General features: G+C 59.1%; 51 protein-coding genes and 1 riboswitch (1 of these 52 running past the window's edge). Of the genes, 39 read left to right on the top strand and 12 right to left on the bottom strand.

The annotated features are described in order from the left end of the window. Nucleotides 1–239: 239 nt before the first annotated feature. Complete coding sequence (locus AAAX35_RS04900) at nt 240–896, bottom strand: PAS domain-containing protein (RefSeq protein ID WP_349116925.1); 657 nt, start codon at nt 894–896, stop codon at nt 240–242. A 352-nt stretch (nt 897–1,248) separates the two neighbouring features. Here AAAX35_RS04900 and AAAX35_RS04905 point away from each other — a divergent pair, with 352 nt between their 5' ends. The 5 genes from AAAX35_RS04905 (at nt 1,249) to xdh (ending at nt 10,624) form a co-directional block, all read left to right on the top strand. Continuing rightward, nucleotides 1,249–2,643: a solute carrier family 23 protein gene (locus tag AAAX35_RS04905; RefSeq protein WP_055285183.1), complete on the top strand. Its 1,395-nt coding sequence runs from the start codon at nt 1,249–1,251 to the stop codon at nt 2,641–2,643. Nucleotides 2,644–2,838: 195 nt separating this feature from the next. Next, the gene (gene ssnA / locus AAAX35_RS04910) at nt 2,839–4,194 is read left to right on the top strand and encodes a putative aminohydrolase SsnA (RefSeq protein WP_349116926.1); all 1,356 of its coding nucleotides are present in this window, start codon (nt 2,839–2,841) and stop codon (nt 4,192–4,194) included. A 149-nt stretch (nt 4,195–4,343) separates the two neighbouring features. Continuing rightward, complete coding sequence (gene ygfK / locus AAAX35_RS04915; protein WP_349116927.1) at nt 4,344–7,343, top strand: putative selenate reductase subunit YgfK; 3,000 nt, start codon at nt 4,344–4,346, stop codon at nt 7,341–7,343. A gap of 11 nt (nt 7,344–7,354) precedes the next feature. Next, nucleotides 7,355–7,834 carry a 4Fe-4S binding protein gene (locus AAAX35_RS04920; protein WP_349116928.1) on the top strand — a complete coding sequence of 160 codons (480 nt, stop codon included), beginning with the start codon at nt 7,355–7,357 and terminating at the stop codon, nt 7,832–7,834. 12 nt (nt 7,835–7,846) lie between these two features. Then, nucleotides 7,847–10,624: a selenium-dependent xanthine dehydrogenase gene (xdh, locus tag AAAX35_RS04925; RefSeq protein ID WP_349116929.1), complete on the top strand. Its 2,778-nt coding sequence runs from the start codon at nt 7,847–7,849 to the stop codon at nt 10,622–10,624. A 475-nt stretch (nt 10,625–11,099) separates the two neighbouring features. On the opposite strand, the gene AAAX35_RS04930 is transcribed toward xdh, so the two are convergent. Then, the gene (locus tag AAAX35_RS04930; protein ID WP_349116930.1) at nt 11,100–12,098 is read right to left on the bottom strand and encodes a hypothetical protein; all 999 of its coding nucleotides are present in this window, start codon (nt 12,096–12,098) and stop codon (nt 11,100–11,102) included. 1,295 nt (nt 12,099–13,393) lie between these two features. Here AAAX35_RS04930 and AAAX35_RS04935 point away from each other — a divergent pair. Continuing rightward, entirely contained in the window at nt 13,394–14,128 is a 735-nt protein-coding gene (locus AAAX35_RS04935; RefSeq protein ID WP_349116931.1) for a 3'-5' exonuclease, read from the top strand. Nucleotides 14,129–14,352: 224 nt separating this feature from the next. Here AAAX35_RS04935 and AAAX35_RS04940 read toward each other — a convergent pair whose 3' ends face one another. Genes AAAX35_RS04940 through AAAX35_RS04955 form a run of 4 tightly spaced genes read right to left on the bottom strand, consistent with a single transcriptional unit; the run spans nt 14,353 to nt 21,390 of the window. Further along, complete coding sequence (locus AAAX35_RS04940) at nt 14,353–17,265, bottom strand: HsdR family type I site-specific deoxyribonuclease (RefSeq protein WP_349116932.1); 2,913 nt, start codon at nt 17,263–17,265, stop codon at nt 14,353–14,355. Further along, on the bottom strand, nt 17,258–18,409 hold the full coding sequence (locus AAAX35_RS04945) for a restriction endonuclease subunit S (protein WP_349116933.1): 1,152 nt from the start codon (nt 18,407–18,409) through the stop codon (nt 17,258–17,260). The genes AAAX35_RS04940 and AAAX35_RS04945 overlap by 8 nt, the downstream gene beginning before the upstream one ends. Nucleotide 18,410: 1 nt before the next feature. Continuing rightward, nucleotides 18,411–19,901, bottom strand: coding sequence for a class I SAM-dependent DNA methyltransferase (locus tag AAAX35_RS04950; RefSeq protein ID WP_349116934.1), 1,491 nt, complete (start codon nt 19,899–19,901; stop codon nt 18,411–18,413). Continuing rightward, entirely contained in the window at nt 19,891–21,390 is a 1,500-nt protein-coding gene (locus AAAX35_RS04955) for a class I SAM-dependent DNA methyltransferase (RefSeq protein WP_349116935.1), read from the bottom strand. Before AAAX35_RS04955 ends, AAAX35_RS04950 begins: the two co-directional genes overlap by 11 nt. 156 nt (nt 21,391–21,546) lie before the next feature. On the opposite strand from AAAX35_RS04955, the gene AAAX35_RS04960 reads away from it, so the two are divergent. Together AAAX35_RS04960 and AAAX35_RS04965 are read left to right on the top strand one after the other, a co-directional pair. Next, nucleotides 21,547–22,110 (top strand): hypothetical protein, encoded by a 564-nt coding sequence (locus AAAX35_RS04960; protein ID WP_349116936.1) that lies wholly within the window; start codon nt 21,547–21,549, stop codon nt 22,108–22,110. Further along, nucleotides 22,107–23,207 (top strand): restriction endonuclease subunit S, encoded by a 1,101-nt coding sequence (locus AAAX35_RS04965; protein WP_349116937.1) that lies wholly within the window; start codon nt 22,107–22,109, stop codon nt 23,205–23,207. Before AAAX35_RS04960 ends, AAAX35_RS04965 begins: the two co-directional genes overlap by 4 nt. Here the strand turns inward: AAAX35_RS04965 and xerA are convergent. After that, nucleotides 23,176–24,156, bottom strand: a complete 981-nt coding sequence (gene xerA, locus AAAX35_RS04970; RefSeq protein WP_349116938.1) for a site-specific tyrosine recombinase/integron integrase — start codon at nt 24,154–24,156, stop codon at nt 23,176–23,178. The two genes, AAAX35_RS04965 and xerA, sit on opposite strands and share 32 nt — an antisense overlap. A 309-nt stretch (nt 24,157–24,465) precedes the next feature. Here xerA and AAAX35_RS04975 point away from each other — a divergent pair, with 309 nt between their 5' ends. Further along, a complete protein-coding gene (locus AAAX35_RS04975) occupies nt 24,466–26,157 on the top strand; it encodes a hypothetical protein (RefSeq protein WP_349116939.1) in 1,692 nt (563 codons plus the stop codon). Between the two features lie 430 nt (nt 26,158–26,587). After that, on the top strand, nt 26,588–28,711 hold the full coding sequence (locus tag AAAX35_RS04980) for a DUF262 domain-containing protein (RefSeq protein ID WP_349116940.1): 2,124 nt from the start codon (nt 26,588–26,590) through the stop codon (nt 28,709–28,711). 67 nt (nt 28,712–28,778) lie between these two features. Here AAAX35_RS04980 and AAAX35_RS04985 read toward each other — a convergent pair whose 3' ends face one another. The 3 genes from AAAX35_RS04985 to AAAX35_RS04995 all read right to left on the bottom strand — a co-directional run bounded on the left by AAAX35_RS04985 (nt 28,779) and on the right by AAAX35_RS04995 (nt 31,182). Further along, on the bottom strand, nt 28,779–29,201 hold the full coding sequence (locus tag AAAX35_RS04985) for a hypothetical protein (protein WP_349116941.1): 423 nt from the start codon (nt 29,199–29,201) through the stop codon (nt 28,779–28,781). 8 nt (nt 29,202–29,209) lie between these two features. Next, nucleotides 29,210–29,300: riboswitch (SAM riboswitch) on the bottom strand. A 118-nt stretch (nt 29,301–29,418) separates the two neighbouring features. Continuing rightward, complete coding sequence (locus AAAX35_RS04990; protein WP_349116942.1) at nt 29,419–30,405, bottom strand: hypothetical protein; 987 nt, start codon at nt 30,403–30,405, stop codon at nt 29,419–29,421. A 123-nt stretch (nt 30,406–30,528) separates the two neighbouring features. Continuing rightward, the gene (locus AAAX35_RS04995) at nt 30,529–31,182 is read right to left on the bottom strand and encodes a helix-turn-helix transcriptional regulator (protein ID WP_022094290.1); all 654 of its coding nucleotides are present in this window, start codon (nt 31,180–31,182) and stop codon (nt 30,529–30,531) included. A gap of 277 nt (nt 31,183–31,459) precedes the next feature. Here AAAX35_RS04995 and dpaL point away from each other — a divergent pair, with 277 nt between their 5' ends. The 5 genes from dpaL (at nt 31,460) to hydA (ending at nt 37,679) form a co-directional block, all read left to right on the top strand. After that, the gene (gene dpaL / locus AAAX35_RS05000) at nt 31,460–32,674 is read left to right on the top strand and encodes a diaminopropionate ammonia-lyase (RefSeq protein ID WP_118266260.1); all 1,215 of its coding nucleotides are present in this window, start codon (nt 31,460–31,462) and stop codon (nt 32,672–32,674) included. Nucleotides 32,675–32,748: 74 nt separating this feature from the next. Next, entirely contained in the window at nt 32,749–34,134 is a 1,386-nt protein-coding gene (locus tag AAAX35_RS05005; RefSeq protein ID WP_055252228.1) for a YgeY family selenium metabolism-linked hydrolase, read from the top strand. A gap of 201 nt (nt 34,135–34,335) precedes the next feature. Next, on the top strand, nt 34,336–35,538 hold the full coding sequence (gene ygeW / locus AAAX35_RS05010; RefSeq protein ID WP_349116943.1) for a knotted carbamoyltransferase YgeW: 1,203 nt from the start codon (nt 34,336–34,338) through the stop codon (nt 35,536–35,538). Between the two features lie 150 nt (nt 35,539–35,688). Beyond that, nucleotides 35,689–36,303 (top strand): nucleotidyltransferase family protein, encoded by a 615-nt coding sequence (locus AAAX35_RS05015; protein ID WP_349116944.1) that lies wholly within the window; start codon nt 35,689–35,691, stop codon nt 36,301–36,303. An 8-nt stretch (nt 36,304–36,311) separates the two neighbouring features. Continuing rightward, nucleotides 36,312–37,679, top strand: a complete 1,368-nt coding sequence (hydA, locus tag AAAX35_RS05020; protein ID WP_349116945.1) for a dihydropyrimidinase — start codon at nt 36,312–36,314, stop codon at nt 37,677–37,679. Between the two features lie 109 nt (nt 37,680–37,788). Here the strand turns inward: hydA and yqeC are convergent, their stop codons facing one another. Then, nucleotides 37,789–38,523: a selenium cofactor biosynthesis protein YqeC gene (gene yqeC / locus AAAX35_RS05025; protein ID WP_347479574.1), complete on the bottom strand. Its 735-nt coding sequence runs from the start codon at nt 38,521–38,523 to the stop codon at nt 37,789–37,791. A gap of 102 nt (nt 38,524–38,625) precedes the next feature. Between yqeC and yqeB the strand changes: the two genes are divergently transcribed. The 23 genes from yqeB (at nt 38,626) to AAAX35_RS05140 (ending at nt 53,326) form a co-directional block, all read left to right on the top strand. Next, entirely contained in the window at nt 38,626–39,420 is a 795-nt protein-coding gene (yqeB, locus tag AAAX35_RS05030; RefSeq protein ID WP_347479573.1) for a selenium-dependent molybdenum cofactor biosynthesis protein YqeB, read from the top strand. A gap of 9 nt (nt 39,421–39,429) precedes the next feature. Then, nucleotides 39,430–40,473 (top strand): XdhC family protein, encoded by a 1,044-nt coding sequence (locus AAAX35_RS05035; protein WP_349116946.1) that lies wholly within the window; start codon nt 39,430–39,432, stop codon nt 40,471–40,473. A 311-nt stretch (nt 40,474–40,784) separates the two neighbouring features. Further along, nucleotides 40,785–41,342: a 50S ribosomal protein L5 gene (gene rplE / locus AAAX35_RS05040; protein WP_006235260.1), complete on the top strand. Its 558-nt coding sequence runs from the start codon at nt 40,785–40,787 to the stop codon at nt 41,340–41,342. Nucleotides 41,343–41,421: 79 nt separating this feature from the next. Continuing rightward, on the top strand, nt 41,422–41,607 hold the full coding sequence (locus AAAX35_RS05045; RefSeq protein ID WP_022094280.1) for a type Z 30S ribosomal protein S14: 186 nt from the start codon (nt 41,422–41,424) through the stop codon (nt 41,605–41,607). A 119-nt stretch (nt 41,608–41,726) separates the two neighbouring features. Beyond that, complete coding sequence (rpsH, locus tag AAAX35_RS05050) at nt 41,727–42,125, top strand: 30S ribosomal protein S8 (protein ID WP_006235262.1); 399 nt, start codon at nt 41,727–41,729, stop codon at nt 42,123–42,125. A 33-nt stretch (nt 42,126–42,158) separates the two neighbouring features. Then, complete coding sequence (gene rplF, locus AAAX35_RS05055) at nt 42,159–42,695, top strand: 50S ribosomal protein L6 (protein ID WP_006235263.1); 537 nt, start codon at nt 42,159–42,161, stop codon at nt 42,693–42,695. A gap of 75 nt (nt 42,696–42,770) precedes the next feature. Then, nucleotides 42,771–43,139, top strand: coding sequence for a 50S ribosomal protein L18 (gene rplR / locus AAAX35_RS05060; RefSeq protein WP_006235264.1), 369 nt, complete (start codon nt 42,771–42,773; stop codon nt 43,137–43,139). A 14-nt stretch (nt 43,140–43,153) separates the two neighbouring features. Beyond that, on the top strand, nt 43,154–43,678 hold the full coding sequence (gene rpsE, locus AAAX35_RS05065; protein ID WP_006235265.1) for a 30S ribosomal protein S5: 525 nt from the start codon (nt 43,154–43,156) through the stop codon (nt 43,676–43,678). A 2-nt stretch (nt 43,679–43,680) separates the two neighbouring features. Further along, nucleotides 43,681–43,863, top strand: a complete 183-nt coding sequence (rpmD, locus tag AAAX35_RS05070; RefSeq protein WP_006235266.1) for a 50S ribosomal protein L30 — start codon at nt 43,681–43,683, stop codon at nt 43,861–43,863. A gap of 3 nt (nt 43,864–43,866) precedes the next feature. Continuing rightward, nucleotides 43,867–44,316 carry a 50S ribosomal protein L15 gene (gene rplO, locus AAAX35_RS05075; RefSeq protein WP_006235267.1) on the top strand — a complete coding sequence of 150 codons (450 nt, stop codon included), beginning with the start codon at nt 43,867–43,869 and terminating at the stop codon, nt 44,314–44,316. Next, nucleotides 44,310–45,596: a preprotein translocase subunit SecY gene (secY, locus tag AAAX35_RS05080; RefSeq protein ID WP_349116947.1), complete on the top strand. Its 1,287-nt coding sequence runs from the start codon at nt 44,310–44,312 to the stop codon at nt 45,594–45,596. Before rplO ends, secY begins: the two co-directional genes overlap by 7 nt. A gap of 18 nt (nt 45,597–45,614) precedes the next feature. Further along, on the top strand, nt 45,615–46,241 hold the full coding sequence (locus tag AAAX35_RS05085) for an adenylate kinase (protein WP_006235269.1): 627 nt from the start codon (nt 45,615–45,617) through the stop codon (nt 46,239–46,241). Next, nucleotides 46,238–47,026: a type I methionyl aminopeptidase gene (gene map / locus AAAX35_RS05090; protein ID WP_349116948.1), complete on the top strand. Its 789-nt coding sequence runs from the start codon at nt 46,238–46,240 to the stop codon at nt 47,024–47,026. Before AAAX35_RS05085 ends, map begins: the two co-directional genes overlap by 4 nt. A gap of 232 nt (nt 47,027–47,258) precedes the next feature. After that, nucleotides 47,259–47,477: a translation initiation factor IF-1 gene (gene infA / locus AAAX35_RS05095; RefSeq protein WP_035137443.1), complete on the top strand. Its 219-nt coding sequence runs from the start codon at nt 47,259–47,261 to the stop codon at nt 47,475–47,477. A 150-nt stretch (nt 47,478–47,627) separates the two neighbouring features. After that, nucleotides 47,628–47,741, top strand: coding sequence for a 50S ribosomal protein L36 (gene rpmJ / locus AAAX35_RS05100; RefSeq protein WP_006363204.1), 114 nt, complete (start codon nt 47,628–47,630; stop codon nt 47,739–47,741). 14 nt (nt 47,742–47,755) lie between these two features. After that, the gene (rpsM, locus tag AAAX35_RS05105; RefSeq protein ID WP_022094275.1) at nt 47,756–48,130 is read left to right on the top strand and encodes a 30S ribosomal protein S13; all 375 of its coding nucleotides are present in this window, start codon (nt 47,756–47,758) and stop codon (nt 48,128–48,130) included. Nucleotides 48,131–48,144: 14 nt separating this feature from the next. Then, nucleotides 48,145–48,549, top strand: a complete 405-nt coding sequence (rpsK, locus tag AAAX35_RS05110; protein WP_006235274.1) for a 30S ribosomal protein S11 — start codon at nt 48,145–48,147, stop codon at nt 48,547–48,549. Between the two features lie 19 nt (nt 48,550–48,568). Next, a complete protein-coding gene (rpsD, locus tag AAAX35_RS05115; RefSeq protein WP_006235275.1) occupies nt 48,569–49,165 on the top strand; it encodes a 30S ribosomal protein S4 in 597 nt (198 codons plus the stop codon). Between the two features lie 32 nt (nt 49,166–49,197). Then, nucleotides 49,198–50,139: a DNA-directed RNA polymerase subunit alpha gene (locus AAAX35_RS05120; protein WP_006235276.1), complete on the top strand. Its 942-nt coding sequence runs from the start codon at nt 49,198–49,200 to the stop codon at nt 50,137–50,139. A gap of 30 nt (nt 50,140–50,169) precedes the next feature. Next, nucleotides 50,170–50,637, top strand: coding sequence for a 50S ribosomal protein L17 (rplQ, locus tag AAAX35_RS05125; protein ID WP_055287451.1), 468 nt, complete (start codon nt 50,170–50,172; stop codon nt 50,635–50,637). Between the two features lie 92 nt (nt 50,638–50,729). Beyond that, entirely contained in the window at nt 50,730–51,554 is an 825-nt protein-coding gene (truA, locus tag AAAX35_RS05130) for a tRNA pseudouridine(38-40) synthase TruA (RefSeq protein ID WP_349116949.1), read from the top strand. A gap of 161 nt (nt 51,555–51,715) precedes the next feature. Next, entirely contained in the window at nt 51,716–52,756 is a 1,041-nt protein-coding gene (locus AAAX35_RS05135) for a glycosyltransferase (RefSeq protein WP_161156846.1), read from the top strand. Nucleotides 52,757–52,888: 132 nt separating this feature from the next. Continuing rightward, nucleotides 52,889–53,326 carry an ArgR family transcriptional regulator gene (locus tag AAAX35_RS05140; RefSeq protein WP_006235280.1) on the top strand — a complete coding sequence of 146 codons (438 nt, stop codon included), beginning with the start codon at nt 52,889–52,891 and terminating at the stop codon, nt 53,324–53,326. 189 nt (nt 53,327–53,515) lie between these two features. Here AAAX35_RS05140 and AAAX35_RS05145 read toward each other — a convergent pair whose 3' ends face one another. Beyond that, nucleotides 53,516–55,714 (bottom strand): PBP1A family penicillin-binding protein, encoded by a 2,199-nt coding sequence (locus AAAX35_RS05145; protein ID WP_349116950.1) that lies wholly within the window; start codon nt 55,712–55,714, stop codon nt 53,516–53,518. 162 nt (nt 55,715–55,876) lie between these two features. On the opposite strand from AAAX35_RS05145, the gene AAAX35_RS05150 reads away from it, so the two are divergent. Beyond that, a protein-coding gene (locus tag AAAX35_RS05150) for a U32 family peptidase (RefSeq protein WP_349116951.1) crosses the window boundary here: on the top strand, nt 55,877–57,260 show its 5' portion. The gene runs 575 nt beyond the window's last position; only the first 1,384 of its 1,959 coding nucleotides appear in the window; it begins with the start codon at nt 55,877–55,879; its stop codon lies off the right edge, out of view.

The following is a 57,260-nucleotide window of genomic DNA, read 5'->3' on the forward strand; positions in this document are numbered from 1 at the left end:
CCGCGAGTGGAAGACGTTCGAGGATTTCAAACGCGACCTGGAGGAATACATAGTCCACTGGAACACGAGCCGGAGGCAGGTAAGATTGAAGGGCCTGACCCCGGAGGAGTTCCGGAATCAGGCCCTTCCGGCCTAGTCGCTATTTAGGGCGTCCAAGATTTGGGGCGCAGTTCAGTGCGAGCTGCAGGGTCTTTTGTCAAGTGACGGATCGCTTGTGGAGCCGCGCTCCATTTTGCTCGTTAGCCTTCCTTGCGGACTTTTTGCAGGTAGCGGTAGACGCTGGGCTCCGAGATGCCCAGCGCGGTGGCGGCGCAGGCCACGGCGCCCTTGAGCATGAACACCCCGTTGCCGTTGAGGTGGCGAATGACGTCCACGCGGTCGCTCTGACCAAGCGAAGCTACATCCAGCCCGCGCGCGCTCAGCAACTCGGCGATGCTGCGGTCGATAAGCTCCTGTGTAGACTCCGAAAGGCTTTCGACCTCGATAAGGGCGGGCTCCGTGCGCGTGGGTCCCGCGTCGAAGCACGCCATGAGCTGCTGCGCCATGGCGTTGATGGAGCGCACGGTCGAGAGGTCGGTGTTGACACAGAGCATACCGACGATCTCGTCATTCTCGCGGATAAAGAACGTCGCGGACTCCAACGTCTTGCCACCGGCGCCGCGCCCTTCATAGCCCGTAATAAACGGCAGGTCGCGATACTTGGCGTCGTGCATGATCTTGAGTGCCAGATCGGTGGCGGGGCCGCCGACCTTGCGGCCGCTCACGATGCCGTTGCGAATATCTACAATGGCGTGGTCGGGATCCGAGAAATCGTGCAGCACGATTTCGCTGTTCTTACCGAGTATCTGCTCCAGGAAATCGACCATCGGCAAAAAGCGACGTACGGTCTCGTTCACGGGCAACTCCTTGGGGTGAAATCGGAAATGTTCATAACAATTTTTTCTCATGGTAACACGCTGTTCGTCATCTCGTATATTCGCAGGTACATTGCGTAATACAGACGAGCGGTAGGAATTTGGCGGTAAACGGTCGACCAAAAGAAAAGTTAGATGTTATTTTGACCAGACACTTTCCTGACCTGCGGAAATGCATTGTCTCAGCTCAAGAATAGTATGATAACAAAAAATTATTATTGAGAATGAGAATCATCTTTAATACGATATGCAACGAAGGCACAACCTCAACCCCGCACTGCGTCACAATAGAGCGTTAGATGCGAAAACAACTATTTCGAGGATTGGTGGTCAAATGACCCAGGAGACGGTTACGAACGGCACTGAAGCCCTGTTCACTCGCGAAGGCATGCCTCCCGTTAAGGAAATGATCCCGTGTGCCCTTCAGCACGTACTGGCATCGTTTGCCGGCATCATTACACCGGCGGTCATCATGGCCGGCGTCTACGGCTTTAATAGCCAGCAGAGCACCGACATCATCCAGGTCGCGCTCATTCTTTCGGCAATCGACACGGCCCTTCAGGCCTTCGCTCCCTTCCGTCGCATCGGCGGCGGCCTGCCCATCGTCATGGGCGTTTCGTTCGCGTTCCTCCCGGCCCTCCAGGCCATGGGTGCCTCGGGCTTTAGCTTTGGCGCTCTACTGGGCGGCGAGATCGTCGGCGGCGCCGTCGCGGTCCTCTTTGGTCTGGCTTACAGCAAGATCAAGTGGCTGTTCCCTCCTGTCGTGACCGGTACGGTCATCTTCTCCATTGGCGTCTCTCTCTATCCCACGGCCGTTAAGTACATGGCCGGTGGCATGGGCACGCCGCTGTGGGGCACCCCGCAGGCGTGGTGCGTCGCTCTTATCACCTTCGCCGTGGTCTTTGCGCTCGCCAACTTTGGCAAGGGTACGCTCAAGCTGGGATCCGTGTTCTTTGGCATGATCGTTGGCATGATCGTTTCGATTCCCTTTGGCATGATCGACTTCTCCAGCGTCGCCACCGCTCAGGTCTTCGCCCTTCCCAAGCTCATGCCCTACGCGCTCGAGTTTGATCCCGAGGTCTGCATTACCCTCGCCGTCGTGTTCCCCATGGTTGCCATCCAGGTTATCGGTGACGTCTCCGCCGCCTGCCTGGGCTCCATCGACCGTATGCCCACCGAGCGCGAGCTCTCCGGCGCTATCGTATCCCAGGGCCTCACCTCTATGGTCGGCGGCCTGCTGGGCGGTCTTCCCACCAGCGCCCTTGGCCAGAACGTGGGCATCATCTGCTCCAACAAGGTCGTCAACAAGTGGGTCTTTGTGATCATCGCTGCCGTCTTTGCCATCGCCGGTCTGTTCCCGCAGCTCTCTGCCGTCCTTTCCGCTATCCCGCAGCCCGTCATCGGCGGCGCGACCGTCGGCGTCTTTGGCACCATCACCATGAACGGCGTGCGCATGTTCACCCGCGAGGGCCTCACGCAGCGCACCACCACCATCGTCGGCACCTCCGTCGTCTTTGGCCTGGGTATCTGGATGGCCAGCGGTTGCCTTGCCGGCGAGGGCATGCCCGCCTGGGTGTCCACCGTCATCGGCTCCAATGCCGTAACCCCCACCGCCATCATGGCCATCGTCCTTAACCTGATCCTTCCGCAGACGCCGGTCGTGGCTCAGCACATCGATGCTGCCAAGGACGCTGCCGTGGATCTGGTCTTGCCCGAGAGCAAGAAGTAACCAATTCGGTGCTATTCGTCGGCGGGCGTATCGCCTCGTCCGCCGACGCCATGCGGCGCCAAGCCGCACTTCAAAGGGTTTGTCCCTTTGGTGAAGCGTTGACGGGAGAGGGCCCGTTTCCGGTGTAGGCCGGCGCTTCGCACTCCGCCATGTCAGAGGTGTCAAACCCCGCCTCTGATGTTGAAGGGAGCATCCATGCTTCTGGTCGCTAACGGTTCCGTCTTTACCCGCAACGCTCAGACCCCGTTTATTCCAAACGGTGCGGTCGCCATTGACGGAGATACGATCGTCGAAGTGGGCCCCGAGTGCGAGCTCAAGGCCAAGTACCCGGATGCCGAGTACGTCGATGCCCGGGGCAACCTCATCATGCCCGGACTCATCAACTGCCACACCCACATCTACTCGGGTCTGGCCCGCGGCCTTGCCATTAAGGGCTGCAACCCCACCAACTTCCTGGAGAATCTTGAGCAGCAGTGGTGGAAGATCGACGACAACCTGACGCTCGACGGCACCAAGGCCAGCGCCTATGCCACGATTTTGGACTCCATCCGTGATGGCGTCACCACGATCTTCGATCACCATGCGAGCTTCTGCGAGATCCCGGGAAGCCTCTTTACCATTAAGGATGCAGCTCAGGAGCTGGGCATGCGTTCGTGCCTGTGCTACGAGGTCTCCGATCGCCGCGGCCAGGAAAAGTGCGACCAGGCCATTGCCGAGAACGCCGAATTTGCCCAGTGGGCCGCCAAGGAGCGTCGCGATAACGACAACCACATGATCGCCGCCATGTTTGGCGGACATGCTACCTTTACGCTTTCGGACGAGACCATGGATAAGATGGCCGAGGCCAACAACGGCCTGACCGGCTTCCACATCCATGTGTGCGAGGGCATGAACGACGTGTGGGATTCCCGCCTCAACCGCGGTGGTATCAGCCCCGTCGAGCGCCTGCTACAGCACAACCTGCTGGGTCCCGACACCATGCTCGGCCACTGCATCCACGTGACGCCTGCCGAGATGGATATCGTCAAGGAGTCCGGCACTTGGCTGGTCAACAACCCCGAATCCAATATGGGCAACGCCGTGGGCTGCGCCCCCGTGCTCGAGTTCTTCCGCCGCGGCATCCCCGTGTGCATGGGCACCGACGCCTACACCCACGATATGCTCGAGAGCCTTAAGGTCTTCCTGATCATTCAGCGCCACAACGCTGCCATGCCCAACGTGGGCTGGTGCGAGGCCATGACGATGCTGTTTGAGAACAACGCCAAGATGGCGAGCAAGTACTTCGATCGCAAGCTTGGTGTGCTCGAGGCCGGCGCTGCCGCCGACGTTATCGTTATGGACTACAAGCCCTTTACGCCGCTGAGCGAGGAGAACATCGACGGCCACATGCTCTTTGGCATGATGGGCAAAAACTGCCGCACCACCATTATCAACGGCCGCGTCCTGTACAAGGATCGCGAGTTCGTTGGGATTGATGAGGACAAGATCAACGCGTGGACCATGGCTGAGTCCAAGAAGCTCTGGAGCACGCTCAACGATCGCACCTACTAATTCACAAGTAGATTCGCGCGCGTCGGATGTTTCGCCGCATCCGGCGCGCGCATAGGCGGCCTCCGCGGGGTCGCCGGCGCTGTGCTAGCGCTACACCGTATTTGCGCCCGTCGCGCGGTCTCGCCGGGCGTTACAGAGAGGAGCTCATTATGAGCGACATCATGAGGCCGATCCCGTTTTCGCAGCTGATGAACTGGATCATCGAGGAGCACAAGACTCAGGGCGCCGTCTTTGGCGTGCGCAAGATGGTCACGACCAACCAGGAGGGCGCGCTTCCCATTTTTGACGAGCGCATCGAGACTCCGTTTGGCCCGGCCGCCGGTCCCAATACGCAGCTGGCCCAGAACATCGTGGCATCCTACGTGGCCGGTTCCCGCTTCTTTGAGCTCAAGACCGTTCAGGTTATGGACGGCGAGGAGCTCTCCAAGTGTGTGAACAAGCCCTGCATCGTGGCGCAGGACGAGTGCTACAACTGCGAGTGGTCGACCGAGCTCGAGGTTCCGCAGGCCTTTGCCGAGTACGTGAAGGCATGGTTTGCCTGCCACCTGATCGCTCGCGAGTACGGCCTGGGCAGCCCGGATGGTTTTGTCTTCAACATGTCCGTGGGTTATGACCTCGAGGGCATCAAGAGCCCCAAGGTCGATGCGTACATTGAGGGCATGAAGGACGCCAGCGGCTCCGAGGTTTGGAACGAGTGCCGCACGTGGGCGCTCGCTAACCTGGACAAGTTTGAGCATGTCGATGCCGCGTTTGTCGAGTCCATCTCGGCGCGCGTCTCCAACTCCATTACCGAGTCCACGCTGCATGGCTGCCCGCCGGCGGAGATCGAGCGCATCGCGACCTATCTGATTACCGAGAAGGGTCTCAACACCTACATCAAGTGCAACCCCACGCTGCTGGGCTATGAGTTTGCTCGCCAGCGCCTCAACGAGCTGGGCTTCGACTACATCGTCTTCGATGACACGCACTTCCGCGAGGATCTGCAGTGGGTCGACGCTGTGCCCATGTTTGAGCGTCTGATTGCCCTGTGTGCCGAGCGCGGCCTGGAGTTTGGCGTCAAGCTGACCAACACGTTCCCCGTCGACGTGACGAGGAACGAGCTGCCCTCCACCGAGATGTACATGTCCGGCCGTTCGCTGTTCTCGCTGACCATCGAGGCCGCCCGTCGCATTACCGAGCAGTTCGATGGCAAGCTGCGCATTAGCTACTCTGGCGGTGCTACGGTCTACAACATCCGCGCCCTGTACGATGCCGGCATTTGGCCCGTCACCCTGGCGACCGACGTACTCAAGCCTGGTGGCTACGAGCGCTTTAGCCAGATGGCTGGCGAGTTTACCGACCTGGATGGCAAGCCGTTCGCGGGCGTCTCTCTCGAGGCCGTGACTGCGATCCAGACCGACTCGCTCACCAACCCGCTCTACAAGAAGCCGCTGCGCCCGCTGCCCGACCGCAAGGTCGCCGGCAAGAGCCCGCTTTCCGACTGCTTTACCACGCCGTGCCGCACGAGCTGCCCCATCCAGCAGGATATTCCCGCCTATCTGGCGGCTGTTGACGAGGGCCGCTACGAGGACGCACTCAACATCATCATCGAGCGCAACGCCCTGCCGTTCATCACCGGCACCATCTGCCCGCATCCTTGCGGTCGTGCCTGCGAGCGTGCGTTCTACGAGCCCGAGGGCGCCCAGATTCGCGCCAGCAAGCTCAAGGCCGCCCGCGAGGCCATGACCGCCGTGCTACCCAAGCTGCGTGCCCAGGCTATCGCCAACGACGGCGAGCGCAACGTTGCCGTTATCGGCGGCGGCCCGGCCGGCCTGGCGACGGCATTCTTCCTGACGCGCGCCGGCGTGCCCGTCACCATCTTTGAGGCCCGCGATTCGCTCGGCGGCGTGGTCCGTCACGTGATTCCCGAGTTCCGCATTGCGAGCGACGATATCTCCCACGATGCCGAGCTCTGCCTGGCCTTTGGCGCCAAGGTTCAGCTCAACGCCCGCGTGGAGTCCATTGACGAGCTCAAGGCCCAGGGCTTTACCGACGTGGTCGTGGCCACCGGTGCCTGGATGCCCGGCTCTGCGGGCCTGGGCGAGGGTGCCGAGTTCGATGTGCTGGAGTTCCTCGAGGCCGCCAAGAAGGGCGAGAAGCTCGAGCTAGGCGAGGACGTCGTGGTCATTGGCGCCGGCAACACCGCCATGGACGCGGCCCGCGTGGCCAAGCGCCTGGCCGGCGTGAAGAACGTGCGCCTGGTGTATCGCCGCACCAAGAAGCAGATGCCCGCCGACGAGGAAGAGCTCGATCTTGCTCTTGCCGACGGCGTTGAGTTCTGCGAGCTGCTGGCGCCCAAGGCGCTCAACGGCGCTGTGCTAACCTGCGACGTTATGGAGCTTGGCGAGCCGGATGCAAGCGGCCGTCGTAGCCCCGTCGCCACGGGCGAGACCGTCGAGCTTGCCGCCACCACGGTGATCTGTGCCGTGGGCGAGGGCATCGATGCCAGCCTGTACGATGCCGCGGGCGTCGAACACGACCGTCGCGGCCGCCTTGCCGCCACCTCCACCGGCGTCGAGGGCGTCTGGGCTGCGGGCGACTGCCGTCGCGGTCCTGCCACCGTGGTCGAGGCCATCGCCGATGCCGCCGAGGTTGCCCGTGCCATCGCCGGCGTGGACTTTAACAAGTACGCCGACCAGAATGCTCAGGCCGGCCGCGAGGACACCTGCTACGAGCGCAAGGGGTCGCTGTGCCGCGACAAGCGCAACTGCACCAAGACTCGCTGCCTGGGCTGCGGCTCGGTGTGCGAGGTCTGCTGCGACGTGTGCCCCAACCGCGCCAACGTGGCAATTAAAGTGCCGGGCCTGGCCAAGCATCAGGTCGTCCACGTCGATGGCATGTGCAACGAGTGCGGAAACTGCGCCGTGTTCTGCCCCTACCAGGAGGGTCGTCCCTACAAGGACAAGCTCACCCTGTTCTGGAGCGAGCAGGACATGGAGAACTCCGAGAACGAGGGTTTCCTGGCCGTGGACGAGGACCACTTTAAGGTCCGCGTCGCCGGCACGGTCCGCACCGTCTCGGTCGATGCCGTCAACACCGGCCTTCCCGAGGCCGTCCGCCTGACCATCAGGGCTGTGCGCGACAACTATTCGTACCTTCTTAAGAAATAGGCGAGTCTCTTATGGCCAAATCCATTCAACATAACGTGGCCTACGTTGCCTGCGGAAGCGGTTGTGCCTCCGCAGGCGGCGACGCCCGCTGCAGCGAAGGCTGCATTGGCTGTGGCGCCTGCGTCACGGCCTGCCCCCACGGCGCCATTGCGCTGGTCGATGGCATCGCCCGCGTGGATCGCTCCAAGTGCACGGGCTGTGGCCTGTGCGGCATGGCGTGCCCGCAGCGCGTGATTGCCTTCGTTCCCGGCTACCAGAACATTCTGGTGCGCTGCAACAACACCGATAAGGGCGCCATTGCCCGCAAGATCTGCGGCACGAGCTGCATCGGTTGCGGCATGTGCGCCAAAAAGTGCCCTGCCGGCGCTATCCGCATCGAGGACAACTGCGCCCATATCGACGGTGCGGACTGCCTGTCGTGCGGCATGTGCGCCGTCGTCTGCCCGCATGGCGCCATCCACGACCGCACCGGCATCGCCGCCGGCGTGTAGAAGGGAATCACCATGGCACAGGAATTCACTTTTACCGTTAACGGCGTCGAGCGCACGACGACCCAAAACAAGCCGCTGCTGCGCTACCTGCGCGACGACCTGCATATTCACTCCGCCAAGGACGGCTGCTCCGAGGGCGCGTGCGGCACCTGCACCATCCATGTGGACGGTGCGGCCGTCAAGGCCTGCGTGCTGACCACTGCTCTTGCCGCCGGCCGCAACATCGTGACCGTCGAGGGCCTGCCCGAGGACGTGCGCGAGGCCTTTGTGTACGCCTTTGGTGCCGTGGGCGCCGTGCAGTGCGGTTTTTGCATCCCCGGCATGGTCATGGCGGGTGCAGCACTCATCGCCGAGGACCCCGAGCCCACCGAGGAGCAGATCAAGTACGCCATCCGTGGCAATGTCTGCCGCTGCACCGGCTACAAAAAGATTATCGAGGGCATTTCGTTGGCTGCTGCGGTGCTCCGCGGCGAAAAGCAGATCGACGAGGACCTGGAGCGCGGCGACGACTACGGTGTGGGCAAGCGCGCCTTCCGTATCGACGTGCGCAAGAAGGTGCTCGGCGAGGGCAAGTATCCCGACGACATCGACGAGCTCGATCAGCCGGGTCTGACCTATGCCAGCGCCGTGCGCTCCAAGTACCCGCGCGCCCGTGTGCTCTCCATCGACACCTCCAAGGCCGAGGCCCTGCCCGGCGTGGTGGGCATCCTGCGCGCCGAGGACGTGCCGGTCAACCAGGTCGGCCACCTTATCCAGGACTGGTACGTCATGATCGCTCAGGGCGATATCACCCGCTGCGTGGGTGACGCCATCGTGCTGGTGGTTGCCGAGGACGAGGCGACGCTCGAGAAGGCCAAGAAGCTCGTAAAGATCGATTACGAGCCGCTGGAGCCCGTGCGTAACATTGTCGAGGCCAGGGCTGCCGACGCCCCGCGCCTGCACGACAGTTTCTTTGCCTTTGGCAACACGGTGGAGCTCAAGGACAACGTGTGCCAGAGCCGCCATGTGACGCGCGGCGATGCCGCCAAGGCGCTGGCCGAAAGCGCGTTTACCGTGACGCAGCGCTTTACCACGCCCTTTACCGAGCATGCCTTCTTGGAGCCCGAGTGCGCCGTCGCCTTCCCGTACAAGAACGGCGTCAAGGTGCAGTCGACCGACCAGGGTGCCTACGACACGCGCAAAGAGTGTGCCCACATGTTTGGCTGGGATAGCGAGCCCGAGCGTGTGGTTGTAGAGACCATGCTCGTGGGCGGCGGCTTTGGCGGCAAGGAGGACGTGTCCATCCAGCACCTGGCCGCGCTCGCCGCATATAAGTTCCAGCGTCCTGTGAAGTGCAAGCTCACGCGTGTCGAGTCGCTCGCTTTCCATCCCAAGCGCCATGCCATGGACGGCACCTTTACGCTGGGCTGCGACGCCGAGGGCAACTTTACCGGCCTGGACTGCGAGATCAACTTCGATACCGGCGCCTACGCTTCGCTGTGCGGCCCGGTGCTCGAGCGCGCCTGCACGCATGCCGTCGGCCCCTACAAGTACCAGAACACCGACATTCGCGGCTTTGGCTACTACACCAACAACCCGCCCGCCGGCGCGTACCGCGGCTTTGGCGTTTGCCAGTCCGAGTTTGCGCTCGAGAGCCTAATCGACCTGCTGGCCGAGAAGGTCGGCCTGGATCCGTGGGAGATTCGCTACCGTAACGCCATCGAGCCGGGTGAGGTTCTGCCCAACGGCCAGATTGCCGACTGCTCCACGGCGCTGAAGGAGACGCTGCTCGAGGTCAAGGATACCTACTATGCGCATCCCGGACACGCCGGTATCGCCTGCGCCATGAAGAACGCCGGCGTGGGCGTGGGCCTGCCCGATGCCGGCCGCTGCAAGATTCGCATCGAGGACGGCGTGGCTGTGGTCTATGCCGCTACGTCCGACATCGGCCAGGGCTGCAATACGGTCTTTTTGCAGGACGTTGCCGAGGCATGCGGCCTGCCGCTTCGCTGCATTGCCAACGGCGAGTGCTCCACCGAGAACGCTCCCGACTCCGGCACCACGTCTGGTTCGCGTCAGACGGTCGTGACCGGCGAGGCCGTGCGCGGTGCCGCCTTCCTGCTGCGCGATGCCATGCTTGATATCGAGGCCGGCAAGTCTGCGCCCGCCGCTCCCGTGAATGCGCATGGCGACGGCGTCAAGATCGAGTACGACGACGGTCGCGCCTATCAGCTGCACACGCAGGAGCTCGTCGCCGGCCAGGGTATGCATCCTCAGGATCCCGCGGCCGCCATCAAGGCGCTCGAGGGATGCGAGTTTGGCTACGTGTACCTGGAGCCGACCGACAAGCTGGGCGCCGACGTTCCCAATCCCAAGAGCCACATCTGCTACGGCTTTGCCACGCATGTGGTCATTCTGGACGATGGCGGTCGCGTGAGCGAGGTCTATGCCGCGCACGATTCCGGCAAGGTGGTCAACCCCATCTCCATCCAGGGTCAGATCGAAGGCGGCGTGCTCATGGGCATGGGCTACGCGCTTACCGAGGATTGGCCGCTCAAGGACTGCGTGCCCCAGGCAAGGTACGGTACGCTCGGGCTGTTCCGTGCGCCCGAGATTCCGGATATCCACGCCATCTACGTGGAGAAGGACGAGCTGCTGCCCGTGGCATATGGCGGCAAGGGCATTGGCGAGATCGCAACGATCCCCACGGCGCCCGCCGTACAGAACGCCTACCGCGCGTTTGACGGCAAGCTGCGCCCGGATCTGCCCATGGTGGATACGCCCTACAGCCGCGCCCGTCGCCGCGGGTAGGGTAGAGCGTGGACGGCCATTGTTGACGAGCTGTTCGCGCTCAACACCAACTGCATATGCTGTGCCTTTGGCCCCAGCTCCATCGCGAGTTGGGGCCTTTTGTTTGGAGCGGAGGCCGCGTCTCGGAATCCAGTCTCGGAACGGGACGCACTTTCCGGATCGGTCCTCAACCGGAAGCTGTGTCCCGGAATCATGCCTCAGAATGGGACGCACATTCCGGAACAGCCCTCAACCGGAAACTGCGTCCCGGAATCATGCCTCAGAGTGGGATGCGCTTTCCGCTAACCGCTCACTTGGAAAGTGCATCCCAGTTTGAGCGTTCATTCCGGGACACGCTTTCCGCTAGGTCCGCCATCCGGAAAGTGCGTCCCGTTTTGAGCGTCCAGGCTAGGACGCGCTTTCCGTTGGCGTGGTCGTTGGGAAAACGCGGCTCAGATAGGGGGATGCGATCTGGCGATGCGTGGCCTAGCAGCTCCTACAGGTCCACCTCGTTGAGCCATGTCGGCAGCGCGGTCTGCCGGATGCCTGCCGTCTGCAGCTTTTTGGCGAGCATTCCTGCCGAGCGGACCTCGTTCATGGTAAAGCGCAGCAGAGGGTGGCCGTAGAGCGATAGGTGCGCTTCGCGCTGTCGTTCGGCAACGAGCGCCTCGGCGGTGGTGCGTCCGGCCAGCATGGTCTGGTCGGTATATTTGATGAGCCCGTCGAGCTCGCCCAGCGTGAGTTCCCGCGCCTGGCGCTCCCAGGCAAAGTCCGTTCGTATGGGCTTGGCCGAATCGAAGGGGTCCGTCAACTCGTATTGAAGCCAGTCGGGCGCAAAGCCCGTCTCGATCATGACGGCTCGGGCGACCGATTCCCCGCCGCTCTCGGCGCGGGCGTCGGCATATCGAAGCGTTGTGAGGGCGGTGCGAATCGCGCGACCATTGCGGGCAGTCGCTCGTTGCTCAACGGCCTCCATCAGCTGTTCCGACGCAAGGCCGAGCTTTGAGATCGCCGAATCGGCAATGGGCATGCCGTCGGCAAAACCAGTTTGCAGCAGGCAATCTGTGGCCGTTTGGATGGGCGGCGTTACCGATATGCTGGCTCTGCGTATTGCTCCGGCCGGCTCAATCTGGTGTCGCTGAATATGTGCGCCCGGACGAGCCGACGGCTTTGTCGAGCTGCAAACATGCACGACGTTCAGGTGTCGCCACGAGACCTCGAGCCCCAGCAGGCAAGCTGCCGAAAACGAGCAGAACGTCCAATCGGGATGGATGATCGCAAGGGCGCGGAGGATTTCGCAATGGCGTTGCGCTCGGTTGAGTTCATCCCAGCGCGTTTTTCGCGCAAACAACCCCGGCATGGGCGAGACAACCGTGCCGCTGGTGCGCCGAAGGAGCGCTTTTCGGATCGCCGTGCTCGGGGGAATCAGGCAGCGCCCCTCTTGTTCGGCTTGAGTGAGCAGTTGGTCGATGAGCTGGTCATTGCAATGGGTCATGAGCTACCGCCTCCTTTTGGGTAGCAAAAACGTATCAGCTGGAACTTGCCGCTCAGCTGACCAAAAGCTGACCAAAATCTAACCATGCAGGTAGATGACCTGCTTTTGGCGACATATTTCTTGTTTGAATCGGTGGGCGGTAATCGGCGACCGTGAACGGTAGCTGGATATGAAGTCTTGGTAAGTTTCGGGACGTGTACTTTTTGAAAAAAAGAGCATTCTATCTGCTGTTTTGTGTTTCTGGATTGCATATTTGAAGGCATGTGATAAGGGCGGAGGATCGTCGTCTTGTACCTGAGGAAACCGTGACCCGGAATTGCCGCTCGGAACGGGACGCGCTTTCCGGAACAGCCCTCAAGCGGAAACTGTGTCCCAGATTTCGGCCCCAGAGTGGGATGCCGTTTCCAGATCGGGCCTCAAACGGAAATTGCATCCCGGAATGAGCGCTCAGAACGGGATGAGCTTTCCCAACGAGGTCGCATGCGGAAGCTGTGTCCCGGATTCTGACTCCAGAGTGGGATGCCGTTTCCGGCTGAGGTCTCTGGCGGAAGCTGTATCCCGGAATCGAGCTTCAGAGTGGGACGTGCTTTCCCGTCAGGAGCTCAAGTGGAAACTGCGTCCCGGATTCAAGCCTCGGAATGGGACGTGCTTTCCGGATGGGCTTCAAGCGGAAACTGTGTCCCAGAATCGACATGGCTTCAAGTGGAAAGCGCGTCTTAGAATACCGCGCCGGCGTTTTTGGCGGTCGTGGTTGGAAAGGGGAGCATTGCCTACACGCGCGACGACGGCGTGGCGGTGATCCCCATGGCGGCACTTGGGGCGTAGTGGTTTTGCGGTTTGCGGTTTGCGGGGTACTGGGCCTCCATTACCGAAAATCCATTTGGTAAACCAGATGCTCGCGGATAGAATAAAGTCGACGGCAGCCCAAGTGGTGAAGAGCTGGGCAGCGCCGTTGCTTGGTCAAGAGGTCAGCGCCTTAATGGCAGCGACTTGTTATGCTTCGAATGCTGCTTGAGTGCCTCGGAAAGTTCGATAAGCGCCGTGAAGAGCGAGACCAAAGCAACCAAGAGCTCTGTGAGCTCTGATGGGGCCGGGATGACCGCTGATTCAAGTCACCGGGCCTAAATCTTTTTCATGCATTTGAATAGAGCGGGCGATTCTCTTGGGGCCGTCTGCATGGCGTGCGACCAGCGCATGGTATTGCGCCCCGCTTTCATGTCCGCACGAGCGCCTATCCTTACGGCAATGTAGCCGCCTATGTAGCAAGCGGCAGTTGACGGAGAAAGGCCCTCACCGTGCTAGACAAAAAGACGCCGTGTATCTCGGCTATCGATACGACGAACTTTGCGCGTCAGATTGTGCTCGACTTCGAGTTTGCGCCGGTGCCAAGGCAGCGCCAGCGCCGCGGGTTGTGCAACGAGATTATCGAGGTCGGCGCGGTTAAGCTCGATAACCGCGGCAACGTGATGGGCGAGTTCTCGCAGTTTGTGCAGACGGAATTTACCGAAGGCGTTGCGTTCCCCGTCCGCGAGCTTACGGGGATATCGGCCGTGGACACCGCGATGGCCGATCCGCTCTATGTGGTGATCAAAAGGCTCAGCGATTGGATCGGTCGCTACTCCGCCCAGGTGGTTTGCTGGAGCGGGACGGACCGTCGACAGCTTTTGACCGAGTGCCAGGCAAAGCACATCGACCTTTCCGCATTTCCTACGGATTGGGCCGACCTGCAGGCGTTTTACACCTCGATCATGGACGTTGGCAGCCACGGGTGCGTCTCGTTGGGCGACGCGGCAGCGTGGTTTGGCATCGAGTTCGACGAGTCGACGGGCCACGCCCACAGCGCCCTTGCCGATGCGCGCGTAACCGCCAAGCTGCTCAAGCAGATGATGGACGGAGACTACCGCGTGAGCCCGCACGCCCAGGAGATCCGCCAGCGGTGGGGGATGGGCGAGCGACCCCAGACGCGCCTTTCCAGCAAGTGTCCCGAGCTGGGCGACCTGCTGCTGAAGCTGAAAGCGGAGGGGAGGTAGGGGGCGGACATCATTGTCGTTTTCGCCTGCGAAGAAGGAATCAATTAACTACAAAGTGTGGATGGCTTCTAGTGAAGACTTAAACACCAGACTATGAAAGGGTTGTCGAGCCATTGGGACTGCAACATTTGCCCATCGCAAGACGTTACTCGTTCAAATTGGGACGCTCCACATCCTATGAAATGGTTAATGCGGAACGTCCCTAGAAGTCTGTCTTCTGTTATCTAATAGTAGAGTTCGATATACGAATACGCCTTATCAAAAAGAGCCTGGTCTTTGAGCTTGTAGCGCATCCATAGAATGGCACGGAGCTGCTTCTTGACCTCTTTGACGCCTGCCGTGGTAGCTTGCCAGCCGTCGAAGCGAGTTATCTTAACGATCTCGTCAATGTCATTGACGATGTTCTCGACGATGATAGGCGTGTCGCCGTTCTTGATGCCGTTAAAGAGCTCTGTGAGGGCCGCCTTGCCCTTGTCCTCCTCTTCCTCGGGCACGACTTCCTTTTCGGCGGCTCGTGCTTCTTTGGCGAGGTCGATGAGCATCTTGAGGAACTCGACGCTGTTGATGAGACCTTGCTCGTGACGTTCCCTCAGGTCCTCCAGGCGCTCGCCGAGCTTCTGAAACTTGCCATTCTTATCGTGCCTGTGGATTCGGGCGACGAGATCTATCTCCAGCTTACGCGTGATCTTCTCGGTATTGCTCTTGTCGTTGATGAAGTGTTCGATCATGTCCTCGTCGAGTTCAAGGATGTCGTCATCGTCTCGGACTCTCTCGACGGTGATGTTCTCGTGCACGAGCTCGATTGTCTTGGGCCCGAGCGCTGCCCAGATGAGCTTCCCGCGATTGTCTACCGGTCTCACGGAATCGTAGACCTGCGAGAGCCAGATGAAATCGGGCTTGTAGGGATTGAGACATGGGTCGGGCGAAAGGGCTTCCCACGCTTTGTTCAAGACCGAGAAGTCGGCCCCAAACTGGTCTTTCACCTTTGTCGTTGGCAGGCATTGTTGAGCTTCGAGAAGGGACTCCCAATCTGCGCTGCGGCGGTCTCTGACCGTTGAGAAGTACTCGAGACAGCAATGCATAAGCCCGGGTAGCTCGGCCTTTACCTCGTCGATGTTGGTTATAACCTTCTGCACCTCGGCCTCGTCGAAGTGCAGAGACTTGGCGACGTTGTCGAAGAGGCCGATATAGTCGACAATGAGACCGAATGTCTTCTTGTCGTTGTAGACGCGGTTGGTTCGACAGATTGCCTGCAACAGCGTGTGGTCGCGCAAGGGCTTGTCGAGGTACTGAGTTTGCAGGATGGGCGCATCGAACCCCGTGAGCAGCTTTGCAGTGACGATGAGAATCTTGAGCGGATCGTCCGGGTCGCGGAAACGGTCAAGGAGCTTTTCTTCGGCATCGCGATCTCGACGGTATGCCTTGTAGCGGTCTTCCTTGTCGTTGTTCGTGTCCATGACGATGGTGACTGCATCAGCGCCCAAGAGCTTGTCGAGCTCCTCCTTATACAGCAGGCAGCACTCTCGGTCGTAGCAGACTACCTGCGCCTTGAAGCCGTCTGGCTCAACCTTTGACTTGAAGTGCCTGGCGATGTGCTCGCATACCTTGTGGATGCGGTCGGGGGCCTTCATGACGGACTCGATCTTGACGCGCCTGGTGAGTTCCGCCTTGTCCTCTTTGCTGAGGTCTCGGGTCATTTCGTCAAAGGCGGCGTTCACGACCTCTTGGTTGACGTGGAGCTCGACGGGAACGGTTTCAAAATGGAGCGGCAATGTGGCGTGGTCGCGGATGGAGTCGGCGAAGGAATAGCGGCTCATGTAGCCGGACTTGTCCTCTTTGGCACCGAAGGTGTGGAACGTGTTCTTGTCGGTTCGGTTGATGGGCGTGCCGGTCAAGCCGAAGAAGAAGGCGTTTGGCAAGGCGAGTCGCATCTTCTCGCCGAGGTCGCCCTCTTGGGTGCGGTGCGCCTCGTCGACCATGAGGATGATGTTCTCGCGCTCGTTGAGAATCCCCGCAACCTCGCCGAATTTGAAGATGGTGGTGATGAGGATCTTTCTCATGTCCTGCTTGAAGAAGGACTCAAGCTCCTCCTTGCTGCCGGCGCTTGCGAGGTTGGGGATATCGGATGCGTTAAAGGTCCCCGTGATCTGGGTCTCGAGGTCGATTCGGTCATCCACGATGACGACGGTCGGGTTCTTGAGTTCGGGGACCATGCGCAGCTTCTGGGCGGCGAATACCATGAGCAGTGACTTTCCTGAGCCCTGGAAATGCCAAATGAGGCCACGCTTCGGGTATCCTGCGCGGACGCGGTCCACGATGAGGTTCGCGCCCTCGAACTGTTGGTAGCGACAGATCAGCTTGATGCGTCGATGCTTCTTGTCGGTGGCGAAGAGCGTGAAGAACTGGAAGATGTCTATGACGTTCGTGGGGGTTAGCATGGACGCCATGCTTCTCTTGACGTCGGCAAGTGTGCCCTCGCTCTTCTTGTCGCCCTCATGCCAGGGTCCCCACATCTCGGGAGGCATGTTCACCGACCCGTAGCGATAGCATTTTCCTTCGCTGGCGAAGTTGATGGCGCTACAGACGAACATCTGCGGGATGCTCTTCTCATATTTAGCGATGTCGCCAGCGCCGTCGAGCCAGGTTATCGAATCGCGCACCGGGGTCTTGAACTCGCCGATGACGAGCGGAAATCCATTGACAAGGAGGACGAGGTCGAGGCGCTTGCCGCCCTGCTCCTGGGGGTAGACCCACTGGTTGGTGACGATGTACTCGTTTTTGTCAAGATCGCCGTCCGCCGCCGTGCCAAAGAAGCGGATGGGGACCATGCGGCCGTCTTTGCCGTAGGGGAATGAGTTCTCCTCGATGACGAGCTTTTTGAACCGCTCGTTGGTGGAGACCAGGTTCTGCGGACTTGTGGACTGAATGAGGGCCCTGAGTCGGTAGATGATCTCGTCGGCGCGATCGGGGTCTTCTGCGATCTCCGGGTTAAGCCTGATGAGGGCGTCCTTGACCATGGGCTCGACCATGACGTCGGCATGGCGGCGCGGGAGGTCTTCGGCAGCCACGTATCTCCAGCCAAGGCTGGCAAGCGCCTCGACGCTCATTTGCTCGATGGTGTTGTCCTCGTTAAACATCTCCGAGTCCTAACTCCTGGTTCAAGATTTTCTTCGTCGTCGCATTCAATTCGTCGAGTGCCTGCTGTACGGCAAATTTCGATTTGTCGACCTGGGCGACGAAGTCGGCGAACTCCTGTTGAAGGGCGAGCGGGGGCAGAATCATGGGGAGGTTCCCCGTTTGGGTTGAGTTGATTCTGCCGCGCGTCTGACCATGCGCGTCGACCGTGGCGCGCCTCAGCATCGAAGGATGATTGATTGCGCACATAGCAAACGCTGGCATCAACCGCCTCTTGTCCGTTTCGTAATACATGCAATCCGCTTTATGAATTGACGGGATGCCAAATTCGGGAACTATGCATGCTCTTAAAATCGGGTCGCCTAGTGTGGCAATTACCACCTCTCCCGGCTTGCACTCGTAGCGTTTTAGCTTCTCGTATTTGGCGTATGAAACGAATGAGCGATCTTTTTCTGAAAAGCATCCCTGCTGGATGTTGCCAAGGCGGATGACACGAACGCCGTCATCAACATAATCGGACGACTTGAGATTTGACCCGAATGGGCCGTCGCCATATGTAATCGCAGTTTCCTTAATCGTTGAGACAGGCCATTGCTTTCCATTGGCAACGGGGTCCCCAAACATCTCGACAAATTGTGATTTGACGACGTCATCGCAGGCTGTAAGCAGCTGCCTGTAGTGAGACCTCGTTTCTTGTGCGGTCCAGAGTATGTCGGCAAGATCTTCTTGCTTAGCGATGCTGGGAAGCTCGAATTCAAATTGCGAAAGGCTCTGCCACTTGACTCTTGGCGAGAGGGAGCCTGCCGAATTGGTGACGGCGTGCTCGAATAGGGCGTCGTTCTGGATGATGAACGGGAGCAGCCTCGGAGAGAGGTTGTCCTTGGGGGCGATGACGATGATGTCTCCGGAGCAGATTCCGTCGAATGGGGCGACGGCTGCTTTACGCAGGTAGGCCCTGCGACGCCCGAACAGCACCTGCCCCTTTGAGAAAGCCTTAGTGAAGGTGGTCTCGGCACCTTCGTCCCAATGGGCGAGTTCGACCTCGCCAGGGTCTAGATGCTCAAGGCCGACCGTCGGCAGCTCTTGCCCAGCAGGGACCTTCTGTTTTATTTCGCGGGCCACATCGCCCAGGCAAACGTTGGTCATGTTACTCACCATCGTTTTCATGCAATTTTGCAGCAATATTATCGAGCAGGGACGCGGCCTCTGTGGAGGCGGCTCTCCAGCTTTCTACCGTCTCCTCGATGCTTCTATCGTCAGCATTTTCATCATTGGAGGGCTTCACGTACAGAGGGATGGAGAGCGAGAAGGCGTTGTCTTCGAGCTCACTAAACGATGCGTGGGATGAGAAACCTTCGATGTCCTCGTCAGATCGGTAGGCATCGACGATTCTCTTGATGTGTTGAGGCTCAAGGTAGCTTTGCGCGTTCTTGCGGGTTACCTCGGCAGAGGCGTCTACGAACAGTATTTTCTTGCTTCGATTCGGCGCTTTCTCGCTGCGGCAGATGAGGATGCAGGCCTCCATGGGCGAGTTGAAGAAGAGGTTTGCGCCGAGTCCGATGACCGCCTCAACGAGATCGCTTCTTACGAGCCTTTCGCGCATCTCCGATTCCTCGTTGCGGAAGAGTACGCCATGGGGAAGAAGAATGGCGCACCTTCCACTCCTTGGGTCCATGCTCTTGAGGATATGCTGTATGAAGGCATAGTCGGCCCGCCCCTGCGGCGGGGTGCCGAGGAAGTTGCGGCCGTAGGGGTCCGACGCGAATGCCTCGCGGTCCCATTGCTTGATCGAATAGGGAGGGTTAGCGAGCACCATATCGAAGGTGCGTAGCTTTCCCGCCTCGAGGAAGGCTGGGTGCCGCAGCGTGTCGTCGTTTGCAATCTCGAAGTCCTCGACGCCGTGCAGGAATAGGTTCATGCGTCCGATGGCGGAGGATAGCTGGTTGATCTCCTGTCCGTAGGCGTGAACGTTGCGCCATTCCTCTCCGTGCTGTTTGAGGTGGGCGATGGAGGAGATGAGCATGCCGGCGCTGCCGCAGGTGGGGTCATAGATGGACTCGCCCGGTTTGGGTTGGAGGATCTCGGTCATCAGATGGACGACCGTGCGATTGGTGTAGAACTCCTGTGCCGTGTGCCCTGAGTCGTCTGCGAACTTCTTGATGAGGTACTCGTAGCCCTGGCCGAGCTCGTCCTCGGGACAGTTGGCTATGGAAAGTGTCTTGGCGCTGAAGTGTTCGATGAGGTCCTTGAGCAGGCGGTCGGGAAGTCGTTTCTTGTTAGTCCAGGCGGCGTCGCCGAAGATGCCACGCAACTTGGAGCCGTTGGCCGTCTCGATGGCGCGGAAGGCGCCTACGATCGCCTTACCGACGTTTTCCGTTGCCTCACGGATATCGCACCAGTGGGCGCCGTCCGGGATTGCGAAGCTGTGGTTCTCGGGAAGGGCGGCGAACTCCGCATCTCCGTCAGAGGCTTCCAATGCCTCGGCGGTCTCCTCGTCGTAAACATCCGAGAGGCGCTTGAAGAATAGCAGCGGGAATATGTACTGCTTGTACGAGCCGGCATCGATGTAGGTGCGCAGCAGAACCGCTGCGTTCCATAGATGGTTGTTCAGCTCTTCCTGGGGGATTCTACTCTCCATCGACATAGCCTCCCTTTGAGAGCAGCTCAAGGAGTTTCTCCTCGGACTTCCTCGTCTGGCGAAGGAGGTCGTAGAAACGTTTCCTGGTTTCCGCCGGCGGCTCGATCTCCTCGCGCCTTCTTTCGACGTAATTGTTCGCCGAGAGCACGTAACCCTCGCGCTCTATATCATCGAGCGTCGCGATAGCGCACTTCTCTACGACGGGTTCGTAGGAATGGTAGAGGGAGAGCATCTCCTGAGCGTTCTCCTCCGAGATCATGTTCTGCGCGCGCTGGGCGGTGAAGATCTCGGTACCGTCGATGATGCAGACGCGGCCCCGATGCGCCGGAGGCTTGTCATTCCGGAGGAACAGCACACAGGCGGAGACACCGGTGCTGTAGAAGACGCCGCTCGCGAGCGAGATCACTGCCTCGACCTTGTCCGACTTGAGCAGCTCCTTGCGGATGGCGCCCTCCTTGCCGCCGTGGAACAGTGCGCCCTGGGGCAGCACTACAGCGCAGCGACCGCTCTTCTCGTCCATGGAGCAGACCATATGCTGCACCCATGCGAAGTCCGCCGACTTGTCGGTGGGGACACCCCAGATGTTGCGGCCCCATGGGTCCGAGGAGAACTCTGCGGATCCCCAGTTCTTAAGGGAGAACGGGGGATTGGCGAGGACGCAGTCGAACGACCTGAGGGTGTTCCCGGCAAGGAAGGCGGGGTCGCGCAGGGTGTCCCCCTGGGCGATGCGGAAGTCCTTCGCACCGTGGAGGTAGAGGTTCATGCGTGCTATGGCAGACGTGCTCAGGTTCTTCTCCTGGCCGTAGAGCTTGCCGTAGGCGAGCCTCGAGTTGTCCATCTGACGTACTGCCTCGATGAGCATGCCGCCCGTGCCGCATGCGGGGTCATAGACGGTCTCTCCGGGCTTTGGCTCGAGCAGGGAGACCATCATCTTCACGATCTCCCTCGGGGTGTAGAACTCGCCGGCGTTCTTCTTCTGCATGTCGGCGAACTTCTTGATCAGGTACTCGTAGGCGTCGCCCATCATGTCGGCGTTATAGCTACTGTTGCCGAACTTCTTTGCAGAGAAATGCTCGATGAGGTCTTTCAAGCGTTCGTCGGAGAGCTTGCCTTTGTCCGTCCAGCTCGCGTCGTCGAAGCTGCTGAAGAGGCCGCTGAGGGTATCGGGGTTAGCGCGCTCGATACCCACCATGGCGTCAACGATTGCTTTGCCGACGTTCGCGCCGGTATTGCGGACGTCCTGCCAATGACAGCCTTCCGGCACCTCGAAGCTGTGATTCTCGGGCAGTGCGGCGAAGTCCTTGTCGCCATCCGAAAGCTCCAATGCCTCGGCGGTTTCCTCGTCGTAGACGTCGGAGATCCGCTTGAAGAAGAGCAACGGCGTGATGTAGCTCTTGTACTCGTCTTGGTTGATGGGGCCTCGCAGGATGTCGCAGGCCCCGAGCAGGTGGTTTCCCAGCTCGGATTTGCTTATTGGTTCTTCTGGCATTCAGGTACCTATGAGCTCAAAAAATGAAATTACAGCTCTAGTGATTATACCGTCATATTTGTCATGGTAAATCTCCTGCGCATCGTCGTTCAATCAAGCGGTTCGAGCGACGGTCTGAGCTTGTAAATCACAATTTGCCTGCCGGAGGTGTGCGGCATGACGAGATATCTTTTGGGCGATCTCGTTCACAACTGCAAAGAGAAAGTCGATCGCGATAACAACCCCTATGAGTATTTTGTCGCCGGGGATCATATGGAGACGGAACGCCCCAGGCTAACCATGCGAGGGCGCTTCGACGAGGCGGACGTAGGCCCTGCCTTCATTAGGCTTTTCAGGCCCGGCCAGGTTCTTTATGGCTCGAGGCGTACCTATCTCAAAAAAGTTTCCGTAGCGGACTTTGAGGGTGTGACGTCCAACGTGACTTTTGTTCTCGAAACGAAAGACGAGGAGGTGCTGCCTCAGAGGCTTCTTCCCTTCTTGCTGTTGTCCGACCGCTTCACAAGCTATTCCATTGGCAAGTCGAAGGGTTCAACCAACCCGTACGTTCTATTCTCGGATCTCGCAGATTTTGAGGTTGACCTTCCCGGGCCTGTAAGAGTTGCCGAGATTGCAGACGTCATGTGCGCTGCCGAGCAGGTTAAGGAGAATTATCGGAGTGTACTCGCAGTCTGCGACGACGTCGTCAAATCACAATTTAGCTACTGGAGGTGTGCGGCATGACAAGGTATAGATTCGACCAGATAGCCGAGAACAGCACCGCCAAGAAGAAACCCGAGGAAAGCGATCGCGACCGGTATGTTGGGTTGGAACACCTTGATCCGGGCACTCTTGAGGTGACCCGTTGGGGCGCCGAGGTTACTCCCAAGGGCGACAAGCTGCTCATGAAGAAAGGCGATGTCCTGTTCGGCCGCCGAAGGGCCTATCAGAAGAAGGTCGGCATAGCACCCTTCGATGGCATCTTCTCGGCTCACGGGATGGTGCTGCGCCCGAAGGCCGATGTCGTCGATCCGATGTTCTTCCCGTTTTTCATCAGCTCCGACATATTCCTTGACGAGGCAATACGGGTTTCCGTCGGCTCTCTTTCGCCGACGGCAAACTGGAAAGATCTTCGGACCTTGGAATTTGACTTGCCCTCGCCGGGAAAACAACGCGAGCTTGCCGGCATCCTCTCGGAAGCCGAGAGCCTCAAGGGGCATTATCGTAAGATGCTCACGACCTGCGACGACGTCGTCAAATCACAATTTGTCGAGATGTTTGGTGGACCCGATCCAACAGAAAGCGATTGTCCTACAGTTACAATCGGGGAGCTCGCGGCTGATATACGGTACGGGACTTCAAAGAAGGCTTCTGATAGTGGCGAATTTAAATACCTCCGCATGAACAATATGACCGACGATGGAAGGCTTGATCTCTCCGATCTTAAGTACATCGATCTTTCGGGTGCGGAGCTTGAGAACGCAAAAGTTGTAAGAGGAGATTTGCTTTTCAATAGGACAAATAGCCGCGAAAAGGTAGGCAAGACCTGCGTATTCAATAAGAACGAGCCCATGGTAATCGCAGGATATATTGTCAGGGTTAGATTCGATGAGCGTGTAGAGCCCGGCTATGTGTCGGCGTTCTTGAACAGCAGCTACGGCAAAGGTCTTCTTCGCAAGATGGCCAAAGGAGCCGTTGGTCAGGCCAACATTAGCGCAAAAGAAATGGCCAAAATCGAACTTCCCTTGCCGCCGATTGAGCTTCAACGTTCCTTCTTGGACTTCGCCGCCTCGGTCGACAAATCGAAATTTAAGTTAGGTATCTACGGTGGGATGCTTTGACGTTGCGCTGGTCGACCATTGCGTACCTTAATGTGGTGTCTATTTTTTTATGGCCAAGGAGCACCTGGACTTGTTCGATGGGCATTCCTTTGTCGATTGCCTTTGTAGCAAGCGTTCTTCTGAACTTATGAGGGTGGACCCTTCCTAAATCAAGCTCGCGCCCCAGTTTTCTAAGCAGCGCCTCGACGCCGCCAATTTGTAGCCTCTCGTGTGGCGCCTTGCTCGACACGAAGAGTGCTTCAGAGCTGTCCATTCGGGTTGACAGGTAATTCTCAATATGGACTTTAGTCTTTGCGTCAAAATAGACGATGCGGTCCTTATTTCCCTTGCCGTGTACGATGCACTCACGATTGATGGTGTCGATGGAGCTCCTGTCCAACGAGACAAGTTCGCCCACACGCATGCCCGTGGAGCGCAACAGGTCGATCAGGGCAAGGTTTCGGGGCGACCCGCAGTTATCGCAGAGAATTTCAACGACTTCATCGCTATACGTTTCCTTTATGGGTTGCGGAGCCTTGACTCTTTTAATGCGTCTAACCGGGCTCTTAATGATATGGTCCTCGTCTTCGAGCCATGAATAGAAGCTTGAGATGATTCTTCGGACATTGTCGACGGTGACGCGACTGACGCCGGCTTTTTGCTGATAGTCGGAAAGATAGGACCTAATCTCTTCGGTTCCTAGGTCGCAAGCTGGCGTATCGAATGATTCAAGCATTTTATTGATGGTGGTTTCGTAGTAGGAGATGGTCCTATCCGAGCAGCCTTCGAGGCGTTTTGCAGACAGAAATAGATCTAGGAATGATTCGCTTTCACCGTCGCCGCCTTCGGCTAATTGGCTTTCATCGAAAAGGCAGTGCGATAAAACCTTTTTGAGCTGGCGGTTCTGCTGCGTGGTCAGGTAGGGGAGCATGAGGCGGGTAATTTCTCTAGCCGTTTTCGTGAGATCCATGGTGGCGTCCTTCCTTGCGCGGTGGGTGGCGCTATTTCCCTTTGTTTACCCGTGCGTTATGGAAGGGAAGCCGGGTGGCACTTCCGCTAGGCCGCGTCAGGGAGGTCCATGAGACCTCGCGCATCTCCCCGCATCACTCCGGTGCGGCTTTGCCTGCAGAGCAAGATGCTCAGGTGCGCTTTCTTAACGGGGGCATCTAAATGTAAATTGGTATCCAATTCCGCAAGAGACTTTGCTGAAAGCAACGTACCAGCCATCAGAAGTCGCTGACATAATAACGATACGGTGACTTTTGACGAAAGGCGAACGATGAATGCCGACGCCCAACTAGAAAAGGCAGTTGCGTTGATTGACGAACAGATTGCCTCTGCATTGCGAACGACTTACAAATTCAGGGAGCGCTGGAGTGGCGAAAAGCTCCGGAGACGAATCGGCGGTTTTGCGACGCTGATTCAGCCATCGCAAGAGCAGGTTGAATACGATTTCTTTAATGAGTTCATCGAGTTTTCCGTTAGAAATGACATGGTCAATCCAATACTCGAATCCTTGTTCGCTCTCTATGGTATTGACGCTATCTGGCCGAGGGGTTCGACTGTTTTTTGGTTGAATAATGAGAAGCACGAAAGGGCGAACCCTATCGAGTTTCTAATTTCAACAAATTGCGAAACCGTAGGGTATCGATACACAATTCCGGATTCGATTACCGCTATGGAAGTTGATTCATGGGGGATCAGCAGGATTGTCGTTATCGACTGGTCTGCAGCGGAGACTGAGGAGCTAAAACGACGCTCCGAGGAGTTGTGTGTCGAAGGGTCCGATAGCGTATTCCAAATATCATCGAGTGGGTTTTTCAAAAAGATCTTCCCAGAGGCTCTCTACGATGAGTTTGTTTATCGCATTCGAGATGCAGTTGCAAGAGTGGAGGATATCATCGGTCTTCAGGCCATTCCTAGCCTATCTATGCCTCGCTTGGCGCCATTCAGGGCTTCGCTGATAGACGAGATTCATCGCACTGTTGACGGCTTTCCTGAGTCGACCTACACGGTTAAATCAAATCACGCAACGTTCAGGCTTGCCGACGAAGATCAAATAGTGCTCAATAAAGCTTTTTTCGATGATGGGCTCGGACACTGTCTTGTTGGAACAAAGGGCTTTGCTAGATGTCTTACCACATCGGAGTATCTACGCAGGTCTTTCTTGCGGGGCGGAGAGTTCGATTACACTTCAATTGTTTGTGGCTATATAAAGGCGGTTGAGCAACTCTCATATGAGCTTATGCTTGCTACGCTGGGTACGCCTGGGTCGGAAAACCTGTTCATTGCCACGCCTTCGAAAGGAAAAGGAGCGATCGAATATAGAAGACCATTTGACTGGTCGAAAAAAACTCGGCATGTTCAATTCGTCGAATCAAATAGAGAACGGTTTTCGACGAACTTGGTCTCTCTTGCAAATCTTCTCCATGACAATGAAACGGCATGGCGGATTAGTGACGAGGGAAGACACTTTGTGCTTCTCAAGATAAGGGATTTTGCAGGTAAAGATAGGAATGGCTATTTCCACAAGGATAACTTTACGGATTTGGGTGAAGTAAATAGGATTAGACAAGATGCAATTGCGCTTCTGTATTACCTATTGGGCGGTTATGTTATCCCAGGAAGCAAGGAAAAGGCGCTTGAAACGCTTGGATTGAAGCATGTCTCTTATAGCGAAATATATATGAAGCTGGCCGAGATACCTTTGACTGACTTTGTTTTGGAGTTTGAGGGTCTAAATCCTGTGAAAGCGGTTAGGCCCTTCGAGCAACCTGTCATAGAGTATGACGACTACGGTCTAGTCTCTTCGAAGATATTTTTTGTCAGAGTTGACAGCTATCGTGGCGCTCGTGAACGGGAATTGACTGAGGCTATCAGCAAGGACGATCTCATCGTAGTTGACCGCGACAATATGCCGTCTAGGGTGTTCTTTGTAAAGCGTAGCGGCGAACGGGTGCAGGTTTGGTAAGAAAACGGCGCGCGAACGAGAGTCCGCGCGCCGGAGCGCTTCCGTCGTTTAGCTGCTGGGCGTCTCGTTGCCGCGATACTTAAAGTATGCGGTTGCGATAGTCACAATGGCATCTATGACGGCGAGAACGACCTCATCGTTAGGCGTGTACTTCATCTTTTCCTCCTTTGTCGGGATTCTAAGCTGACGTATGCCAGCAAAAGGAGGCCGTAAGCGCTAACGCCATGATAACCGATGCTCATTTAAGTTATTGTCTAGTACCGCAAAAAAGAGAGGGGGCGCGTATTATTTGTGACAAGGACGCTAAAAGACTATTGGCCTTTCAGCGTCCTTGCGGATACTGACCACACGGATTGCACTCAATCTCATCTCCAGTGTTTTGACTGACGGAGCAATTGCAGGCGATGTAAATAAGAGAGGGCAAACGCAAATGAAAGCAACCGAAGCGAATCTGCTCGATCTTATGGGCGTGGCGAAGATGCAGTTTGTCATTCCCGTGTACCAGCGAGTTTACTCGTGGAGTGTAAAAGAGTGCGAAGTGCTTTGGGATGACGTTATGCGGGCGGGTCGTGATGGCGTATCGCACTTCGTGGGGTCGATGCTCTATATCCCCGAGTCCGAGAGTTCTGCCACGAGCATTTCGCGCGTGCTTTTGATTGACGGGCAGCAGCGCATGACGACGTTTTCGTTGATGATTGCTGCCTTGGCTGACTATCTGGAGGGTAATCCCGACAAGGCCGGCTTCCTTGGCGATCTCAAGATCTCGGCGTTGAGGAAAAATTACCTCTTTAACGATGACGACTACAACGGGCTGGCGCGCTACAAGCTGGTGCTTTCGCAGGACGATAAAGAGACACTGTTCTCCATCGTGTCTGGGTCTCCCGTGCCAGATGAAAAATCGGATCGGATTGTCGAGAACCATGCGTTCTTCCGCGAGAAGATGCACGGGAAATCATTCGACCCTGCAAGGCTTTGGGCGGGGCTAAACCGCGTACAGGTCATCGACACTAAGCTCACCGCTGGCGTTGACAATGCCCAGCTCATATTTGAGTCCATGAACTCCAAGGGCAAGCCGCTCACGCCTATCGACCTCATTCGCAACTACGTTCTTATGTCGCTTCCCAACGACGAGCAGACCAAGCTTTACGAGGGCTACTGGCATCCGCTCGAGTGTTTGTTCGGAAAAGGCGGCGAAGAAGAGTTCAATGCATTTATCTGGTACTGGCTGTGGCTCAAGGTTCCCAATAGGATGCCGAAGGAAAACGAGGCCTACCACGAGTTCAAACGCTATTTCGCTGACGACTACGATGGGGATACCGAGGGCCTGTTGAAGGAGCTCCGCGAATATGCGCAAAGATATGCCAGGTTGTTCCTTGGCAAGGAGAAAGACGAGGGCCTGCACCAAGTATTCGACAGAATCGTAAGCCTTGATGTGAAGCAGATCAGGCCTCTTTTGATGCTGCTTTACTCGGTTTACGAGGGAAATATGTTAAACCACAATGCGTTTCTGCGTATCTGCGAGACTATCGAGTCGTTCCTGTTCAGGCGGGCGGTTTGCGGCAGGCTTACCACGGGCCTAAATAATTTCTTTGCCGGCATGTATCGCAACCTCGAGCAGCAGGACGATATAGAGGAGTACGTTACGGCGATGCTCCTTATCCACAGCAGCGGTATGACTGCGTACTTCCCGACAGACGAGCATTTTGTCGAGGAGTTTAAGACGCGTGACTGCTACAACCGCTCCTCCAAAAAGCGCTATTACCTGGAGCGCATGGAGAACTGGCACCACCCAAAGGAGCCCATCTCGGCTGACAATTACCAGATCGAGCACGTCATGCCCCAGACGATCGACGGTGAACATGGCTGGAAGGAATCGCTTGGCGAGAACTGGGAAGACATCCACGACAGGTTATGCAACAACCTGGGCAACCTTACGCTGACGGGCTACAACCAGGAGTACTCAAACCGGTCGTTCTCGGACAAGCTCAATCTTCCGAACGTGGGACTTAAATGCAGCCCGCTCTACCTGAACAAGTCGATTGCCGCGCATGAAAAATGGGGTGAGGAAGAGATTGGACAGCGCGCGGACGAGCTGGCGAAAGAGGCGTGTGAGATATGGAAGTATCCCGACCTTCCGGCAGATGTCGTCGACAAGTACCGCCCTTCTCGCGGAGAGTCTGATGAGGCTCCTATCTGGACCTTGCAAGAGAACCACCCCACTTTTGCCGAAGGCGGACTCAACCAGAAGCTTTTCAATGAGGTGCGCGAGTCCGTTCTGACTGGTAACCCTTCATGGGAGTCCTATATAGCCAAGTACTATGTAGGCTTCAGGTCGGGCAAGCGAAAACTGCATGCCGTGCTAGAAGGCAGGACCAGCAACGGTGGTTGGATTGCCGTTGGCTTGGCAAAGAGTGTGGATGATCTAACGGATCCAGAGGACATGTGCCAGGACAAGCGTACGCAGGGTGGATTTGGCCCGGGCTTACCCACTTACGTTGCGCTTCGGAATGCCGATGACATTCCTGCGGTGCTCGATCTCATAAAGCAGTGCTAGGTTGAAGGCTGGGAATCTAGTTCCCGGCCCTTGCCAGCTCAAAATCGTCGATGGCTCGTCCGCCCGTCTACACCCTTACGATCCTGCGGGCCGCACTCAACAGCTCGTACTCCCTCTGGCTCCACTGGCGCAGCTCTGCCGCGCGCACGGCGTCGCGGCACAGGTCCAGGAACACCTCGGCGCCCTCGCAGAAACACTCGCGGGCAAAGGTGCCCGATCCGTCCGCAACGCACGCGCCGTCGGCGAAGAGCATCCAGCTGGACGGCTCACGAGAGTTATTTCCGAGCAGTTTGATTTGCAGTACGTGTGGGTTGCCAGCAGCACAGAGCTCTTCCTCGAGCACCTGCACGGTAAAGCGCATCTGGTGGGAGAGACTGCTCTTTACCATGGCCGACGCGTAGCCATTTGGCTTATCCAGAAGATGCATGTGATTCGGTTTGACGACCAGGTTGTGGAAGTTACGCTCGCTGCGCACAGAGAAATTGTCCATACGGACTCCTTTCATCGATGTTGGCAGGGCCACCGTGCCTCTTGGCCGGTTGGCGTCGGGATCGTGGAGCCAACTCTCTACCCCGACTCTGGATAAAACGCGCCCGCTCCTTGCGGGCACGATGGAGTCTATCAGCGCGCGCGGACAAAAATCAACCCCGTGCGGCAATGAGCGCACGGGGTTGATTTGGTCTACGACCCTCAATTTTTGGCATTTGTTATTCGTCGTCTCCGTCGTTGGGGTCGCCCTTGAGGGTGTTGATGTCCAGGTACTGGTTATCGTCCTCTTTTTGCTGGGTTTCCGACTCCGCTTGGGTGGGGCCGCGGAACAGCTGGAATCCCTCAAACGCAATGACACCGAGCAGGGCAATGATAATGGCGATAAAGGCAACCTTGACTGCCTGCGGAAATTCCGAGAAACGCAGCGCCTTTTCCTCGGCGTAATAATCGGCGAAGCGCTCTTCGCCCGTGCTTTTGGTATACGCCGGCGCGGATGCGGCCTCCGGGTCATATTCCGGTGCAGGCGTGGCGGCGTACGGATCGTTGAGATAATCGCTCGATGCGGTGCCATAATCCTCGGTCTCGATGCGACCGGTGCCAGCATGGCCATCGGAATAATCGGAATATGTCGCACCGCCCTCATAGCCCGCGGCGCTCGTGTCGGCGGCAAAAAGCGGGTTAACTGGAACATCGAGCGCCGGCATGCCGGTAGAGGTCTCATCCAGATCGGCTGCAGCCCAGGAATCGTAGGCAACTTGATGGGCAACGGGCTCATCGAGCCTTGCGACCGGAGGCTTGCGTGCCGCAGGAACAGGCAACTGCTGGGCGCTGTACATAACAGTGCTGTCGGCCGATTTGCCCTGCGTCGCTGCAGCGAGAAATGCCGCCGTCTCGGACGGGTCGCTTGCGGGGCGGGGAGCGGGCGTGGGCGCCGAAGTGGGTGCGGGCGTAGGCGCGGGCGCCGAAACAGGCGACTGCGCAGGAGTCGGCGCAGATGCGGGCTTAGGCGCAAGCGCGGGATTGGGGTTTGACGGGCGAGCCCCGCCGCCCATGAGTTCGTCGGCGGTCCACGGGCGATCATCCATCACGTCGTCAAGGCTCAGCGAAAACAGGTCGTCTTCACCCTCATCGAACATGCGGTGCACATGTCCACCAATTGCCGGAATCAATCCGCGACCGGTGCATGATGCCTTGCTCAACGCCATTCTGTCCCATCCTTTCGAAATACTAATGACATCGATTATATGGAACTTCCCAAGCGGCTCGGTCTTGGATTCGTGCTTTCCAGAACTCGCGCCCAAAAGGGGAGGGGCAATCCAGGCGAGTGCCTACTTGTCGCCGGCCGCCGCCTTGGCCTCATTGAGGTAGCTATAGAAGCTGTACTTGGAGATGCCAAAGAACTCGCAGGCGCGCTCGCTCGACTTGGAAATGAGGAAGGCACCGCGACGGTCGAGGTAGCCAATGGCACGAATGCGCTCGTCTTTGGTCATGAGTGCCGCGGGCTTGCCCACAAACTGCTCGCACTCGTGCAGCAGGTCCTCGAGCAGGTCGCCGATGTTCTTGGTAATGGGCTCGGGCTCGGTGTAGCCCGTGCCGCCGGTGCCGGTAAAGGCATCGAGCGAACGCTCAAAAGCCTTCATGAGCGTAATGTCAAAGTTAATGCCCAAAATGCCGACGGGCTTGCCCTCGTCGTTGCGGATAAAGATGGTAGAAGACTTGAGCAGCTTGCCATCGGTGGTTTTGGTGAGGTATGGCTCGCGGTCGTGCACGTCGGTGGTGCCCTCGTGCATGGACTCAAACACAATATGGCTGGGGCCGTCACCCAGTTTGCGCCCGCTGACGTGGCCGTTTTCGATCACTACGATGGAGTGGTCCACGTCCTCGGTCTCCAGATCGTGGACGACGACTTCGCAGTTGGGGCCAAATTGGAGCGCCAGGCCGTGTGCGAGGCGCTTGTAAAACTCAATCTGTGCGGGGGTCATGGGTGCCTTCCTAAAAATTAGTTTGGGCACACTTTGCCATAAACCACACTTGACCGCAAATAAATCCATCAACAAGGCAATTCATGACCGTTCGGCGGCGAAAAAGTACCGATTACGGCAACAAACAATTTGTTAGGTTTTCCAATCAAAAAGTGTGATAGAACAGTGCTAACAAACTTTTTGTTTGGCATCCACATAAAAGTTCAGTCGCATGAATGGGAATGGGCTGAAACGCGTATGCGGGGGCCGGCAAGAGAGGACTTAAGGAGTTCACCGTATGGCCGATAAGATCCAGTGGGCGGGCAACACGATGCCCAAGAGCGATGATAAGCACTTGGGAATCATGAGCCTCGACCACGTGAAGAAGGCCCGTGCCTTCCACCAGTCGTTCCCCCAGTACACCGTCACTCCGCTTGCCCGCCTGGATGGCCAGGCCGCGCGCCTGGGCCTGTCCAACCTGTGCGTTAAGGACGAGAGCTATCGCTTTGGCCTCAACGCCTTTAAGGTTCTGGGCGGTTCGTTTGCCATGGCCAACTACATTGCCGACGAGACTGGCAAGGACGTTGCCGAGTGCACCTTCGATTACCTGACCTCCGATCAGCTTGCCAAGGACTTTGGCCAGGCTACCTTCTTTACCGCCACCGACGGCAACCATGGCCGCGGTGTGGCATGGGCTGCCAACAAGCTGGGCCAGAAGGCCGTCGTGCACATGCCCAAGGGTTCCACCAAGCCCCGCTTCGATAACATCGCGGCCGAGGGCGCCACGGTGACCATCGAAGAGGTCAACTACGACGAGTGCGTGCGCATGGCCGCCGCCGAGGCCGATGCCTGCGAGCGCGGCGTCATCGTTCAGGACACCGCCTGGGAGGGCTACGAGAAGATTCCGTCCTGGATCATGGAGGGTTACGGCACCATGGCTTCCGAGGCTGCCGAGCAGCTGCGCGAGATGGCCATCAACCGCCCGACGCACGTGTTTGTCCAGGCTGGCGTGGGTTCGCTCGCCGGCGCCGTGGTGGGCTACTTCACCAACCTGTATCCCGATAACCCGCCCACCTTCGTCGTGGTTGAGTGCGCGCCTGCCGCCTGCCTGTACAAGGGCGCTGCCGCCGGCGACGGCGATCCGCGCATCGTGGACGGTGACATGCCCTCCATCATGGCCGGTCTGTGCTGCGGCGAGCCCAACATCCTGGGCTGGGATATCCTGCGCAACCACGCCACCGCCTTCGTGTCCTGCCCCGACTGGGTCACCGCTCGCGGCATGCGCACCCTGGGCGCTCCCGAGAAGGGCGACCCGCGCGTCATCTCCGGCGAGTCCGGCGCTGTGACCACCGGCCTGGTCGAGACTCTCATGCTCGATCCCGAGTACGCCGAGCTCAAGGAGCTCATCGGCCTGGACAAGACGAGCTCTGTGCTCTGCTTCTCCACCGAGGGCGACACCGATCCCGACCAGTATCGCCGCATTGTTTGGGAAGGCGAATATCCCACTTGCTAATCGTTGGGGCGGAGTAAATAGGTATCGCTCCGTCACCTCACAGGTAGATTCCTTCGTTTGAAAGGTTATGAACAATGGCTAAAGAACTCGATTTCGACGCTATCAAGGCTGCTGCTGAGTCTCATCGTGCTGATATGACTCGCTTCCTGCGCGCCATGATCTCCCATCCCTCTGAGTCCTGCGAGGAGGGCGAGGTTGTCGCTTGCATCAAGGCCGAGATGGAGAGCCTTGGCTATGACGAGGTCAAGGTCGACGGCCTGGGCAACGTCATGGGCTTTATGGGCGAGGGCGACAAGATCATCGCCATTGACTCCCACATCGACACCGTCGGCATCGGCAACATCGAGAACTGGGACGCCGATCCCTATGAGGGCTACGAGACCGACGAGATCATCTACGGCCGCGGCGGCTCTGACCAGGAGGGCGGCATGGCTTCCGCTACCTACGCTGCCAAGATGATGAAGGATATGGGCCTCATCCCCGAGGGCTACAAGATCATGGTCGTCGGTACCGTCCAGGAAGAGGACTGCGACGGCATGTGCTGGCAGTACATCTACAACAAGGACGGCATTAAGCCCGAGTTCGTCATTTCCACCGAGCCCACCGACGGCGGCATCTATCGCGGTCACCGCGGCCGCATGGAGATCCGCGTCGACGTTCACGGCACCTCCTGCCACGGCTCCGCTCCCGACCGCGGCGACAATGCCATCTACAAGATGGCCGACATCATCGCCGACGTCCGTGCCCTCAACAACAACGGTTGCGACGAGTCGACCGACATCAAGGGTCTCGTCAAGATGCTCGACCCCAAGTACAACCCCGAGCACTTCGAGGACGCCCGCTTCCTGGGTCGCGGCACCTGCACCGTCAGCCAGATCTTCTACACCAGCCCCAGCCGCTGCGCCGTGGCCGATTCCTGCGCCATCTCCATCGACCGTCGCATGACCGCCGGTGAGACCTGGGAGTCCTGCCTGGACGAGATCCGCAACCTGCCGGCCGCCAAGAAGTACGGCGACGACGTGAAGGTCTCTATGTACATGTACGACCGTCCGTCCTGGACCGGCGAGGTCTACGAGACCGAGGCTTACTTCCCCACGTGGATCAACAAGGAGACCGCTCCGCACGTCAAGGCCCTCGTCGACGCTCACAAGGCCATGTTTGGTGACGAGCGCATCGGCTGCGAGCCCAGCATGGACAAGCGCACCGGTCGCCCTCTGTGCGACAAGTGGACCTTCTCCACGAACTGCGTTTCCATCCAGGGCCGCTATGGCATCCCCTGCGTCGGCTTTGGCCCGGGTGCCGAGTCTCAGGCTCACGCTCCCAACGAGGTCACCTACAAGGATGACCTGGTCACCGCTGCCGCCATGTATGTGGCTGCCCTGAACCTCTACGATCCGAGCCAGGCCGATGGCGATGCCACCGTGTTCCGCGCCGGTCTGACCAACAACAAGATCGATTAGTCCCATTCCTCGATCTTGTTGAGCCGGGGGCAGTTTATGCCCCCGGCGCCTCCTGTTGACTTGGGGCCCGCGGCCGTTATCTCCCATGCTTCCTCGACGGTGGCGGGTCCTCGTCATAGCGCTCTGCATGTTCTAGCCACACGCGCATGCCGGAGCGCATCTACTCATTGCGATCGTTTCACCTTTAGAAAGGACATTTACATGGACGCCAAGTTTACCGAGCTCGTCGAGCAGCTGAACGGCCTCGATTTTAAGGGTATGTACGGCAGCGACTTCCTGCACACCTGGGATAAGACCACCGATGAGCTCAAGGCGCTCTACACCGTCGCCGACGCTCTGCGCGAGCTGCGCGAGAACAACGTTTCGTCCAAGATCTTCGATTCGGGCCTGGCCGTCTCGCTGTTCCGCGACAACTCCACCCGTACGCGCTTCTCCTTCTCTAAGGCCGCCAACCTGCTCGGCCTTGAGCTGCAGGACCTGGACGAGAAGAAGTCCCAGATCGCTCACGGCGAGACCGTCCGCGAGACCGCTACTATGATCTCCTTCATGGCAGACGTCATCGGCATCCGCGACGACATGTACATCGGCAAGGGCGACGCCTACATGGCCGAGGTCTCCGAGTCTGTCCAGCGGGCTTACGAGGATGGCGTTCTGGATCACCGTCCCACGCTCATCTCCCTGCAGTCCGACTCCGATCACCCCACGCAGTCCTCTGCCGACATGCTCTACCTTATCAACGAGTTTGGCGGCCTCGAGAACCTCAAGGGCAAGAAGGTTGCCGTCACCTGGGCCTATTCGCCCTCTTACGGCAAGCCGCTGTCCTGCCCGCAGTCGCTGATCAGCCTGCTGCCCCGCTTTGGCATGGACGTCACCCTGGCTCACCCCGAGGGCTACGACCTCATGCCCGAGGTCGTCGAGCGCGCCCGCGGCTATGCCGCCGAGTCCGGCACCACCTTTAAGCAGGTCAACACCATGGCCGAGGCCTTCGAGGGCGCCGACATCGTGATCCCCAAGAGCTGGGCTCCGTTTGCCGCCATGGAAAAGCGTACCAACCTGTACGCCGAGGGCGACGACGCCGGCATCGCAGCGCTCGAGAAGGAGCTGCTCGCCCAGAACGCCACCCATCAGGACTGGTGCTCCACGACCGAGCTCATGGAGAAGACTGCCAACGGCCAGGACACCATCTTTATGCACCCGCTGCCCGCCGACATCTCCGGTGTCTCCTGCGAGCACGGCGAGGTCAACGCCGACGTCTTCGACATGCACCGCGTGGGCATGTACAAGGAGGCCAGCTACAAGCCGTACGCCATCGCAGCCATGATGTTCCTGCAGAAGGTTGCCGATCCCGCCGCTACCCTCAAGGCCCTCGACGAGCGCAACACCGCCCGTTGGCTCCAGGCCTAAAGCCGGGTTGAGGTAAGCCATGTAAAGGGGGCGCTCTGCCAACCGGCGGGGTGCCCCTTTTTTGCATCGCGGGCGTGCGGGATAAGCGCTTTCGATGTGGATGCCCGCGGCGCGAGTTATGGGTACGATGGTTTCAGGGGAGGTATCACCATGAAACTTGGATGCGTCATTATGGCTTCGGGCGAGGGCAAGCGGTTTGGCTCTAACAAGATGCTTGCCGATATCTATGGCGAGCCGCTGATTGCCCGGACCATCGATTCGGTTCCCCGGGGCTTTGACGTTGTGGTTTCGACGCGTTGGCCCGAGGTCGCCCGGATTTGCGAGGACAAACATTGCCCGTGCGTGCTGCACGATGGCGAGCTGCGCAGCGAAAGCGTCCGTGCGGGCCTTTCGTGGGGAGTCGAACGCAACTGGAAAGGCTGCCTCTTTTTGCCGGGCGACCAGCCGCTCGTGAGTTCGGATTCTTTTGAGGCTTTGGTTCACGCGTTTGACGAACGTGGCCGCAAACATCCGGTGCGCTTGGCGTGCAACGGTGAGCCTTCGAGTCCGGTGCTCTTTCCGGCGGAACTATTCGATGCACTCATGCGTCTTGAGGGCAAGGACGGCGGGGGCTCGATTCTCAAAGGTCGCGTCGACGTTGCGCTGATCGAAGCGCGTGCCTACGAGCTGTGGGATGTCGATACCGCCAAGGGACAGCGACGCATAGCGGAGCATATCGCGGCCTGCTCGTATTTTGATCGCGTGGCCAACTGTATGAATCGATAAGGAGCAACATGATCATCATCAAAAACGGCGCGCTCGTGACGCCACAGGGGCTTCGCCGCGCCGATCTTGCCATGGAGGGCGACAAGATCGTGCGGATTGCCGCGGCGATTGAGCCGGGCGAGGACGATACCGTCCAGGACGCCACGGACTGTTGGGTGTTCCCCGGCTTTATCGACGGCCACACGCACATGCAGTGCTGGACTGGCATGGATTGGACAGCCGATAGCTTTGAAACCGGCACGCGTGCGGCTGCCTGCGGCGGTACGACGACCATCGTGGACTACGCGACGGCTGATCGCGGCGTGACCATGCCCGATGCCTTGGCCGAGTGGCATCGCCGTGCCGACGGAACCTGCACGGCCAACTACGCCTTTCATATGGCACTCGCCGAGTGGAATGAACGCAACCGCGCCGATCTTTCGGCTATGCGCGAGGCGGGCGTATCGTCGTTTAAGACCTACTTTGCCTACGATCATTTGCGCCTGGACGATGCCGAGACGCTCGAGGTGCTCGAGGAGCTCAAGCGCGTGGGCGGTATCCTGTGCGTGCATTGCGAGAACGGTACGCTGGTGAATGAGCTGCAGAAGCGCGTGTACGAGCAGGGGATTCATGGGCCCGAGGGGCATGCGCTCAGCCGCCCGGACGTGTGTGAGGCCGAGGCCGTGAGCCGCCTGCTGTATCTGGCGCACTTGGCCGGGGACGCTCCGGTCAACGTGGTGCACCTTTCGACCAAGCTGGGGCTCGAGGCCATTCGCGCTGCCAAAGCGCGCGGGCAGAAGAACATCTATGTCGAGACCTGCCCCCAATATCTGATGCTTGACGACACCTGCTATCTGGAGCAGGGCGAGGACGGCTTTGCGGGCGCCAAGTACGTGATGAGCCCGCCGCTGCGCCATGCCGGTGACCGTGCGGCATTGCGCGAGGCGCTTGTGGCCGGCGAGATCGATACGATTGCGACCGATCATTGCAGCTTTAACCTGCACGGGCAAAAGGACCGCGGGCGCGACGATTTCCGCGCGATTCCCAACGGCGGGCCCGGCGTGGAGCATCGTCCCGTCGCGATTGCCACGAGCTTTGAAGGGCAACTGGGCCCCGAGGATCTGTGCCGCTTGATGAGCGAGAACCCGGCGCGCGTCTTTGGCATGTATCCGCGCAAGGGCTGTCTTGCCGAGGGCTCCGACGCCGACGTGTGCGTGTGGGATCCGTGCGCGCGTTGGACGATCAGCGCCGCGACACAGCATCAGGCCGTGGACTACACGCCGCTCGAGGGCTTTGAGGCACATGGCCGCGCCAAGGCCGTGTTTGTGAACGGCGTGCTGGTGGCGCGCGATGGCGAGCCCACCGGAGCCCAGCCTGGCCGCTACGTGCCCCGCTAGCAGCAAAGATGCCGTGTCCCCTCCGCAGTTGCGGTGAAATACGGACTGTTTGCGGCCGTCAGGCGGCCAAACAGTCCGTATTTCACCGCAACTGACGAGATGGGGCCGGCTACTTGAGGCTGCTGGCGACGACGGGGCGGCCGAGGGCTGCCTCGAAGCGGTCGGCCATCGTGGGGTCGCTGAGCGTGTCGACTTGGTTGAGCATGACGCGTGCGGTGCTGAGTTTCAGCGCCTGCATCTCGGAATTGAGCACCTGGGCGACGCGCTCGGGCGTGGCGATGTCGGTGAGCTCGCAGCCGCAACGCTCGCAAAAGAGCTCGGGGCGGTGGACAACCTCGGCGACGGGTTTGCCCAGTCCCGAGGCGCCGACGACCCAGACAACGTTTGCCGTGGCGGCGGGAATTACCGGCTCCCAGGCGGCATGCGCTTTGAGCGGGAGTCGCTTGCTGCCATCTGCCTCGGCCAACACATAGTCAAAGCGCTGCGCCAGCTCGTTGAGCGGCTCAGCGGGGGCGGAGAGCTTGCCTGTCTCCGGGTCCAAAACACCCGCCTGGCAGATACTTCCGCGGTTCATGCCCGCGCATGCCTCGCAGGTGCAGCCGGGAACATGCAGGGCCCCCGGCTTCCAAGGCGCGGCGTCCAGGCGACGGCACGACCCGTCCCATGGCACGCCGGCGACGGGAAACATATGCGTGGTGGTGCAGAGGAGCACGCGGCCTCCAGCGCGCATAAGCTCAAGGCCCAGCGTCTTTAGCAAGGTCGACTTGCCGCCACTGCCGATAATTGCGGTAATGCCCGGCTCGATCTTGAGCGCGGAGGCAAGGTTTCCGCTCGTCGTTTCCATCTGTTCACCGCCGTATAATACTGTGATAATAAATAATCATCAGAGTAGCGGTCGAACCGCTTTTGCTCTGCTCAAACCGTAGCACAGGGAGGTGCCCCGGGAATGCTCGTATATGTTCGCGGCGCCGGCGATATCGCCACGGGCGTCGCCGCTCGCTTGGTGCGCGCCGGCGTGTCGGTTGTCATGGCCGATATCGCGGTTCCCACGTGCATCCGTCGCACAATCAGTTTTTGCGAGGCCATTCGCCTGGGCGAGGTCGAGGTTGAGGGCATTCGCGCTCGCTTGGCGCGGACGCCGGCAGAGGCGCTTGCAATTACCGAGGCCGGAGACGTCGCCGTCGTGGTAGACCCCCAGGCCAAGATGCTCGACGAACTGAAACCCGCTGCCGTGGTCGACGCGATTCTGGCTAAGCGCAACTTGGGCACCACGCGCGATATGGCGCCTACCGTCATCGCCGTGGGGCCGGGCTTTACCGCGCCGGTCGATTGCGACGCCGTGGTCGAGACCATGCGCGGGCATTTCCTGGGCCGTGTCATTACCCAAGGTTCACCCCAGCCCAACACGGGCGTGCCAGGCATTATCGCTGGCTATGGCAAAGAGCGTGTTATCCACAGCCCCGCCGCCGGCGTGTTTCGGTCCGACCGCGCAATCGGCGACATCGTGCGCGCCGGAGACGTGATTGGCTACGCGGGCGATACGCCCATGCGCACGCAGATCGATGGCTGTCTGCGCGGGCTTTTGGCGAACGGCGTGCAGGTGACCGAGGGCTTTAAATGCGCCGATGTCGATCCGCGCGGCGATGCCAGCTATATCAACTACATTTCGGACAAGGCGACGTCGGTCGGCGGCGGCGTGCTCGAGGCACTCGCTATGCTCACCGATATCTTTAGAGGATAGAAGGCGGCAATGGAAAAGCTCGATGTTGTGAATGCGGCGCTTGTCGCCCTGCGTGCTGGCGAGACGTGCGAGCTCGTGGTCGTGGCCGGCACGGCGGGGTCGTCGCCGCGCGGCGTGGGCGCCTGGATGGCCGTCTTTGCCGACGGTAGCCAGGCGGGCACCATCGGCGGCGGCAAGATCGAGCTTTTTGCGCTGGACGAGGCGCGAGAGCTGCTGGCCGCGGGGCAATCGCGTCTGGTCCGCTACACCATGGGCGGCGAGAACTCCGATACCGGTATGATCTGCGGCGGAGCCATCTGCCTGTGCTATCTGCATCTGGATGCGATCCAGGCACAGTTGTTCCAGGAAATTGCCGACGTCTTGACGTATCGACGTATCGGCGACTTCGTCATCGACTTTGAGCCGTTTATCGCAAGCACGCTCGAGGGCGATGTGGCCGAGTACCATGGCGAGGCATCGCGCCATACCATTGCGGGCTGCCCCGGGCTTTCACTGGTGGAGGAGGGGAGTAAGGTCACCTACACCAATGCCGCCTCCGAGATTCCTCCCGCGCACATCGAGACGCTCTGCCCCGAGGGCCTGACCTACATCTTTGGCTGCGGACACGTGGGCGCCGCGACGGCGCGCGTGCTCACGGCGGCGGGCTTTGCCGTCGTGGCCTGCGATGACCGCCCCGGCACGCTGACGCCCGAATGGGTGCCCGGTGTCTACGATCGTCGCCTGGTCGATTACAAGAACCTGAGCGAGCCGTGTCCCATCGGCCCGCGCGACTTGGTGGTCGTCGCCACGGCGGGTCACAAGTCCGATATCGACGTGGTGATTCAGGCCATGCGCGCCAAGCCCGCCTACCTGGGCTGCCTGGGTTCGCGCCGCAAGACGGCCTTTGTGCGCGCCCGCCTGGAGCAGGAGGGCTTTACACAGGACCAGATCGACGAGCTGCACCTGCCGATCGGCGTTGCCATCGAGGCCGAGGACCCCGAGGAGATTGCCATCTCCATCGCCGCCGAGATGATCCACCTGCGCCGCACCAAACTCGTCCCCCGCAAGCGCTAATCGCATCCCCACCAATAAGTTGCGGTGAAATACGGACTGTTTAAGCCTGTTAGGCCGCCAAACAGTCCCTATTTCACCGCAACTGCTATTTGGGACCCATTTGTGCGGGGGAGTTGTGGAGTTGTGCAGGCAGACGAGGTTTTTCTGGAAATACGCACCCAATACGCGTATAGTACCGATTGTTTTGTCGGCTCCTGCTGCGTCGAGTCCAAACCGCAAAATGCCATGAGCGGTGCGGATGCAGTCAGGAGGCACGAGGACAACCCACCGTGGCCACGCCCCGTGCTTAAAACCCCAAGAAGGAGTGAACAATGGCAGAAGAGAAGTATGTGCCGCGTCTGAAGACCAAGTACAACAACGAGGTCAAGCAGCAGCTTCAGGACAAGTTCCAGTACGAGAACGTCATGATGATCCCCAAGTTTGAGAAGATCGTCGTGAACATGGGTGTCGGCGAGGCCGCTACCGATTCCAAGGCCATCGACGGTGCCGTGCGCGACCTGCGCGCCATCACCGGCCAGCAGCCGATGATCACCCGTGCCCGTAAGTCCATCGCTACCTTCCGCCTGCGCGCTGGTATGCCGATCGGCTGCAAGGTTACCCTGCGTGGCGACCGTATGTGGGAGTTCTTCGATCGTCTGACCTCCGTCGCGATTCCTCGTATCCGCGACTTCCGCGGTATCTCCGCCAAGAGCTTCGACGGCCGTGGTAACTTCTCCATGGGCGTCACCGAGCAGCTCATCTTCCCCGAGATCGACTTTGACTCCGTCGATCACCAGCGTGGTATGGACATCACTTTCGTGACCACCGCCAACACCGATGAGGAGGCCAAGGCCCTTCTGGACGCCTTCGGTTTCCCGTTCAAGAAATAGGTTCACCTGCCCTATAAGCGCCGTTCCCACAAGGGGGCGGCGCTTGGGGCGAACAATACTCTATGTGAGGAGGATATAAGTGGCTAAGACATCGATGATCGTCAAGTGCAATCGCAAGCAGAAGTTCTCTACTCGTGAGTACACGCGCTGCCAGCGCTGCGGCCGTCCGCACTCTGTGTACCGCAAGTTCGGCCTGTGCCGTGTCTGCTTCCGTGAGCTTGCACTCAAGGGCGAGCTTCCCGGCGTTAAGAAGGCCAGCTGGTAAGTCACTACCAGCGTTTCAAGCATCCGTTTGGAACAGGGAAAACGCGCTAAAAAGGCTTTGCCGTTAAGGGCGGTGAAGAACCAAGAGCACGTGTTCATCAAGAACGAAGGAGAATCTGTATGAACCTTACAGACCCGATCGCAGATATGCTTACGCGCATCCGTAACGCTAACTCTGTGAACAAGGCCACGGTCTCCATGCCGAGCAGCAAGAAGCTCGTCGAGATCGCTCGTGTTCTGCACGAGGAGGGCTACATCGAGGGCTACGATGTCGAGGACACCGTTCCCCAGAAGACTCTGCACATCACGCTTAAGTATGGTCCCAAGAAGGCTAAGGTCATCAACGGCATCCGCCGCATTTCCAAGCCGGGCCTGCGTAAGTACACCGGCGTTGCCGACATGCCCCGCGTCCGCGGTGGCCTTGGTACCGCCATTATTTCCACCAGCCATGGCGTCATGACCGACCGCGATGCTCGCAAGCACAACGTCGGCGGCGAGATCATCGCTTACGTCTGGTAATTCGCTCGGTAGGTAGAAGGAAAGGAGATCACCGTGTCTCGTATCGGTAATAAGCCTGTCCAGATTCCCGCCGGAGTCGAAGTGGCAGTCAACGGCAACAACGTTGTCGTCAAGGGCCCCAAGGGCCAGCTCGAGCTCGATGTCTTTGAGAAGCTCGCTATCAACGTCGAGGATAATGTCCTCACCGTTTCCCGTCCCGACGACGAGCGTGAGACCCGTGCCCGCCACGGCCTCACCCGCGCCCTCATCCACAACATGGTTGTTGGCGTTTCCGAGGGCTTCGAGAAGAAGCTCGAGCTCGCCGGCGTCGGTTACCGCGTGCAGCAGAAGGGCAAGAACCTCGAGTTCTCCCTGGGCTTCTCGCACCCCGTGATCGTCGAGGCTCCCGAGGGCATCACCTTCGAGGTTCCCGACAACACCCACGTGAACGTCAAGGGTATCAACAAGCAGCAGGTCGGTCAGATCGCCGCTGAGATCCGCGGCCATCGTCCTCCCGAGCCTTACAAGGGCAAGGGTATCCACTACGTTGGCGAGCACATCCGCCGCAAGCTGGGTAAGGCCGCCAAGTAGTCGTAACCGACTCACTCGCATAAGACCAGCACCCCGTCAGGTGCTGGCAAGATCAACCTTTTTAGGAGTTTACGTATGAACAAGCATAAGGCGAAGCTGGAAGGCCTCAAGCGTCGTCAGCGTCGTGTTCGCGGCAAGGTCTCGGGTACCTCCGAGCGTCCGCGTCTTCGCGTGACCCGTACTAACGCCAACATCTATGCCCAGATCATCGACGACAGCAAGGGCTCCAGCCTGACGCTCGTCTCTGCCTCGACCCTCGAGGCCGAGTTCAAGGGCACCCACACCTCGAACAAGGAGGCTGCGGAGAAGGTCGGTCAGCTCGTTGGCAAGCGTGCCATCGAGGCCGGCATCACCAAGGTCGCCTTCGATCGCGGTGGCCGTATCTACCATGGCCGCGTCAAGGCCCTCGCCGACGGTGCTCGTGCCGCCGGTCTCGAGTTCTAGGAGGTATGTAGCACATGGCTCGTAATCAGAAGCAGCAGCGCGAGGCCTCCGAGTTCGAGGAGCGCGTCGTTTACATCAACCGCGTGTCGAAGACCGTCAAGGGTGGTCGTCGCATGAGCCTCGTCGCTCTCGTCGTCGTTGGCGACGGCAAGGGCAACGTCGGCGTTGGCATGGGCAAGTCCGCTGAGGTGCCCATGGCCATCTCCAAGGCATCTCTCGATGCCAAGAAGAACATGTTCCACGTGCCGGTGACCGAGCAGGGCACCATCCCGCACGAGGTTCTCGGCCACTTTGGTGCCGGCCGCATCATCATCAAGCCCGCTGTCGAGGGTACCGGCGTTATCGCCGGCGGCGCTGTGCGTCCCCTCTTCGAGCTTGCTGGCATCAAGAACGTCCTGTCCAAGTCCCTCGGTACCGACAACGGCCTCAACATCATCAAGGCTGCCGTCGAGGGCCTCAAGGAGCTCTCCAGCCCTGAGGACGTCGCGGCTCGCCGTGGCCTGACGGTCTCCGAGATGTTCGTCGGTAAGGAGAACTAAGCATGGCTGACACCATCAAGATCAAGCAGGTCCGCAGCACCAATGGTTGCAAGCAGGACCAGGTCCGTACTGTCCGTGCCCTCGGTCTCCACAGGATCCGCGAGGTTCGCGAGATTGCTGACAACGAGTCCGTCCGCGGCATGATCTTCAAGGTCAAGCACCTTGTCGAGATTGTAGAGGAGTAGCAAATGCAGCTTCACGATCTTACTCCCGCGCCCGGTTCCACCAAGAACCGTAAGCGCGTCGGCCGTGGCAATTCTTCGGGTCACGGCACCACTTCTGGCCGCGGCCAGAAGGGCCAGGGTTCCCGCTCTGGCGGCACCAAGGGTGCCGGCTTCGAGGGTGGCCAGACTCCGCTGGCTATGCGCCTGCCCAAGCTTCCGGGCTTCCGCAACCCCCGTCGTATCGAGTACACCGCTGTTAACGTTGAGCGTCTCGAGCGTAAGTTCGAGGATGGCGCTGTGATCGACGGTGCCGCTCTTAAGGCCGCTCGCATCACCAAGAGCGAGTTCGAGCCCGTCAAGGTGCTCGGCAATGGTGAGCTCACCAAGAAGTTCACGGTCAAGGTCGACAAGGTCAGCGCTTCTGCGCAGGCCAAGATCGAGGCCGCCGGCGGAAAGGTCGAGCTGCCGTGCTAAATGGTCTTAAGAATGCTTTCCGCATCAAAGAATTGCGCGAAAAGATTCTTTTTACCATAGCTATGCTCGTCGTGTACCGCATTGGTGCGCACGTTCCTGTGCCCGGCATTCCCTTCCAGGGGATGCTGGGCCTTTTCTCGACCGATAACAATTCGGTCGCCGCAGGTGCTATGGCCCTCCTGAATCTTTTCTCTGGCGGCGCGTTGAGCTATGTGTCGGTGTTTTCGCTGGGCATCATGCCTTACATCACTAGCTCGATCATCCTCCAGATGCTCCAGGCCGTCGTGCCTTCCCTGCATGAGCTTGCCCGCGAGGGCGAGGTCGGTCAGACAAAGATTACGCAGTATTCGCGTTACCTCACCCTGGCTCTGGCAATCCTCAACTCCGTGGGTTACCTCTTCCTCTTTAAGAGCTTCGGCATCAGCTTTAATGGCGCCGGCGCTCCCGAGATCATCTTCGACCTCATGATCATCGGCACGCTCACCGCGGGCGCCATGCTGATCATGTGGATCGGTGAGCTCATCACCCAGCGCGGTATCGGCAATGGCATGTCGCTGATTATCTTTGCGAACATCATGGCCGGTCTGCCGCAGGCTATCTTCTCCAGCACCGAGGGCAATGCCGGTGGCATCATCACCATGGTGATTATCTGCGCCATCATTTTGCTGGTTATCCCGCTGATTGTTTTCCTTGAGCGCGGCCAGCGCCGCATCCCGGTCTCCTACGCCAAACGCGTCGTGGGCCGTCGCATGATGGGTGGCCAGACCACCTACCTGCCCATCAAGGTCAACACCGCGGGTGTCGTGCCGATCATCTTCGCTTCGGCGCTGCTGTACTTCCCGGCTCAGATTGCCGTGTTCTTCCCCGGCATCGGCTGGATTCAGGCAGTTGCCTCCGCGCTTTCGACCGGTTGGCTCAACTGGGTGCTTAACGTTGTCCTCATTGTGTTCTTCGCGTACTTCTACACCTCCATGGTGTTCAACCCCGATGACACGGCCGATAACCTTAAGAAGCAGGGCGGCTTTATTCCGGGCGTGCGTCCGGGTAGGGCTACCGCGGCCTACATCAAGAACGCGCTCAACAAGATCACGCTTCCCAGCGCTGTCTTTTTGGCGCTCATCGCCATCGTGCCTTCGATCATCTTCTCCTTCACGGGTAACCATCTGATCCAGGCATTTGGCGGCACGTCCATCCTCATCATGGTCGGCGTCGTGCTCGACACGGTCGATAAGCTCGAAGGTCAGATCAAGATGTATGATTACGATGGATTCTTTAAATAGGCTAGAGGAGGATTGCTCATGAACCTCGTATTGCTCGGAGCTCCGGGTGCCGGTAAGGGCACCGTCGCACAGGAGCTCGTCGCCGAGTTTGGCGTCGCCCACATTTCCACGGGCGACCTGCTGCGTGCTGCCGTCAAGGGTGGCACCGAGCTTGGTATTCAGGCTAAGAAGTACATGGACGCTGGCGAGCTCGTTCCCGACCAGCTCGTGATCGACCTTGTCAAGGAGCGCCTTGCCGCCGATGACGCCCAGCAGGGCTTCATCCTCGACGGCTTCCCGCGCAACACCGCCCAGGCTGTGACGCTCGATTCCGAGCTCTCCGCCATGGGTCGCGAGATCGACTGTGCCCTTCTGGTCGATGTGGCCCCCGAGGTCATTATCGATCGCCTGTCTTCGCGTCGCACCTGCCGCGCCTGCGGTTACACCGGCACCGCTGCCGATGCCACCTGCCCCAAGTGCGGTGGCGAGATGTATCAGCGCGACGACGACAAGCCCGAGACCATCAAGAACCGTCTCGACGTCTACGAGAAGTCCACGAGCCCGCTCGTCGACTACTATCGTGGCCAGGGTTTGCTCAAGTCGGTCAACGGTGACCAGGCTCGCGAGACCGTGTACGGGGATGTCAAAGAGGCTCTCGGTCTATGATCAAGATTAAGTCTGCAACGCAAATCGAGCAGATGAAGAAGGCAGGAGCGCTATCTAAGATGGCGCTCCGCCACGTTGGAGCCATGGTGCGCCCCGGCGTTTCGACTTTTGAGCTCGATCAGCTCGCGGAGCAGATTATCCGCATGCATGGCGGCACCCCGGCCTTTAAGGGTTACGGCGGGTTCCCGGGGTCCATTTGCGCATCGATTAACGATGCCGTGGTCCACGGTATTCCCAACCCCGACATGATCCTGCGCGATGGCGATATCATCTCCATCGATACGGGAGCCGTTGTCGACGGTTGGGTCGGCGATAACGCTTGGACGTTTTTCGTCGGCACCCCCACGCCCGAAGCCAAGGCTTTGTGCGAGGTCACGCGTGATTGCCTTAAGGCTGCCATCGAGCAGGCTGTTCCCGGTAACCATATCGGGGACGTCGGTTATGCCGTTCAGTCCCTCGCCGAGTCTCACGGTTACGGCGTGCTTCGTGATTATGTGGGCCATGGCATTGGCCGCGTGATGCACGAGGACCCCAACGTTCCTAACTATGGAAAGAAGGGGAGGGGCGTTCGCCTCCAGGCCGGCATGGTCATTGCCATCGAGCCGATGGTTACGATGGGTTCCAACCATGTGAGCACGGGCTCCGACGGTTGGATTGTTACGACCAACGACCACCTGCCCGCCGCGCACTACGAGAACACCGTCGCCATTACCAATGACGGTCCGGTGATTTTGACCACGGATGCCCAAGGTGCTTGGTGTTCCTTGCAAGGCGGTGAAATGTAAAAGTCGCCGCCCCCTGATGCCCAACCTCGCCTTTCAATTTCGAAGGCATGACCCCAAGGTCTATGCCTTCTCATTTCAAGGCGATCTTGGGCATCAGGGAACGGCTTTGTTTTACATTTCAAATGTAACAAGTTCCACTTAGTTGTGGAGCCATTACGAAGTTATTACGATGCGTGCATACGTGTTGTAGAATACTCAATCGCTGTCGTTTTCTAGAGAAAGATGATTGCTTGTGAAGAAGGAAGACGCAATTGAGCTCGAGGGTACGGTAAAGGAACCGTTGCCCAACGCCATGTTTAAGGTCGAGCTCGAGAACGGTCATTCGGTTCTGTGCAACATTTCTGGCAAGATCCGAATGAATTACATCCGTATTCTCCCCGGTGACAGGGTTGTCGTGGAGCTTTCCCCGTACGACCTGACCCGCGGCCGCATCACCTATCGCTACAAATAGCGGCACGCATACACGCACTCCATTTCCGACTGCAGGCTTAGCTCAACCTACGGTCGGATTGTGTGTGAAGACCAGCCATAGTTTTAAACGCCTGCGGCTGGGCGAGTAGATAGTAGGGAAGTAGTTTGAGCGCTACCGAAAGGAAGAACGATGAAGGTACGTCCTTCGGTCAAGAAGATGTGCGATAAGTGCAAAATCATTAGGCGCCATGGCAAGGTCCTCGTCATTTGCGAGAACCCCCGTCATAAGCAGCGTCAGGGTTAAGAGAGGAGACTACGTTGGCCCGTATTAATGGTGTCGACCTCCCGCGTGAGAAGCGCGTTGAGATCGGTCTGACCTACATTTACGGCATCGGCCGCACCACTGCGACGAAGATTTGCGTCGAGTGCAACGTTAACGTGGATACGCGCGTTAAGGACCTCACCGAGGATGAGGTTAACGCCATCCGCGATTATATCGATAAGAACCAGATCATGGTTGAGGGCGACCTCCGCCGTGAGCGCAACCAGAACGTCAAGCGCCTTATGGACATCGGCTGCAACCGCGGCCTTCGTCACCGCAAGGGCCTCCCGGTCCGCGGCCAGCGCACCCACACTAACGCTCGTACCCGCAAGGGCCCGAAGCGTCAGATCGGTGCTAAGAAGAAGAAATAAGGAGCGCTAGATAGATGGCTACTGCTAAGAAGAACGTTCGCGCTGCCCGTCTGAAGCGCGCGGACCGTAAGAACATTTCCGTGGGCCAGGCTCACATTCGTTCTACGTTCAACAACACGATCGTTTCGATCACCGATCCCCAGGGCAACGTCATTTCCTGGAAGTCGGCTGGCCAGGTGGGCTTCAAGGGCTCCCGTAAGTCCACGCCGTTCGCTGCCCAGATGGCTGCCGAGGCTGCTGCCAAGCAGGCCATGGAGCACGGTATGAAGAAGGTTTCCGTCTTCGTCAAGGGCCCCGGCTCCGGTCGTGAGACCGCCATCCGCTCCCTCCAGGCTGCTGGCCTCGAGGTCTCGAGCATCCAGGACAAGACCCCCATTCCGCACAACGGCTGCCGCCCCAAGAAGCGTCGCCGCGTGTAACTGAAAGGATCGTATCAATATGGCAATCGACAGGACTCCTGTTCTTAAGCGCTGCCGTCAGCTCGGGATCGATCCCGCTGAGCTCGGTTACAGCAGCAAGAAGGAATCTATCCGTCAGCCCAAGCGCCGTCGCAAGGAATCTGAGTACGGCATGCAGCTGCGCGAGAAGCAGAAGGTCAAGTTCATCTATGGCGTTCTGGAGAAGCAGTTCCACGGCTACTTCAACAAGGCCCGTAAGATGAACGGCGTCACCGGTGAGAACCTCATGATCATTCTTGAGTCTCGCCTCGACAACGTCGTCTTCCGTCTTGGTTTCGCCCGCACCCGCAAAGAGGCTCGTCAGTCCGTCCGTCACGGTCACTTCACCGTGAACGGCAAGCGCGTGGACATCCCGTCCTACCGCGTCAAGGCCGGCGACGTCGTCGCTGTCGGCGAGAAGTTCCGTGACCTCCTCCCCATCAAGGAGGCCCTGATTTCCTCCGAGCGCTTTGAGGTCCCTGGCTGGCTCGAGGTCGATATCGAGAAGCTGTCTGGTAACGTGCTCGCTCTGCCGACGCGTGAGCAGATCAGCGGTGATATCAACGAGCAGCTCATCGTCGAGCTCTACTCTAAGTAGTCCATCCGGGCTGCTGAGGCTGGAGGTAATACATGTCAGAATTCATTAGGCCTCAGGTTCAGGTCGAAGAGATTAACGAGACGTCTGCTCGTGTCTCCGTCGAGCCGCTCGAGCGTGGCTACGGCGATACGCTGGGTAACTCCCTTCGTCGCGTTCTTCTGTCCTCGCTCGAGGGTGCCGCCGTCGAGGCTATTCAGATCGATGGTGCGCAGCACGAGTTCATGACCATCCCTAACATGGTCGAGGATGTCACCGACATCGTCCTGAATGTCAAGGGTCTTGTCTTCAGGGCTCTCGGCACGACCGACGAGGCGACCGCCACCATCTCGGTTGACGGCCCCTGCGAGGTCACCGGTGCGGACTTCTTTATTCCGTCCGAGTTTGAGCTGGTCAACCCCGAGCAGCACATCGCTACGCTCACCGAGGGTGGCCATCTCACCATGAGCATGCGCATCGGCTATGGCCGCGGCTATGTTTCTGGCGAGGCCAACAAGCGCGACAACGATCCCATCGGTGTGATCCACGTCGACTCGCTGTACTCGCCGGTTTCCCGTTGCGCCAAGCTCGTTGAGGCTTGCCGTGTCGGTCAGCACACCGACTACGACCGCCTTGTCCTCGAGATCGAGACCAACGGCTCCATCGCCCCGCGCGACGCCGTGGTCCAGGCTGCCAATATCATTAACCAGCATATGGCTGCCTTTATGAACCTTGCCGAGACCCCCGAGGTCGAGGAGGAGGCTTCGATCTTCGCTCCCGAGGTCACCAACGACAACGCTGAGCTGGACAAGCAGATCGAGGATCTGGACCTTTCCGTCCGTTCTTACAACTGCCTTAAGCGCGCCAGCATTCACTCGGTCCGTCAGCTCGTTGAGTTCTCGGAGAACGATCTGCTCAACATCCGTAACTTCGGTGTTAAGTCGATCGAGGAAGTGAAGGACAAGCTTGAGTCCATGGGCCTGAGCCTGAAGGCTTAATGCTTCGCATATTTGAGGAGAAACTAGACCATGCGTCATAACGTTAAGAAGGGCCTGAAGCTCGGCACCGATGCGAGCCACACCAAGGCCATGAAGAAGAGCCTTGCTAAGGCCCTCTTCGAGAACGACCGCATCAAGACCACCGAGACCCGCGCTAAGGCGCTGCGTTCGGTCGTCGATCCGATCATCACCTGGGCCAAGAAGGGCGACCTGCACTCTCGTCGTCTGGCTATCGCCAAGCTCGGCGATAAGCAGCTCGTTGCCGAGATCTTCGACAAGGCTGCTCAGGGCATGTGGCAGGACCGCAACGGCGGTTACACCCGCATCATGAAGCTCGGTAACCGCAAGGGCGACAACGCTCCCATTGTTATCATGGAGCTCGTCACCGAGCCTTGCACGCCTAAGGCTAAGAAGGCTGCTCCGGCCCCCAAGAAGGCCGCTGCTCCCAAGAAGGTCGAGGCTGCCGAGGAGGCTCCTGCTGAGGAGACCGCTGAGTAGACAATCCGTCTGCATAGGCTATATTCGAGGGGTACGTTCGCGTACCCCTCTTTTTTTGTCGAAATGCCATTGCCTGTTTGTTGGGAGCGTCCATGACCGCGCCGTCTGATTTCAATTCGATTCCTGAGCTCGATGCCACGCTCGTTTTCCGCGTGGCCTACGATGGCTCGTCCTACAGCGGCTTTGCCGAGCAGCCCGGTCAGACGACGGTTGCGGGCGAGTTGCGCCGCGCTATCGAGACGCTCCTGCGCCGCCCGATCGACCTGACGTGTGCGGGGCGTACCGATGCCGGCGTGCATGCGGTGGCACAGTTCATCAGCGTGCCCGTAACGGACGCTGAGTTGGCTTTGACGCGCCGTAGGTGGCTGAGGGCTATGGATGCCCTCCTGTCCAAAGATATCGCCATAAACGAGGTCTACAAGGCCCGTAAAGGCTTTTCTGCACGCTTTGATGCGCGTTCCCGTACGTATACGTACCGTATTGCCGATCGCGACGCGCGCCCTGTGCTTTCGCGCGGTGCGGTGTGGTGGCATCGCTACCCATTGGATGTTGAGGCGATGTCTGCGGCCTGTCCCGCGCTGCTGGGCGAGCAGGACTTCAAGAGCTTTTGCAAGGTGGCGTCTGCTGTGGGCAAGCCCACGCACCGCTGCGTGATGCGTGCCGAGTTTGGCCATGAGGTTGCGTTTGGCGAGGACATCCTGACGTTTACCATCGAGGGCAATGCGTTTCTGCATTCGATGGTCCGCACGATCGTGGGCACGCTTGTCGAGATTGGCATGCATCGCCGTGAACCCGAGTGGATGCGCGAGGTCATCGATGCTTGCGACCGTACCGCTGCGGGCCCCACGGCTCCTGCCTGCGGCCTTACGTTTATGGGCGTGGATTACGATCCCGCCGAGCTTGTCGTGCTCGACTAGGGGAGGGCTCGACGCGTCGTGCGTCGACACCCGTCATCTGTGGGCTGCGCGTGTGCAACATCTGTTCTTGGCGTGCAATACAACCGGTGTCTCATTGCTTTTATTGCCGGGGTGTACCATGAACCACGGTTTGATTCATTGCTGTCGAGAGGACGGATAACTTGGTTCGACGTGGCTCGCATCCGCGACTTTCGGTGATCCTTGTGGTAGAAGGTTCGCCCAGCTATGCGATGCGTGCGCTCGAGAGTATCCAGAACCAAGACCTCTACGATTTGCAGATTGTCGTTGTCTGCCGCGATGCTGCGCCCGGTGTGCGACATTCGCTTCAAGTTGCTGCCGACAGGGACATCCATATTGATTTGATTGACGTCGAGGACGCGAAGCGCGGCGCTTGTCTTCGTGCCGGTTTTGCTGCCTCGCGCGGCTCTCAAATCATCGCTATGAACGCCGATGAGTGGTTTGCTCCGCAGTCCCTTTCCAAGATGGTCGATATCGCGTGCGATACTACGGCAGACATAGTGCTCCCCACGGTGTCGCTCGACCGCTATGATGCACATCGAGAGCGCCATTCGCGCGTCTTGGATGCTGCTCATATTTCCATTGATAGCAAATCTTCGATGGTGGCCGGGCTGCCTCAGTTGATTTTAGGCGGCCTAGTCGTTCAGACCTCTGGCGTGATGTACAGCCGCTCGCTGTTTGAGGCATGCTTTTTGTGCGACAAGGTGTTTCGCACAGTTGGGTTTATGGCATACGCGCTTTCGCAGACACGATGCGTGTCCGGCTGCGGCGATGCTTGTTTCCACACGGCGGCACCTAAACTTACAGATGCCTTTGATCCCACCATGTATGCCAAGGTATCCGATGACACTCGAGCGCTCGACGAGCTTGCGGACTCACTCTCGGAAGCAGACAGCGGTGGTCGGCTCAAGCTGGCAAGCCAAAAGTTCTACTTTGCCGGACTGGTCGCCTGCATCGAGAATTTGTGTCTGAGCCCGCATGGGGTGTCGTCAATCGAGCGTTCCGCCCGCATGCGTGATATGCTCGATGCGCCTCGAACCCGTCAGATGGTCGCCGCGCTCAAGGATAACCATCGGGGGCTCGGTCTGTTGTTTGGGCCGATCGCCAGCGCCAAGCCCGCGCGCTGCGTGATGTGTACGCATCTGGCAGCTTTTCTTAACCGGACGGGCGCAAAAACCGCCTAAACGGCTCATTTCGAAACAAACTTGCATAGAATTGTTTCGAAATGCGTTCTTATACACAAAAGCCTTCAAATAGCGTTAAACTATTCAATCACTGATTGATTGTCTCCGCCATCTTTTGGAGAGAGGGTTTGTATGGCTAAAAAACGCAATGGGCGCCAGGATGCCATTAGAGATATTGTGCGCAATAAGGACGTCCGTACGCAGCGCGTGCTGGTCGATGAGCTCCGCGCTATGGGCTTTGATTGCACGCAGGCGACTGTCTCTCGCGATATTGCCGATATGGGGCTGCGCAAGCTCCCTGAGGGCATCTATGTTCTGGCAGAGGACCTGCACCTGCAGCGTATGGTTTCCGAGCTCGTAACGGGCGTTCTGCGCACCGATAATCTGGTTATGATCAAGGCTCAGCCTGGCACGGCTTCCGGTATCGCCGCCGCCGTTGATGCGGCAGAGCTGCCCGATGTGCTTGGCTCGCTTGCCGGCAACGATACGATTTTGGTTATTGCCCAGACGGCCGAGGACGGCGAGCGTCTTGAGGCACTGATCAATAAGCTGAGCAATTCTCGCAAGTAGGCGTGCGGGTCGTGCGCTCGGCACCGTGCGCGCTGACATAGTGGCTTGTAAGGGGTATCGACGTTGGTCGGTACCCCCCTTTTTTGTTCGCCGGTATAAAGACCGCCCACCAGGTCGCTTCAAACTAAAAGGCCCCCGAGCAGTTCAATAGGCTGCTCGGGGGCCTTGTTGCTTATGGCCGGATGATTTCTAGCCGACCGTATCGTCAGGCGTGGGCGAGGGGTCGGGAGTGGGCGTAGGCGTAGGCGTAGGCGTGCCGCCATCGCCGCCGGTCGAACCACCAGTTGAGCCGCCCGTCGAGCCACCGGTCGTACCGGTGCCGCCGGTGGTGTCGCCGCCCGTGGTCTCGGTGGTCGTGGTCGTCGTGGTAGTCGTTGTGGTGGTTTCCTCTTCGTCCTCGTTTTCGTCCTTGTCGTCGTTCTCCGTCTTCTTGGTGTTGTTGGTGCCGTAGAACTTCCAGACGCTGTTGTTCTTGTAGGTGGGCGCCGTTCCGGTCGCAAACTCCTCGCGCTCGGTACCGGTCAGAACGGTGTTCATAAATCGCTTAAAGACAGGCAGGTTGGTGCTGTCGCCCAGCAGGTCCGTGCCGTATTTTTGGATGGGGATCTCGCCCGCGGAATAGCCGGTCCACAGGGCGCACGCCAGCTGCGGGGTATAGCCGCAGAACCACAGGTTGGTGGTGTTGTCGGTGGTGCCCGTTTTGCCGGCATAGGGCTGGTTGACGCTCAGGGCGCCGGCAGCACCCGTACCGCCGCCCTTCATGACGCCGGACAGAACATCGGTGACCGCGGCGGCCTCGCCCTCGGTAAGCACCTGTGAGGGATTGTCGGTGTGCTGGTACAGCACCGAATCGGTACGAGAGTCAATCTCGGTGATGGCGATCGGCTGGCGATAGTAGCCGCCGTTGGCAAACGTCGCGTAGGCGGCGGCCATTTCGAGCGGCGAGATCGAGCCGGTGCCGAGCGTCATGACGGGAACATCCTCGATGTTGTCCTTGGCGGGATCGATGCCGAGCTTTTTGACGAGCGAGATGATCTTGCTGTTGCCGACGGCTTCCGCCACCTGGATGTAGCCGGTGTTGGAGGAGTATGCCGTTGCCTGCTTAAGCGTGATGTTGCCATAGCTATGGTTGGCGTAGTTTTGGACCTCGGTCGTGGTGCCCTTGGCCTTGAGCGGCGAGTTGCAGTTGAGGGTGACGTTGGGGTTCATGCCGTTTTGGATGGCAGTTGCCAGCGTAAAGGCCTTAAAGGTGGAGCCGACGGGACGCTTGGCCGTGGCATGGTTTACGTGGTTCTCGTCGGCGTTGTAGTCGTAGCCGCCCACCATGCACTTGATGTAGCCGGTCTTGGGGTCGACGACGACCATGCCCATGTCCAGGCCGTCGAGTGAGAGCGTGTCGAGCTGCTCGCGGACGGCATTCTCTGCCACTTGCTGCATCGTGGGGTCGATGGTGGTCTTGACGGTCAGGCCGCCCTTAAAGAGCACGTCGGTCGAGAACTCCTGCTCCAGCAGCTGCTTAACATAGGCGACAAAGTAGGGCTGTGAGTATACGTCGACGCCGCTGCCCGAAATCTCGGTCACGTTGAGGGTGATGGGCTCGGCCTGTGCGGCATCGTGTTCCTCCTGCGTAATGTGGCCCAGGCGCAACATGTTGTCGAGGACCTTGTTGCGACGGGACAGCGCCAGGTCGGGGTTGACCGTGGGGTCGTACTGCGAGGGCGAGTTGGGAAGGCCTATGAGCAGTGCGGCCTCGCTGAGGGTGAGGTCGGCGGCGCTCTTGGACAGATAGGTCTCGGCTGCGGCCTCGATGCCGTAGGCGCCGTGGCCGTAGTAGATGGTGTTGAGGTACATCATGAGGATCTCGTCTTTGGAGTACATGTCCTCCATCTTGACGGCGATGTAGGCCTCGCGCACCTTACGCTCGATGGTCGAGTCGAACTGCTCCTCCTGCAGGATGGTGTTGCGCACCAGCTGCTGGGTGATAGTCGAGGCGCCTTCGTGTCCGCCGCCGAGGGTTGCCACCGCAGCACGCGCGATACCCCACAGGTCGATACCGCCGTGCTCGTAGAAGCGCTCGTCCTCGACGTCAACGGTGCCCTGCAGCACGTAGGGGGAGACCTCGTCCTTGGTGATGGACTTGCGGTTTTGCGTGTAGAAGCTCGCGATCTTGTTGCCGTTGCAGTCGACGATCTCGGTGGGCTCGCTCACCAGATACGCGTTGGCGTCGGTGTAGTCGGGCAGATCGGACAGCCAGCGGTTGACGTTGCCGACCATGCCGATGCCAAATGCCACGCCCGCAATCAGCAGAAAGCCCAAAAACGAGAGCAGGATTATGGGCAGAGCATGCGTCTTTGAACGGCTGCGTCCCTGTCGTTGGCGAGGACCCATATATTGACCTCCAGGTATGTCGTGCCGGACGGTGAATGTGTCGTCGGGGCAGGATGGACATAAGTTATTACACGATAAACCAAACGGGGCGCGCGAGGCCTCGTGTATGCTGGAAGACGGCATTTTTCAGAGTGAATGCATACCTTGGTAAGGAGTTTGCCGATGGCGATTCGGACGATAGGGCCGAGCGGACAATACGAGACTGGATTGGATGCTGCCGGTGCGGCGCTGCCCGAGCTGCTGGCGCCGGCGGGCGGGCTCGACCAGATGCTTGCGGCCATCGCCGCGGGTGCCGATGCCATCTATGCGGGGTTGGGCGGCTTTAACGCCCGCGTGAGCGCCCATGGCTTTACGGATGACGAGTTTGCGCGCGGTTGTGCCGTGGCGCATGCCCATGGCGTGCGTGTGTACGTGACGCTCAACGTGTTCGTGTTTGACGATGAGCTGTCCGATGCGGTGGCGCTGGGAGCTCATGCACTGGAGCTGGGCGCCGATGCTCTGATTGTGGCCGATGCCGGGTTGGCCTGCGCGCTGAGCGCGGCGATTCCCGGGGTCGAGATTCACCTGTCTACGCAGGCGGGCGTTCATAGCGAAGGCGCCGTGCGGCTTGCCGCCGATGAGCTGGGGGTCGAGCGCGTGACGACGGCGCGCGAGCTGACGGTCGACGAGATTGCGGCGCTATGTGCCACGGGCGTACCCATCGAGGTATTCTGCCACGGTGCGATTTGCATCGGTTATTCGGGGGCGTGCGAGTTCTCGGCCCTGCGGCGTGGACGCTCGGCGATGCGCGGCGACTGCACGCAGCCGTGCCGTCTGGCGTACGACCTGGTGGACGAGGCGGGGCAGAGCGTTGTCGCCGTCGAGGGAGATCGCCTGCTGTGCCCGCGTGACTATCTGGGTATTGCGCATCTGCCCGAGCTTGTAGATGCCGGCGTGGCGTCGCTCAAGATCGAGGGGCGCATGAAGAACCCCGATTACGTATTCAATGTGGTGCGGGTGTGGCGCCGGGCGCTCGATATGCTGCGCGACGACGCGTGGGACCCCGGTGCCGTGGAAGAGCTTGAACGCGAGCTGGGAAGGTCGTTTAACCGTGGGTTTACCGATGCGTACCTGCGAGGGCGTTCGGGTGCCGAGTTGATGAGCTTTGAGCGCGCAATTAACCAGGGCGTGCGCGTGGGACGCTTGGTCGCTGTGGGCCACGAAGAGGTGACCGTTGAGCTCGACGCCGCCGTGGCGGCGGGTGACACGCTCGAGATTCGGTTCTATCCGGGTGTCGACGCGCGTCCCGATGTGCCCAAGCGCTGGCCGCAGGTGCCCTGCCCGGTGGATGCCGCAGCGGGGAAGCGCGTCGTCGTGCATTGCAAGCGTAAGGTGGACGCGGGCTGCGAGGTGTACCTGATTCGCAGCGCCGGCGTGTTGGATCAGACGGCGGCGGTGTTGGAGCGCATGCGGGCCGAGGCAGATGCGATTGCGCCCGTTGCGCGTGCCGTTGAGGTGCTGCCCTTTGAGGACGTTGCGGTGGATGGCGGTGCGTCGACGGAGTTGG

The organism is Collinsella sp. CLA-ER-H11 (genome assembly GCF_040092445.1).
Lineage (GTDB): Bacteria > Actinomycetota > Coriobacteriia > Coriobacteriales > Coriobacteriaceae > Collinsella.

Excerpts from the sequence above, each read along its gene's own strand:
- rpsH (WP_006235262.1), top strand. The coding sequence starts at position 41,727 with ATGAACCTTACAGACCCGATCGCAGATATGCTTACGCGCATCCGTAAC.
- xdh (WP_349116929.1), top strand. The coding sequence starts at position 7,847 with ATGGCACAGGAATTCACTTTTACCGTTAACGGCGTCGAGCGCACGACG.
- AAAX35_RS04940 (WP_349116932.1), bottom strand. The coding sequence starts at position 17,265 with ATGTTTAACGAGGACAACACCATCGAGCAAATGAGCGTCGAGGCGCTT.
- xerA (WP_349116938.1), bottom strand. The coding sequence starts at position 24,156 with ATGGATCTCACGAAAACGGCTAGAGAAATTACCCGCCTCATGCTCCCC.
- AAAX35_RS04975 (WP_349116939.1), top strand. The coding sequence starts at position 24,466 with ATGAATGCCGACGCCCAACTAGAAAAGGCAGTTGCGTTGATTGACGAA.
- AAAX35_RS05120 (WP_006235276.1), top strand. The coding sequence starts at position 49,198 with ATGTCAGAATTCATTAGGCCTCAGGTTCAGGTCGAAGAGATTAACGAG.
- AAAX35_RS05085 (WP_006235269.1), top strand. The coding sequence starts at position 45,615 with ATGAACCTCGTATTGCTCGGAGCTCCGGGTGCCGGTAAGGGCACCGTC.
- truA (WP_349116949.1), top strand. The coding sequence starts at position 50,730 with ATGACCGCGCCGTCTGATTTCAATTCGATTCCTGAGCTCGATGCCACG.
- AAAX35_RS04930 (WP_349116930.1), bottom strand. The coding sequence starts at position 12,098 with ATGACCCATTGCAATGACCAGCTCATCGACCAACTGCTCACTCAAGCC.
- AAAX35_RS05145 (WP_349116950.1), bottom strand. The coding sequence starts at position 55,714 with ATGGGTCCTCGCCAACGACAGGGACGCAGCCGTTCAAAGACGCATGCT.
- AAAX35_RS04985 (WP_349116941.1), bottom strand. The coding sequence starts at position 29,201 with ATGGACAATTTCTCTGTGCGCAGCGAGCGTAACTTCCACAACCTGGTC.
- rpsK (WP_006235274.1), top strand. The coding sequence starts at position 48,145 with ATGGCTACTGCTAAGAAGAACGTTCGCGCTGCCCGTCTGAAGCGCGCG.
- rplR (WP_006235264.1), top strand. The coding sequence starts at position 42,771 with ATGAACAAGCATAAGGCGAAGCTGGAAGGCCTCAAGCGTCGTCAGCGT.
- AAAX35_RS05035 (WP_349116946.1), top strand. The coding sequence starts at position 39,430 with ATGGAAAAGCTCGATGTTGTGAATGCGGCGCTTGTCGCCCTGCGTGCT.
- AAAX35_RS04945 (WP_349116933.1), bottom strand. The coding sequence starts at position 18,409 with ATGACCAACGTTTGCCTGGGCGATGTGGCCCGCGAAATAAAACAGAAG.
- AAAX35_RS04905 (WP_055285183.1), top strand. The coding sequence starts at position 1,249 with ATGACCCAGGAGACGGTTACGAACGGCACTGAAGCCCTGTTCACTCGC.
- rpsE (WP_006235265.1), top strand. The coding sequence starts at position 43,154 with ATGGCTCGTAATCAGAAGCAGCAGCGCGAGGCCTCCGAGTTCGAGGAG.
- AAAX35_RS04950 (WP_349116934.1), bottom strand. The coding sequence starts at position 19,901 with ATGGAGAGTAGAATCCCCCAGGAAGAGCTGAACAACCATCTATGGAAC.
- ssnA (WP_349116926.1), top strand. The coding sequence starts at position 2,839 with ATGCTTCTGGTCGCTAACGGTTCCGTCTTTACCCGCAACGCTCAGACC.
- AAAX35_RS04965 (WP_349116937.1), top strand. The coding sequence starts at position 22,107 with ATGACAAGGTATAGATTCGACCAGATAGCCGAGAACAGCACCGCCAAG.
- map (WP_349116948.1), top strand. The coding sequence starts at position 46,238 with ATGATCAAGATTAAGTCTGCAACGCAAATCGAGCAGATGAAGAAGGCA.
- rpsD (WP_006235275.1), top strand. The coding sequence starts at position 48,569 with ATGGCAATCGACAGGACTCCTGTTCTTAAGCGCTGCCGTCAGCTCGGG.
- AAAX35_RS05015 (WP_349116944.1), top strand. The coding sequence starts at position 35,689 with ATGAAACTTGGATGCGTCATTATGGCTTCGGGCGAGGGCAAGCGGTTT.
- AAAX35_RS04990 (WP_349116942.1), bottom strand. The coding sequence starts at position 30,405 with ATGGCGTTGAGCAAGGCATCATGCACCGGTCGCGGATTGATTCCGGCA.
- AAAX35_RS04955 (WP_349116935.1), bottom strand. The coding sequence starts at position 21,390 with ATGCCAGAAGAACCAATAAGCAAATCCGAGCTGGGAAACCACCTGCTC.
- AAAX35_RS04995 (WP_022094290.1), bottom strand. The coding sequence starts at position 31,182 with ATGACCCCCGCACAGATTGAGTTTTACAAGCGCCTCGCACACGGCCTG.
- ygeW (WP_349116943.1), top strand. The coding sequence starts at position 34,336 with ATGGACGCCAAGTTTACCGAGCTCGTCGAGCAGCTGAACGGCCTCGAT.
- ygfK (WP_349116927.1), top strand. The coding sequence starts at position 4,344 with ATGAGCGACATCATGAGGCCGATCCCGTTTTCGCAGCTGATGAACTGG.
- yqeC (WP_347479574.1), bottom strand. The coding sequence starts at position 38,523 with ATGGAAACGACGAGCGGAAACCTTGCCTCCGCGCTCAAGATCGAGCCG.
- rplQ (WP_055287451.1), top strand. The coding sequence starts at position 50,170 with ATGCGTCATAACGTTAAGAAGGGCCTGAAGCTCGGCACCGATGCGAGC.
- AAAX35_RS05140 (WP_006235280.1), top strand. The coding sequence starts at position 52,889 with ATGGCTAAAAAACGCAATGGGCGCCAGGATGCCATTAGAGATATTGTG.
- hydA (WP_349116945.1), top strand. The coding sequence starts at position 36,312 with ATGATCATCATCAAAAACGGCGCGCTCGTGACGCCACAGGGGCTTCGC.
- AAAX35_RS05005 (WP_055252228.1), top strand. The coding sequence starts at position 32,749 with ATGGCTAAAGAACTCGATTTCGACGCTATCAAGGCTGCTGCTGAGTCT.
- AAAX35_RS04920 (WP_349116928.1), top strand. The coding sequence starts at position 7,355 with ATGGCCAAATCCATTCAACATAACGTGGCCTACGTTGCCTGCGGAAGC.
- rplO (WP_006235267.1), top strand. The coding sequence starts at position 43,867 with ATGCAGCTTCACGATCTTACTCCCGCGCCCGGTTCCACCAAGAACCGT.
- AAAX35_RS04960 (WP_349116936.1), top strand. The coding sequence starts at position 21,547 with ATGACGAGATATCTTTTGGGCGATCTCGTTCACAACTGCAAAGAGAAA.
- rpmD (WP_006235266.1), top strand. The coding sequence starts at position 43,681 with ATGGCTGACACCATCAAGATCAAGCAGGTCCGCAGCACCAATGGTTGC.
- dpaL (WP_118266260.1), top strand. The coding sequence starts at position 31,460 with ATGGCCGATAAGATCCAGTGGGCGGGCAACACGATGCCCAAGAGCGAT.
- yqeB (WP_347479573.1), top strand. The coding sequence starts at position 38,626 with ATGCTCGTATATGTTCGCGGCGCCGGCGATATCGCCACGGGCGTCGCC.
- rplE (WP_006235260.1), top strand. The coding sequence starts at position 40,785 with ATGGCAGAAGAGAAGTATGTGCCGCGTCTGAAGACCAAGTACAACAAC.
- AAAX35_RS04980 (WP_349116940.1), top strand. The coding sequence starts at position 26,588 with ATGAAAGCAACCGAAGCGAATCTGCTCGATCTTATGGGCGTGGCGAAG.
- rpmJ (WP_006363204.1), top strand. The coding sequence starts at position 47,628 with ATGAAGGTACGTCCTTCGGTCAAGAAGATGTGCGATAAGTGCAAAATC.